Below are 41,842 nucleotides of genomic sequence, written 5' to 3'. Positions count from 1 at the left end.
TTTTGCTGTCCAATCCCATCCGAAACCTCCGTCCAAGCCGGAGGCTTCTTTCGCACGTTCATTCGAATTCTGAAGCAAGGGTATCGGCTTCGCGCTTACGACTTCGGCCAAGGAAACTCGAACTCAGACCGTGAAGCGCCAATCTGAGTCGTCCCTAACGAACGATAGGGTAGGTCAGCGACAAACCAAAGCGCTAGAAGCCACGAACTTCAGTACAAAAATCCCACGGAAGCTCGTTACCTTCGACGAATTGAAGGGGACCTACGACATGCCGCTTGGGCGGAGGCAGATCGATAGGCTCGAAGCCGCAGGCAAGTTTCCCAAGCGTGTGCGGATCGGGGAGCGCCGCGTAGCGTGGGTCGCCAGCGAAGTCGAAAGCTATGTAGAGCAACGGATCGCTGCGCGTGGCGCGCGCCCGTTCCGACAAGTCTAAAACCGTGCCCCCAAAGTGCCCCCAAGAAGAGATCGCGGGGGCACGGCGATGCAGCAAAGCCAAAGAAGGTAATTATTTCAGTGGGTTGTTTGGTGAGCGCGCTGGGGCTCGAACCCAGGACCCCGTGATTAAAAGTTATGGCTCTGCACACGCGCCAAGCTGCTGCTAACATTGTATTTCCCCCTAATCCGCTCAGAAACCCGTTGATAGCAGGCTTTCTAGCGATTTGCGATAGATGCCCAGAAATGCCTTGCGCTGACCCGAGGCTGTGTGCATAGAGTGTGCATGCCGACCACGTAATGATTTGGTGTGCACGGAGGCGGGGCAATGCAGGTCAAGATCAGCAAGACGCAAGTGGACCGGCTGAGTGCAGGTCAAATGCTCGCGGATAAGGAAGTGAAGGGCTTCGTTGCGCGCCGTCTCAATAGTGGCGCCGTCAGCTATGGGTTTCGTTACCGGGACAAGAGCACCGGCAAGCAGCGCTGGCTCGGTTTGGGGCTTCACGGCAGCATCACCCCCGATGAGGCTCGGGACCTGGCCAAGAAGGCAGCCGGCGAGGTGGCGGACAAGAAGGATCCCCAGGCTGAACTTCAGGACTCCCGGACAGAGGCGAAGCGGGAACGGCTGGCAGCCGCAAACACCGTGAACACCGTTCTGGACGCCTTCGAGAGAGACCACGTTGAAGGCCTACGTAGCGGCGATCAGGTCAAGGCCGCTTTCACGAACCATGTGCGACCCCGAATTGGCGATAAGTCCATCTATGATCTGAAGCGCAGCGACATCACCACCATGCTGAACGAGATCAAGGCCGAGAGCGGCCCCGTGATGGCCGACCGGGTGCTGGCCCACGTCCGCAAGGCGTTCAACTGGCAGATGGTCCAGGACGATGAGTTTAAGTCGCCGATTGTTCGCGGCATGGCAAAGACCAAGCCGAAGGAGCGGGCTCGCAAGCGGACCTTGGCGGACGACGAGATCAGGGACGTCTGGGCAGCTCTGGAACAGATCGAGCAGCCGGCCTGCTATCCCCGTTATGTGAAATCCTTGCTGCTCGCCATGACGCGCCGCAACGAATCGGCTCGGATGCATACTGACGAGCTCGATGGTGACCTCTGGATCATTCCAGGCTCGCGATACAAGAATAAGCAGGATCACGTCATTCCGGTAATCCCGGCGCTCCGTGAGTTAATCGGGGAGAAGCCGGCCGGGTGCACTAAGAACTCCTGGTTCGTTTTCTCGACGACGACCAGCGGCGGGCAGTTGGACGGGGCAAAGCCCTTCAGCGGGTTCAGCAAGGCCAAGAAGGACCTCGACCGGATTGTCGCGAAGACCCGGAAGGCAGAGGGGAGGGCGCCCATGAAGCAGTGGCAGTTGCACGACCTGCGCCGCACCGGCCGCAGCCTCATGAGCCGCGCCAAGGTGGATGCTGACCACGCCGAGCGCTGCATGGGACACGTCATCGGCGGCGTTCGCGAGACCTATGACCGCTATGAGTATCTGGACGAGAAGCGGCAGGCCTTCGAGGCCCTGGCGGCGATGGTGGGGATGATCCTCAATCCTCCGGCCAACAACGTTATTCCCTTCGCGGCGGCTGAGTAATGGGCCGCGGCGGGGCGAGGGCCGGCGCCGGCCGGAAGGGCCTGACCGACTATGAAAAGCTGTTGATTGGTGCCGAATGCGAGCGACGTTGGGACGAACTCGGCGAGCGCGAAGCAATTGAACGCTACGAGGCGTTACCGGAGACAAAGGCGATCAGGCTTGAGCAATCCAGCACTGAGCTGATTCCCACGCACCTTAGGCGCAGCTCTCGGCAGCGGCTCAAGGACATTTCAGAGGACATCGACGACATCACTGAGGGTGCGCGACGCGTTACCATTCCGATCAAGCGGCCCTACGGCGCCAAGCCACAAATCATCGCCGACGTGATTGCCTATGTGGCCGAAACTTACGGCATCCGAATCTCCGCGGGCCAAGTCAGCGAAAGCTGGAAGGAATGGAGCAAGTTCAAAAAGTCCCCGGAGTATAGGGCTTCTTTGAAATCCCCCTAATGTTGGAGCCCGCCAAAACGCGCGTGGCATGTTCGCCCTCGGTATCCACCACCTACCGAGAGGCAAAATGGACAATCCCAAGAAAGAGCATCGGCCGCCCGTCGATGTGAAAGGCGCCGCAACCTACACCGGGTTCGGCGAAGGCTACCTGAACAAGCTCCGCTGCAAAGGTGGCGGTCCCGTCTACCTCAAAAGAAATGGTGTTGTCCGGTACGACCTAGACGACCTGGACGACTGGTTGGCCGCCGGCAAGCGCAAATCGACCTCCGATAGTCGCGAGGTCGCCGCCTGATGAAGCCTCACAAGGAAAACCCCGCAACGCTGGCGGCGTGCGGGGCTCCGAATTCTGATCTGGCTGGCGCTTCGATCTGTTCGGACTCTACATCTCCGCTTCGCAGACTGCAAGCTTCGCGTCTTGTCCGCCTCTACGCCATGAACGCGGCGATGGCCGAAGCGATCGCGCCTCTCGTATTCCTGGAGGCGATGCGATGATGCACGAACGATTTTCAACCTCTCAATCTGAGAGATTGACCTCACGCGATCACCTCATTGTCAGCGACCCCGAAATCCGCAGGCAACTTCAGCTTGCCGGTCTGCGCTTCATGTACAGCCGCGCGGTTTGGCTGGCACATGAGGCCAAGGTCATGGGGCTGGCGGTGAAGAACGGCACCATGAGCACCGCAGAGCTTGATGACAAGTTAGAAGAAATGGGCGCGCTGGATCTTGTGTACCCCGAGCTGATGAGGTCCGCATGAAACACGAAGGTCAATTCCCATGCCCCATGCCCGCAGTCGACCCGAAAGATCCTTTCCCCGATACGTGGCCTAGCGCCCCCTCACCGGATCAGCAAGAGGGAGACGAACGACGCACGCGCCTGGCAACGCTGAAAATACAGCAGAGGGGATCTTTGCGGCTTGAGCCTCTAGAAAACGTCTTCCTTCAGGATGATTGCGCCAAGGGCCATATCATCAAGGGGATTTTCGCTTGGGGTGAAACATCGGCATGGATCGCGCCACCCGGCGGGATGAAATCGGCGCTTCTAGCATCCGCTGCAATAAGCGTTGCCCTAAACCAACCGTGGTTCGGCCGGAGAGCGCCCGGCAACCCCGTTGGAGTGATTTACTTCGCCCTGGAGCGCGCCGATTTGGTGAAGCGACGGCTTATCGCTCACCGGCGTAAATTGGGCCTACCTGAAAACCATCCCCTTGCAATCATCGTGCAAAGCGGAATGCTCGACATGATGAACCCGGCAACCGTGCCGCTGGTGGTGGAGGCGGTGCGGCGCGCCGAGATATACTTTAGCTATCTCCCCGAGCGCCATTGCGCGGGCCTGCTGATCTTCGACACCTTCGCCAAGATGATTGCGGCAGGCGGCGGTGATGAGAACAGCGCTAAAGACCAGGGTAAAGTGTTCGCCAATCTCCAGCGCATCAAGGATGAGCTTGGAGGCCCGCACATCGCTCTGATTGGTCACACGGGTAAGGATGAGGCCAGAGGCGCCCGGGGATCTAACGCCCTTTACGGTGACGTTGACGTGCTGGTGACAATCGGCGGCGATGCCATCAAGACCGCGACCGTCGCCAAGGCCAACGACATACCAGACGGCCCGCTGTTCTCATTCTCATCTGAGATAGTCGACTTTGGCCCGGATGAAGACGGTGATCCGCAGACGGTCAACATTGTCAGCGCCGAGGAGGTTTCGCGTCAGATTGACGGAAAACCCGCCGAGCCCAAACTCTCCACCAACCAGCGTGTCATGTACCGGCTTCTAGCCGAAGCAGGGCCAGCAGGGCTGACTGTGGATGCGTGGAACGATCTTGCCAAGGAGAACGGCATCGCCACCAAGCAGCGGCTGTATGAGCTTCGGATGGCGCTGAAGGACAAGAGACTAATTCGAGAGTACGCCGGCACATGGAAGGTGTGCCAATGACCATCTGTCCACACCAGCAAGTCACGGTAACGGTAACGGTCCGGTCTCCCCTTATAGGGGGGAGAACCGTGACGTTACTTCGTTACCAAGGTAACGCGTGACCAGTTCGTGACCGTTACGTTACCAACCGTTACCGAGGAATAGGAGAAGACTGGCGTGAACAAACAGGCGGTAAGCACGAAGTGGAAGCCGGGGCAGTCTGGCAACCCGCTGGGGAGACCCCAGGGAACGCGTGCAAAGTTCTCCGAAGCGGCGTGCGCTGATGCGCTCAAGGACTGGACCAGCAATGGAGCGGCGACCCTGGAGCGTGTGAGGGATACTGACCCAAGCACCTATCTCCGCGTCCTGTTCAGCATCATCCCGAAGGACATCGCGGTCTCGATCGAGAACCGCACTGGTCCGATGGACACTGCCGAGATGCAGATGATGCGCCGGCTTGTGGGGCTGATCCAGGCGACGGCCGATGCGGTCGATCCTGAGATCGTGTTCGGCTGGATCGAGGAAGATCTGAGAGCGCGCGTTGCACGTGAGGTTGGCGGCAAGTTGAGCGGCGGTTGAGCCCGAGTCATTTTGACGCAGTCTTTTGCCAATTGTGTGCATAGCGTGTGCACAGCTTCCAGCCGATTACCTAAGATATTGAAGTAGAACGTGCATTGGACGATTGCGCCATGATAAAAGATTACGTGTTCCGCGATTTGCGAACTCGATAGAGGATTGATTGATGCTGAACGAGACCCAGGCTGCCGAGCTTGTCCGAACCCTTCAGGACCGCTCCCCGCTCGTGCGCCTCACATACATGGAAGCGCTGACTGTCATCGATCTGATGCAACAGCGCGGCTGGAAGATCTCTGTGCCGGTGGCCGATGTGTCATCGTCCCAGAGCTGAGGCGCCCGGAATGCCTGACATCGGTTTCCGATACGCCCGTACAGACCTCCTGAAGGCCGTTGCCGAGCGCAAGGGTATGAGCATCAGCACCTTGATGCGCTCACTGGCGGACTCCGCTGTGGCTTCTGAGGGCTTTCCTGTCGCGGAGCAGCAGTATTGCCTGGTGCGAAACGGCGAGTTGGTTGCAACTGGCTTCAAACCATCGAACGATCCAGATGGCGGCGTCTGGCTGCCAATCGAGAACGAGGACAACCAGCTCTTTGACCCCGCGCAGCACTGGCGTCTGAAGCCGCTCCCGCTCCGCCTGGACGGTGATCGGGTGGTCCGCACCTATCCCGTGGTTGCCAAGTCCCAGGAGCACGCATGAGCGGCGTTGCATGGTGGTCACAGACTGCGGCGAGCAACGCGACGCAAGACCCGACAATCAACTTTGCAGAGGGCCAGGCGCCGTCCAGCGTGAACGACTCCGCGCGGGCTCTGATGGCCTCGGCCGCGAAGTGGCGCGACGACATTACAGGCGCAATCACCACGGCTGGGACCAGCATTGCGTTCACCGTTAGCAGCTATCAGACCTTCGACACTCTTGCCCGCCTCAACGGGCAGATGATCGCGTTCACCCCGCACACGACTTCCGGAAGCACCGTCACCCTCAATGTTGACGGATTGGGCGCAAAGCCGCTGCGCTCGGCACCGAGCACAGACCTTGTGACCGGCCATCTGGTCCAGGGCACGCCGTACGTTGCGGTTTACAACAGCAGCGACGCTGCATTCTATCTGCAAGGGTTCTTTGGCAATCCCTATGCGTCGCCGATTGGCGGCATGCTGGATTTCATCGGCTCGACGGCTCCGAATAGTTCGTTTGTTTTCCCGTATGGCCAGGCCATTTCCCGCGCGACCTATTCGGTCTTGTTCGCGCTAGTGAGCACTGCCTACGGCAGTGGAGACGGTTCGACTACCTTCAATGTTCCAGACCTTCGCGGTCGCGTCATCGCCGGCAAGGATAATATGGGCGGCACATACGCGGGACGCCTTACCGGAACCTTTTTTGGTTCAGATAGCGGTGTCCTAGGAAATATCGGGGGTGGCGAAAGCCAGACGCTGACAGCGGCGCAAATTCCATCGATCACATCAAGCGCGAGCAACGCCATCACCGTCACAACGGTGCAGAGGGTCGTCAACGGCCCAAATGCGGGTTCTGCGCAGGGCGGCGGTACGCAGGTGACGGCGTCTGATGCTGGTTCGGGCGGAAACCTAAGCCTGCTCAATTCTACGGGCAACAACACCATCACGGTTAATTCGAACAACACAGGCGGCGGCGCTCATCGCACCGTGCAGCCTACGATCGTGCTCAACAAAATCCTGAGAATTATCTGACGACGGCAGGTCGGGGTGCCATCGCGACTGCGGATGTACCAGCGCGACAAACCGACCATTCACCCCGGCAATACCGCCGGCGAACTTGAAAGGAAAGCACGATGGGTAAGGAATTGATGCGCGACCTCGAAGACCTTCAGCAGGCGGATGACAGCTTCCGGCGCGGCGACTCGTCCCGAAAGGAGTACCGGGCTGTTGAATCTGCGGTGATCCGCAAAGCTACCACGCCGAAGCCCACTGGAGGCAAGAAGCGCTGATGAGTGAAATGGACACCTCGACAGTAGAAGCTCCGAGGGATTCCTCGGGGCAGTTCACTGGCGGCGAGGAAAAGTTCGGCATCGAGGGCGTCGAGGCCGATCAGGGGTATACCCACGTAAATGCGCCAGCCGCACCGACAGATGATTCACCCGAGGCGGTCTATGAGCAATATAAGCGCAAGCGTGGGGATGCTGACGGCCAGCCCATAAAGCGCGAGCTGACCTATGCCGATACCGGCGAAAAGGTTGAGCCCAATCTTGCTATCACGCCTGAACAGGCACACGCGGCGCTCACGCAGTCATACTCTTTCGAGCAAGCCGGCCGCGAGCTTCTTGGCATTGAACAGACCAGAGACCAGATTGACAGGGCTCGCGCCGAAAGGATCAACGGCGATCCCAAGCTGGCCGAGCATTATGGCGTCGATCTGGAGGCCGACACGGCGCCCGCTAGCGAGGCACGTTCGGAGACGCCGGCTGAGGAGACTTACGTGGCCCCGGCAGATGGCGAGATCCATCCCGAGGTTCAGAAGGCGCTGAAGCATCCGCAGGTTCGGCAAGCCATCGCGGAGGAGTTTACAAGGGCCGAGCAGGCAACCCAGGCCTATTCAACGGGCCTGGAGAGCGCGCGTCTGCACACGTTGGCGACGCTTGGGGAGGTCGTACCGCACCTCATGGGCTTGCAGCCGGCGCAGTTCGAGCAGGGGATGGAGCTGCTTGCACAGGTCGATCCGCCGGCCTTTCAGAAAGCCATGAACATCCTCGCCCGCACGAACACGATCGTTCAGGCGCAGCAGCAGGCCGAGCAACATCGTGCCGCTGTCGAGCACCAACAGGTCGAAACATGGGCAAAGGCGGAAGATGCTCGCCTCAAGACCATGGGAGTAGAAATCACGAACGACGTGGCGAACGAAGTGGCGGACTACGCCAAGTCGCTCGGCATCGAGCGGGAGTCTCTCGGGAGGGCCATGATCGATCACCCGATCCTGCGCAGTGCAGAGGTGCAAGCCATGATGGTGGCGGCTGCCAAATTCCACGCGATCCAGAAGGCGCCCGCGAAAGCTATCCCCAAACCTGTCCCCTCAGTTCAGAGGCCTGGCCTCGCCAGATCACCCGGCGACCGGGACGCGAGCGAGATTATGTCGCTCAGGCAGAAAGCGACGGCAACCGGCAACGCCGAGGACGTCTTCAAACTTTACAAAGCCAAGAAAGCACGGAGCTGATCCATGTCAGATGACGATCGCAACTTCATTGATGCTGCGCGTGACGTTTCGAAAAACTGGAGCGGGGAAGATATCAGCCCTGACGGGATGCTTCAGGAATTTCAGCTGTACGGCCACGCCAAACGATCGGGCATTCTCGATCAGATCGACACCGAGTACAGCAACGCGGACACCTCGGACCTGCGAAAGTATCACGAGATGGTCACGCTTCGTCGGAATCTGAAGCAGGTGCACCACACGTTGCGCAAGGCTGGTCGTTGAGCAGCCCTGTCCTCAAGGCCCTGGTCAATGCGGAGATGGAGAACGCCGAGCATCATGCACGGTCCATCAGCGCCGCTGTGGCAAGGCAGATCGGCCCTCCGGCTGACGTATCGCACGGCACCTTGCCGGCCGAGTTCGTTGCATGGTGTGAGCAGAAGGGCGTTGCGTCGCTCCCGGCTCGTCCTGCCTCAATCGCATTGTATGTGCTGGAGAGCAGGCATCTGGGAATAGACCATTTTGCGCGGATGGTTGTCGAGATTTCTCGGTGCCATTTGCGGCGGGGGCAGGCAGATCCGACATCGGGTTATCCGGTGTCGGCTGCACTGAACCATCTCGCCAAGATCGAGGCTCCTCTGTCGTGGCCCAAGGCTATGCGGCCTCGGTTCGGTGAACTTCCCTATGAATTGCAGCAATATCTGGCATCCCGCGACAAGGACCAGACCAGAGTAATCAAGCAGGCGCAGCAAGAAGCAGCGCTTGCTCGGCTAAAGCTGAAACAGAGCGAGACAGAGAATGTTGAAGCAAAAGACGCTACTTAATCGAATGAAGGAAATTCAGGCCGAGGCAGACGCCCTGATTGACAGGCGCGTCGAAGAGCTTCGCGCGGAGACAAACTTCTCTATACCTCCACCCGCCTTGCGCCGCGAACTTGAGGGCAAGGCCTGGGGGTGCCCCTGCAAGCAAGCAGCAGCTTTGCTGGAGGAAAAGAAGTGAGCGGAATCCTCAGCGGGTTGACTGATCCAGTATTCATGGCTGCGGTGGCAGAGCGTAATCGCATCGCTGAGCACGTTGCTTGTCAGATGGGCGTGCCGTTGGAAGTAGCGCGAGCGGCATTGCGTGCTTTCGCGCACGAAACGTCGAGCGACGGGCATACGTTGCACTGATGCAGCACTGGACAGACCAAATCAGCGGCGTGCTCGATCATGCCGAGCGGCTCGACGGCGATCTAGAGTATTTCGCCGAGCACTATCTGAAGATCAGGCCCAAAGCCGGCGGCGTTGTCCCGTTCAAGTTCAATCCTGTGCAAAGGAAGCTGCACACGATCATCGAGGAGCAGCGCGCCAGGACCGGCATGGTCCGCATTGTGGTCCTCAAGGCCCGTCAGGAAGGCGTCAGCACCTATGTTGCCGGCCGCTACTACCACAAAACCATCAAGAATCCGGGCTTCCTGACCGCAATCGTGGCGCATGAGAAGCCGGCCGTCCGTAATCTGTTCGGCCTGGTGAAGCGCATGCACGACCTGATGCCGGAGGACATGCGGCCTGTCACCGGCGCCTCGAATGCCGAAGAGCTGAAGTTCAGCAATATCGATAGCGGCTATCTCGTCTCAGTTGCAACTGAGGACGGCGCCGGCCGATCGTCAACGGCTCAGGCCCTGCACGCCTCCGAGGCGGCCTTCTGGGTCAACCTCAAGGAACAGCTCGCCGCACTGATGGAGACGGTGCCGGACCTACCGGATACTGAGATCATCATCGAGACCACCGGCAACCAGTTCGGTGACGAGTTTCACCAGTTCTGGTGCAAGGCCCTGGCCGGCGAGAACAGCTTCCTCGCTGTGTTTCTGCCGTGGTCGGAAGATCCGACGTACCGCAAGGCGCTCCCGGACGACTTCGCGATGAGCACCGAGGAAAAGCAGCTAGCCGAGCTGCATCACCTCGACGCCGAGCAGATTTACTGGCGCCGCTGCAAGATCGCGGACAAGGGAGACATCAATTATTTCAAGCGCGAGTATCCGCTGACCCCCGATGAAGCGTTTCTCGCCTCCAGCTTCGACAGCTTCATTCCTCACGAGCTGGTTTTGCGTGCTCGCAAGAAGGAACACAAGGGGACTGGTCCGCTGATCGTTGGCGTCGATCCCGCCCGCTTCGGCGCCGACAGCACGGCCATTGCCTGGCGTCGTGGCAGCGCCATCGAGAGGATCGAGAAGCGGAAGCACCTCGACACCATGCAGGTTGCGGGCTGGGTGGCTCAGCTCATGCGTGACGACAAGCCGGCCAAGGTCAATATCGATGTGGGCGGTCTCGGCGCTGGCATCTATGACCGTCTGGTTGAGCAAGGCTACGGCGGCGCCTTCGGCAGCGGCCAGCTCAACGCGGTCAACTTCGGCTCAAAGCCGATCGACCCCCCGCCGTTGGATGATAGCGGCAAGCCTTCCGGCGGCCCCGCCAACCGTCGTGCCGAGATGTGGTCCCACCTGAAGACGGCCCTAGAGGGCTCTCACTTCTCGCTGCCCGACAGCGATAGCTTGCAGACCGACATCTGCGGCCCTGGGTACCGCTACATGAGCGACGGGCGGCTGGTGTTGGAGAGCAAGGACGAGATGAAAAAGCGTGGCATGCCGAGCCCTGACGAGGGTGACGCGGTGGCGCTGTGCTTCAGCGAGCCTGGTGGTGCGCCCGTGGTCTCGAATTCCAATTTCAACCGGCCGATCGCGTACCCGAACATGGGGGTGGTTTGATGGAACTTAATCATTCATTAGAAATTGCCTTGCTAATGAAAGAAGGCGTCCCTATTCTTTCTTTAGACGGAGGAGGCGGTGATATGTTACCGGTGGCGGAGGTCGTACGAGAGCCCTCTAAGGAAGGACTGGTTCTTACCAAGGCGGCAATTAGGGCAGCAGACCGATTGGGCATGTCCCAGCGCGCTCTGGGTAATGTCCTTGGCCTTTCCGAATCAGTGATCTCTCGCATGAAAAACGGTGAGTACGTGCTTGAGCGAGGCAAGCCGTTCGAATTGGCAGCCCTATTCGTTCGGCTCTATCGATCACTGGATGCAATTGTAAGTGGTGATGATAAAACGGCCAGCGAATGGCTGAGAAACGAAAACATAGCGCTGAAGGCTCGGCCGCTCGATGCGATCCAAAAGGTGCAGGGGCTCGTTGATGTCATCCGATACTTGGACACCAGAAGAGCTATCATCTAACGCAGCAGCGCTTACCACCACGTCGTGGCGCCTGGTCGAGGCTCAACATCAAGCCTCGACCATGAAGGTAACCGATACGCTCGAAGAGCAAGAGATTCTCGAGAACCTTATCGAGGAGACGAAGCCCCCAGTGCCGTCGGGCTGCGAAGCCCTCCACTTTCTTCTGATGACCCCGTTTCGGTATAGTGCGACAAACCCCAATGGGAGCAGGTTTCGTAGGCCCAACGCAGCCAACGGCGTATTTTACACCGCAGAACATCCAGGCACCGCAATCGCTGAGATGTCCTTCTACCGCGTTCTCTTCTTCGCAGAGTCGCCAGGAACTTCTTGGCCTCAGAATCCCGGAGAATACACGGCCTTTGCGGTCGGGGTCGCTGCAGAGCGAACTCTAGACCTGACTGCGAGCCCCTATATTGACAATCCATCTCTCTACCATCTGGTCGACTATACAGCCGGGCAGGCCATTGCTGATGGTGCGCGCCAAGCCGGAATCGATGTCATCAAGTACTCATCGGTGCGAGATCCGGAAAAGCGACCGAACTTGGCGATCCTAACTCCAAAGACGTTTGCTAAGCCCGAGCCGGTCGACCGTCAGAGTTGGAAACTTCATCTGGATGCAAATGGGGTGCGCGCTGTATGCGAAGCACCTCACATCTTGATCGCTTTCGACCGCCATGCCTTCAGCGCGGATCCGCGATTGAAAAACTTCATCTGGACCCGTTAGTCAGCCACTCTATGGCCCCGACTCAGGCGCGCCCTTCCACAGCGCAATTCTGCGCTTTGTGGAGGCGAGCACCATTGCCGGATCTGTTGGCGTCGTCTTCATAACCGAATATTGCATCGGGTAGCAGCCCGTTTACGTTTCAACAATGCGGCGGCAACTGGGAGGCGGATTCAATAAGCCCTGGCCTCTCTAGGCGTCGGTTCAATCCATGATGTGCCATCGAAGCGAGCGATTGAGCTGACATAAATATGTTCTGTCCGCATGTCCTTCTCGGATGCATAGGTCCGTCTCAGGCAGGCGCTGGAAAGATCCGTCTCGCACTGTTTCAAAATTCTGGTCAAAGACTGTGCCTGCAAAAAGCCCTCGATCGCAAAATCAGAGGCGGCGTCGCTCGGTTCAAGCTCGTCCTTGAATCGTTGCCAGCGAAGGGTTTCGTCATCAGTCAATTCTATGGGTTTTAAGTGGACCATGGCGCTAATCGCGCCCTCCGCAGGAGCGAGGCCGAGTTGGTCAGTTATCGCAAGGGTTGGCTTCCATTCAAGTCCGACGGTTTGCTTCATAGTATCGGATTGGAATGCGCGACTGCCAAAAACAGCAAGAAAATCGGCGCTCGATCCACTCACTCTGGCAACGCGGTTGCCGGTCCATTCATCACTTCTGAGCATGTTCGTTATCATGCGCCGTGCGTTAGCGGCTCCCAGACCGTAGAAGAAACCATCAACCGCACTGACCGACTTTCCTGTTTCAAATATGATGGCGATTTTTCCGTCTGGCTTCGCGTTCAGAATGTATTCGCCCAGCGTTGCCGCTTTTAACGCTGCTTCGTCGGCAATCTCATCCTGAGATTCATACATCAGCGGGACTTGCTTGAAGCGAATGTATGGTGCGGCGGCATCTATCGTTTTTCTATCCAGGCCAGTCAATAACGAGACGTGATCTTCTTCGAAGAGTTTGCGCGTCAAGTCTAAAGCCTTCTTCGGGTCGCCACCGTGATCATACGAAATGAGACGGATTTGATGGCCGGCAACTCCTCCGTTTTGGTTGATCCTGTTGAAATAAGCGGATGTCACTCTGGCAACGACGGCGGCAGGAGAGGCCGCGTCCGTGGCTGCAAGGCTGCCAATTCGAATCTCCTCGGCCCCTGCTGCCTGCGCGGTGATCGCAAACAAAGCCACGCAGTAGAGTAAGCGAAATATCATTTGGATTGGTGCCCCCGTGGGCACTTCTAGCACCACAACCACACAGCGAACAATTAGCCAAAGCGCCAAGGCGCCCCGAAAGGGGATGGATTTTTAAGCAAATCAGGTGCAGCGTGTCCGTGGGTGTGACAACCCGGACCTGGAATACAGGCGACCCTTGGCGGGGTGGCCTCAGCTGCGCGTAGGAGACCTTGGCGGGTTTCCTCAGGCGCTCATCGGTAGCGCTTGGCGGCGCACCAACTTGGCCATTATGGCCGGGGACGGTGCGCTATGTCCAGAGGGGCAACCCTTAAAGGCGCTCCGAGCAGTCTTCCAGGCTGTTTGTCACCCCCCGGCTGCCGGCCCGATGCTGGTGACGGCTGTGACAAGCCAAGACCTGGAAGCCTCGACCATGAAAACGTCCCTAGGAAGCGCAGCGGAGTCCGCTGGTGAGCTTTACGTTCGCACCGACATATCCCCCGAGCAAATCTTCCAAGCCATCGGCAGACTCCGCAAGGAGGCCAGAGACGAGATCGACCGGCTGATCCGGTTTCTGGACGCGACCGAAAACCATATGGAGCTGGAGCCCGAGGACGAAGGCGACGACAGCGAGCTGGAGGACGACGACCCGGCAGAGAATGACCTCGATGACGAGCCATCCCTCGGCAGCTGCGATCCGTCCATGGGAGGCGGCGATCAAACCCGTTGGGCTGCCGGGGACCGTCGCGACCTTGAGGACGACCCAACGGAGTCCGGCATCGGCGACCATGACGGCCTTCTGGAGCAGGTAGGCTGGCAGGACTGGCAGCATACGGTGATGGCATGACCCAGGCGCCCTTAGATCTCCTCAGGGAGGCACAGGCCCTCGTCGGCTTGCTTGTTGTCGCCCTCGCCGGGCCTGATGCCGACACATGCGTGGACGGGATGCATCAGGTAGCGCTTGAGATCAGTGCACGACTCGATCTTATGAAGGGCGGGCTGGAATGCGCCTGATCCAGCTCCTCACCTGGACGCTAAGCTGAAGGTGTACCGCTATCTGCTCAAGGCCAGCATGTCCCTGGCGCTACTGGCCAAACGATTCCAACCCTGACGCGATAGGCCCGCCGGTTCACGCTGGCGGGCCAATTATCAGGATGGTACTGGTAGCTGGAGCGGGAGGGCTCCATTGCGGCTTGGTTTTCTTGATGGACTTCGAGGGTGGGGTGCCGTGGTTGTGGTACTCTTCCACGTGTTCCATGAGGGTCTCCCCGTCGGCGCTAAGATCGGATGGCTGCCCTTCTTTTTGCCTTTCAACGCCGGCAACGCCATCTTCGTATTTTTTCTGGTCTCAGGGTTCGCACTGTCCATCGGTTATCTCTCCAAAGGTGACCTGAGATCATGGATCAGGATAGCGGCCGGTCGATACGTTCGGCTTGCCGTTCCTGTTCTCGGTGCGTGCGCGATCATGAACATTGCGCTCGCGACGGGGTTGCTGCGCCCACCTTCGGAACGGCTCCCGATCTTCCAGGACATGCTGACGTTTCAGCCCAGCATCGAACATCTGTTCAGATTTGCCCTGCTCGATGTCTTTTTAAACTATGATTTCTCGGCCACCTATATCGGTGCACTCTGGACGATGAGCATCGAGCTTTGGGGCTCGGTGATCGTTCTGATGGGGGTCCTGCTGCTTCGAGAACTGCCTGGACGCATTGCTATCCTGGTGCTGTGTTCCGCTGCATTGGCATTCTCTCAAGAGCAGAGCGCATCCCTTCTTGCGCTATTCCCTGCTGGCGTCGCAATGGCAGAGGCTTACCGCGCAGGATGGCTGGAACGCATAGGCGCCAAACCTGGTGCGGTTTTACTAGCGGTTGGTGTCGCCGCTCCATTTGTCCTTCCTCAGACGGTCTGGGCTGGGAGCGCAGCGTCCATAGCGTTCGTTGTCGGGGTCATTGCATGGGGGCCAGCCCGGAGCTTTGCGGAAGGCAAGCTGTCGTCACGACTTGGCGCTATTTCCTTTCCGCTTTATCTGGTGCATGGCCCGGTGATGTGGATCGTGGGAGAGCCGCTAATGCGCCACTTCGGACAGGACATGGCCGCACGGCTAGCAATTGACATTGCCATTGTTGCGCTGTCGTTCGCCACGGCGGTCGCCTTCCTCCCCGTCAATTGGTTGGCGGTAAGGCTTGCTCACGCCATGGGCAATGGCGCGGTTCGGCTGTTCCAGCGCGCTGCCCTAAGGTTTGCGTGAGTGCCTATTTGAACCGCAATAGCGACCGAGCATGGAGCGACTCAAGCCGCCGGTTCACGCTGGCGGGCCTCTGTTGGCGGACAGACGGTCCCGGCTTCAAGGGAGACTGTGAATAGGGCCGGGGCCGCTCCGCCGGCTGGGGATGCGGCGGCCATTCAACTAAACGCCCGCAGTCGTCGTTCCTATTTTTCATCTCGTCGTTCGATGTCGAGCAAGCTCCGCCCTTGCGAGTGCCCGGGCCTGCTCAAGAGCCTCGGCGCCGGTCGCGACTTGACGAATAGAGCGACGGCCGGGGTTATCGTCCCAATAGAAATAAACGCTCGGCCGGCCATCGGCGAAGCAGACTTCGTAGCTGCCGCACTGGGGCACAGCTTCATGCTTACGGATGCGGACGGGGGCGGGCATGGGGCCATCAAAGCGGCATCGCAAAGAGCGCGCAAATTATCGATTGCTAGTAGGTCCAGACTTGCGAGAGCTACTGCGTATTGCGGTTGTGAGAATTAGCGGAGCGGCTTCTCCGCTGACAGCGCTGCGACGAAGACGACCGCGAGCAGTATCCAGCCAACAAGATCCACTGCGCTCAGCATGACAATGCCGCGTCAGTGTGCATGGAGTGTGCACGCGAGATTCTCGATGCGAGAAGAAGCGCCTTGATTTTGCAGCTAAGGTCTTGATTTTGCTTGGTGAGCGCGCTGGGGCTCGAACCCAGGACCCCGTGATTAAAAGTCACGTGCTCTACCGGCTGAGCTACGCGCTCCCATGGCCGCTGATGGCTTCACAGAAATAGCCATCGTCTTCGGTCATTTGGAAAAGCATGTCTTGCCGCCACATCGACGCAAGCGTTGCGGAAAAACCGGCTGTTTCCGGATCATGCTTTCGGCCCGCGCTGTGTAGGGGGATGGGGCGCGGAGGTCAATAGCTCGGGTGGTTGCCGAACTTGAAGGCAACAGCGGGAATTCGCTCGCCGTTTCCAATGCTTGAGCCGGGATTTTCAACCCGAATGGCGGCCGTCATCCACGCCGAAGAAGCCGCGACGTCCGCCCACGGGACGGATGCCACGCTCGGAGCCCCGTCAGTTCGCTTCCCGCCGGACCTCGCTCGGCACCGGCACTTGCTGCGGCGTGCCGGCGGGGGTGGGTAGCGCGACCGGGCGCAAGCCGATCAGCTCGGCGGTGCGGATCGCGCTGTCGCGCCAGAACTGGAACGAGTTGATGCGGCTGAGCTCGAGGATGGCGATGGCGACCGCGGCCAGGAACGGCAGGCTCTGCAGCACCAGCACGCCGGCGAAGATGTAGATCTCCGTGATCTGGCGGTAGCTGTTGGAGGCCACCAGCACGCCGGCACCGATCAGGAGCAGGGCGCCGATCACGGCCTCCCAGAACGCCTGGAACTCGATCGACATCCTCGACAGGCCGCCCTTGGAGGTGCGCGCGAACGCGATGTGCTCGGTGATCAGTCCTTGCGCCACCGCGCGCGACACCGTCCACTGCACGCTCATCGCCGCGATCATCGCGCCCAGCATCTGGCCGGGCTTGATCGCGACGCGCGCGCGGTACATCGACAAGAAGTGTACGAGCGAGACGATGAAGGCGCCGATGATCGGCAGCGTCAGGATCTTGTCGGGGATGGCGATGTCGGCGAAGGCGACGATCGGCACCCAGACGAGGTTGAGCAGCGCCACGACGACGCCGAGGCTTTCGGCACCCAGCCAGTTCAGCCAGCCGAGGCCATATTCGCGCTTCTGGTCGGGCGTCAGCCGGCTCCGTCCGGGCAGGAAGTTCCGCCAGTGCTTCTTGACGATCTGGAGGCCGCCATAGGCCCAGCGGTGACGCTGCTTCTTGAAGGCCTCGTAGGTGTCGGGGAGCAGGCCCTGGCCGTAGCGGTGGTTGGTGTAGTGCGTGGTCCAGCCGAGCTGCTGGATCGAAAGGCCGAGATCGCTGTCCTCGCAGATCGTGTCGGACGACCAGCCGCCGGCCATGTCCATCGCGGCGCGGCGGATCAGGCACATCGTGCCGTGCACGATGATGGCGTTGGTCTCGTTGCGCTGGACCATGCCGATGTCGAAGAACCCGGCATATTCGCCGTTCATGATGTAGTGCATGATCGACAGGTCGCCGTCGCGATGTTCCTGCGGCGCCTGCACCAGGCCGACGCTGGGATCAGCGAACGCCGGCACGAGGTCCTTCAGCCAGTCGGGATCGACGACGTAGTCGGCATCGAGGATGCCGATGATCTCGGCGTCGACGGCGGTGCGGTCCATCGCGATGCGCAGCGCACCGGCCTTGAAGCCCTGCACCTTCTCGGCGTTGATGAACTTGAAGCGTTCACCGAGCGTGCGGCAATGATCCTGGATCGGCTGCCAGAAGGCAGGGTCCGGCGTGTTGTTGATGATGACGACACATTCGTAGTTCGGATAGTTCAGCCGCGACAGCGCATCGAGCGTCTGCTTGAGCATCTCGACCGGCTCGAAATAAGCGGGGATGTGGATCGAGACCTTCGGGCAATAATTCTCGGGCACGTCCTCGACCGGCTTGCCTTTCGTGAGCAGCCGCTGCGGCGGCCGGCCGAACGCGACGGCCGCGATCTCGTCGATGCGCGCCATCGCGATCAGCACGAGGGGAACAAGCAGGATCATGCCGAGCGTGAGCGCGAAGGCCGAGCCGAAGATGAAATAGTGCCCGTTCCAGAACGCGAACACGGTGGCAGCCCAGGCGCCGACGCCGTTGGCGGTGGCCGACAGCAGGAACGCCTGCTTCGCCGTCGGCTGCTGCAGCCGCAGGATTGGCAGCGACAGCAGGATACCGACGAGGAGCGCCACACCCATCAGCTTCCAATAATCGGGATTTTGCACCGGGCCGGTCCAGGCAAATTTCGGCTCGCGGCTGGCGTTGAGGATGCCCCAGTACGGACCGACGCCGCCTTCGAAGTATTTCCAGGGCTGATCGATGGCCTCGACGATGTTGTATTCCATGCCGATGGCGTCGGCGCGGCTGACGAAGTTGCGCAAGGTCAGTGCTTGCTGGAACGGACCGGGGTCGGCGTTGCGTAAATTGTAACCCGCGCTCGGCCAGCCGAATTCGGCGATCACGATGCGCTTGCCGGGGAACAGGTTGCGTAACAGATTGTAGCGGTCGACGGCCTGGTCGACCGCCTGATCCGAGCGGAAGTTTTCCCAATAGGGCAGCACGTGGGCGGCGATGAAGTCGACGTTGGAGCCGAGGTCGGGATTGTCGCGCCAGATGTTCCAGATCTCACCGGTCGTGACGGGTACGCGGACCGCGCCCTTGACCTTCTTGATCATCTCGATGAGGTCTTCGACCTTCTGCTCGCCGCGGTAGATCACCTCGTTGCCGACGACGACGCCGTTGACGTTGCTGTTCTTGCGCGCGAGCTCGATGGCGGCCTTGATCTCGCGCTCGTTGCGATCCTTGTCCTTGTCGATCCACGCGCCGACGGTGACCTTGAGGCCGAACTCCGCCGCGATCGGCGGCACCAGTTCCACGCCGCCCGTGGACGAATAAAGGCGGATCGCGCGCGTCATCGTCGACAGCGTCTTCAGGTCGGCGCGGATTTTCTCCACCGTCGGAATGTTGTCGATATCAGGATGAGCCGAGCCCTCGAACGGGGCATAGGAGACGCTGGGCAGCAGGCCCTTGAAGTCGGGCGCGGGTTCCTTGTCGCGCAAGACTCCCCAGAGGCCGGCGTGGAGCGCGGACACAAGCAACAGAACGGCGGCGACAACCCGCATCGCGGCTAAACCAAAAGGGGCTGAGGGGGCAGGGAAGCGGATCCGACCCCGAGATCCGACCAAGTCCGCGGCAAATGGAGCATACCTCTGCCGCGCGGTTTCACAACTGTCATCGCCTCATGACCGAATGAGGGCATGCACATTTCGAAATTCGCAGCAGTGCCAATTGCTTCTATCGCCGATCGTTCCTGAACGGAGGCTGAAACAATCGCGGCTATTTCGGGGGCGCCGGTGACGGGCTTGCCGCCGGCGAGGGGCTCGCGGCCGGCTGCGGCTGCGCATTGCCCGATGCGGGCGCGGCCGGCTGCGAGGCCGCGGCCGCCGCCTGCTGCGGCTGCGACGCCGGGTTGATCCAGCAAGCGTGCACACGGCTGTCCAGGGTTTCGGCGACCTTGGGATCGATCTGGCCGCCGAAGCGGGTCAGGCAGCGGAAGGCGGCCTGGATGTGGCCGCCGGGGCAGCCGAAACGGTCATAGAGGTCGAGATGGCGGAATGCGGTATCGAGGTCGTCCCGCCACATCAGCCGCACCACGCGGCGGCCGAGCCAGACGCATTCGGGGTTGCCGGCCGGGCCGCTGATGACCTGGGCTGCTTCGGCGAATTCGTCGGTGCGGCGCTGATTCTGAGCGGCATCCTTGGCCGTGTCGGCGGGCTGGGCGGCTGCCTTGCTCTGGTCGGGGGCGGGCGTGCCGCTCTGGGCGGAGGCCGCGCCGATACCCATCAGGCCGATACCCATCAGGATGACAAGGGAAGAAACGGCCAAGGTGGCGGCGAACTGCCGCAGGACCGCATTTCGTAACTCGAACACCCGTTGCCGCATGAATTCCCCAATATATCACTGACCGTCCGCGTCAGGACCTTCGCGGACGCGCTCGGTGATGGCGTCCAAATGGGTCTCCAATGCGGCGGAAAAGTCCTCCCCAGTCCATGGCCTGAATCTGGAATTTTGTCCAGCAAAGTCACGATCCTAGGCCTCGGTCGAACGGCCGCAGGTAAATTCCTCAGGGGAGGGATGGATCCATAACGGAGTCACCCCCTTGGCAGACGGCGTGCTAGCAGGTAATCGACGGCCCTTCGCGGAGGACGGAACCGATTTCTCTTCGTACGCCACTGGCGCTTCTGCTCGTTTCATTGGGTGCGATCGCTGCCGTGTGGTGGTGGCTTGCCACGCCGATCTCGCTCGCGCGCGCCCCGATCGATCCCGCCGACAAGGTCCAATGCGTCTCCTACGCGCCGTTCCGCGGCGAGCAGTCGCCGCTGAACGCATGGACTCATATCGAGGCCGATCAGATCGAGCAGGACCTGCGCCAGCTCAAGGAGATCACCGACTGCGTCCGCACCTATTCGATGGAGAACGGGCTCGACCAGGTGCCGGCGATCGCGGCCCGGATCGGCGGGCTGAAGGTGCTCCAGGGCATCTGGCTCTCCAGCAACCGCACCAAGAATTTCGAGCAGGCCGCGCTCGCCATTCGCCTTTCCAAGGATTTCCCCGGGATCATCACCAGCATCATCGTCGGCAACGAAGTGCTGCTGCGCGGCGAGATGACGACCGCGGACCTCGTCTCCATCATCCGCTCGGTGAAGGCGCAGGTCAGCGTGCCCGTCACCTATGCCGATGTCTGGGAGTTCTGGCTCAGGAATCGCGAGATCTATGACGCCGTCGACTTCGTCACGATCCACATCCTGCCCTATTGGGAAGACAATCCGGTGCGGGCCAAGTTCGCCGCCTCCCATGTCGAACAGATCCGCGAGCGCATGGCGGTCGCATTTCCCGGCAAGGAGATTTTGATCGGCGAAACCGGCTGGCCGAGCGAAGGGCGCATGCGAGATGGCGCGCTGCCGTCGCGCACCAACCAGGCGCGCGTGGTCTCGGAGATCCTGAGTCTGGCGAAAGCGCAGAAATTCCGCGTCAATCTGATCGAGTCCTACGACCAGCCGTGGAAGCGCAAACTGGAAGGCACCGTCGGCGGCTATTGGGGCCTCTATGACTCGGTGCGCCGTGGCCTGAAATATCCGCCGGGCGAGCCGATCAGCAATTTCCCGTACTGGAAATGGTACATGGCCGCCGGCATGGGCCTCTCCGTGCTGGTGTTCGCGGTCGCGGGCCTGACGTTGCGGCGCAGACCGTGGACGCCGCGCTTCTCGTCCTGGCTCGGCGTGGCGATCTCGGCAACCTCGGCCGGCATTCTGCTCGGGATCGGCGCCGACAAGATGTACTACGAGAGCTACGGCATCGGCGGCTGGCTGCTGTGGGGCGCGCTGCTCGCGGCTGGCATCCTGTCGCCGATCTTCTGCGCGCAGGCGATGGTGATCGGCCGCAGCCTTCCGACCTTCCTCGATCTGCTTGGTCCGCGCGAGGGCCGGAAATGGTCGAAGCTCACCGCCGTGCTCGGCTTGACGCTGGCAGTGACGGCGGTCATCGCGGCGCAGACCGCGCTCGGATTCGTGTTCGACCCGCGCTACAAGGATTTCCCTTACGCCGCGCTGACGATGGCGGTTGTGCCGTTTGCGCTGTTGATGCTGAACCGGCCGCAGATCGGCCAGCGTCCGATCGCGGAATCGGTCTTCGCCGGCGTGCTGACGCTGTCGGCGGCCTATGTGCTGTTCAACGAGGGCCGCGACAATTGGCAGTCGCTGTGGACCTGCGCGATCTATCTCTTGTTCGCGCTCACGCTGTGGCGGGCGCGGGCCGAGCAAATCCAAGAATGAGCAGGCCGATCGCCAGGCCCGACAGCACGACATTGTAGAGCACGATGCCAAGGCCCGCGGCGATGATGCCGGCGGTGAGCAGCACGATGGACGGCCGCATCAGGTTCAGCGTTGCCACCACCAGCGCGACGATGCCGAACACCGAATTCTTGAACAGCACGGTCGAGACCGAGCGCGCCTTGCAGACCAGGGTCTGAAGCCCGGCGTCGCAGGCGAGACCGACCTGCGAGTTTTCGATTCCGAGATAGCGCAGATAGAGCGCATAGCCGACGCTGGCGAAGCCGACGACGATTAGGAACTGCACCTGGTAGGGCGTGAGGCGGAAGGGCTTTTTTGTCATGGCGGCAATATGGTCGGGATGGTGGAACGGGGCAACAGGGGAGGCGCAAGTTTCTCGCGACCTGCGTGAGATCCTTCACCCATTACGCTGATGAATTGCCGCGAGGTAAGCTACCTTCTGAAGAACGACGACAGCGTCGATCCCGCCGACGCCGTCTCCGGCTTCGGCTGTGCGGCCGGCTGCGCCGCAGGAGCAGGCGCGGGCTCCTCGCGCTTCGACGAGCGTTTTGAGGAATAGCTGCGGCGATGCTTGTCCGGCTTGGCGGCCGGCGCGGGCGCCGGGGCGGTCTCGGCTTGCGGCACCGAGTCCTGGTTCTTGTCGGAGTTCTTCTCCTGAACCCTGTCTTGCGTCTTGTCTTGGGTCTTGTCTTGGGTCTTGTCTTGCCCCTTGTCCTGCTTCTTCTCTTGGCCGCCGCGCATTGACAGCCGCTGGCCGTCGAACACGGTGGTCTCGCAGTGGCGGTCGTTCTCGGCGAGGCCGGCGCAGAGTTTTGCTGCAGCCGCTGCATTGATCAGCGGACCGGCGCCGAGGCGGATCTGCATGCCAAGGCCGGTGTTGCCTTCCTTGATCATGATGATCGGCCGCAGCGCTGCGATTTCGGGATTGGATTTGGTGACCCCGCGCCACAGCGCGCGCAGGCCATCGAGCGAGTTGGCGCCACCGAGATCAATCGCAAAGCGCGTCTGCTGGACCGCGATCGCGGGAGCCTCGCTTTCGGCGGCCTCCGGCGGCTTGGCAGGTGCCGCGGCGACTTCGATCGGAGCGGGCGCCGGTTCTGGCTTCGTCTCGGCAGCCTTCTCGGTCGCCTTCTCTGCGGCCTCGGGCTGAACCAGTTTCGGGGCGGCCGGATCGGGCGGCGCCATGATCGATTTGGATGGGACCAACGGAAGCATCGGCAGTGCCGAATTCGTCGCCGGCGACTGCGCGACCAGCGAGGCCGCGGCCGCGCTCTGCGGCGGCGGACTCCACGGCTCCTTTGCGGCCTCGGCGCGCGGCCTGTCGTTGGCCGGAGCCGGTGTCGAGGCGACCTGCGCGATGCCGGGCGCCGGCGGGCCGATCAAGGCCGGCGCGTCCTGCGGCTTCGCAACGGACGCCTGCGGCGGCGTTGTCGTCTGCTTGGCGATGGCGCCGGTCACGGAATCGAGCCCTTGCTCCAGCACGGTGACGCGCGAATAGAGCCGGTCGCGATCGGTGTTCAGCGTCTCGATGGCGGAGGCGAGCCGGCGGGCCTCGTTCTGGCTCTCCTTGGTCAGGATCCGGAGCCGGTCGGCCTGGCGCGCGAGATCGGCGGATGCGACCTGGTCGCGCCGCCAGCCGAGCTGGGCCTGGTTGGCGAACACGGCAAGCACCACGGCGCCGACGGCCGTCACGCCCCATGAGCCCAGCCGCCACATCATGCCGCGATCGAACGAACTCTCCTCGGCCACAAGTCCGGAGAACAGCCCGCCGGTCTCCTTGGCGCCGAAGGCATCCGCCAGTGGGTCGGAATCCTTTGCCATGAACGTTAAGTGCCCAACCCCTGTCCGGCTTCCCCGAATCAATCAGGGAACATTAACAGGAAAAGCGTGTCGCACTTGAACTCCGGGCGTTTGCGGGGGTAGCAAGGCGATAGCTGATGAGGGCGGCCCGTCGCCCGCTGGCGCCGATTGATTCGGCCGATTGACAGGATTGCGATGACCGCCCGTTCCAGCCTCACGATCGTGCTCGCCGCCGGCGAAGGCACGCGTATGCGCTCACACCTGCCGAAAGTGCTGCATCCTGTCGCGCACCAGAGCTTGCTCGCCCACGTGCTCGCCGCGGCGCCCAAGGGAACCGGCACCTCGCTCGCGGTCGTGATCGGACCCGATCATCAGGCGGTGGCGGACGAAGCAAGGCGCATCCGTCCCGACGCGCTCACCTTCGTGCAACAGGAACGGCTCGGCACCGCACATGCGGTGCTGGCGGCGCGTGATGTCATTGCGCGGGGCGTGGATGATCTGCTGATTGCGTTCGGCGACACGCCGCTGATCTCGGCCGAGACCTTTGCGCGGCTGCGCGCGCCGCTGGCCAAAGGCGCCGCAATTGCCGCACTCGGCTTCCGCGCCGCCGATCCCACCGGCTATGGCCGCTTCATCGTCGAGGGCGACCGCCTGGTCGCGATCCGCGAGCAGGCCGATGCCAGCGCCGAGGAGCGCAAGATCGACCTGTGCAATGCCGGGGTTATGGCGATCGACGGGCATCGCGCGCTCGCGATCCTCGACAAGATCGGCAATGCGAATTCCAAGGGCGAATATTATCTGACCGACGCGGTCGGCATTATCAGCGAACAGGGATGGGATGCCGTGGTGATCGAAACCAGCGAGGACGAAGTGCGCGGCATCAACACCAAGGCGCAGCTCGCCGAGGCTGAAGGCGTGATGCAGGCGCGGTTGCGGAAAGTGGCGATGGAGTCCGGCGTCACGCTGATCGCGCCCGAAACCGTCTATCTCGCCGCGGATACCGTATTCGGCAAGGACGTGACGATCGAGCCCTTCGTGGTGATCGGCCCCGGCGTTTCGATCGGCGACGGCACGGTGGTCCATTCCTTCTCGCATATCGTCGAGACCAAGCTCGGCAAGAAGGTCTCGATCGGCCCCTATGCGCGCCTGCGGCCCGGCACCTCGCTCGGCGACGGCGCGCGCATCGGCAATTTTGTGGAGACCAAGGCCGCGACGCTGGAGGCCGGCGTCAAGGTCAACCATCTCTCCTACATCGGCGATGCCATCATCGGCGCTAATTCCAACATCGGCGCCGGCACCATCACCTGCAACTACGACGGCTTCAAGAAGCACAAGACGATCATCGGGCAGGGCGCCTTCGTCGGCACCAACTCCTCGCTGGTTGCACCGGTGATAATCGGCAACGGCGCCTATATCGGCTCGGGCTCCGTGATCACGCGCGACGTGCCTGATGACGCCATGGCGCTGGAGCGGAGCCCGCAGACCATCCGCGAAGGTGGTGCGGCGCGCTATCGCGAGATGAAGACGCGAGGGAATAAGCCGGCGAAATGAGCGCCGCTATTCGTCGTCGGCGAATTCGGAGAAGATCGCGCGCGTCAGGCGCCAGCCGCGCGGCTTGGCACGCTTCGCCGGCTCGCCGGCGACGTGCTTGATGAAGACGGGCTTGCTTTCCTTGCCGCGCTGGGGCGGCGGCCAATGCGCGAGGTGCGTGCCGGTGGTCTCGCTGGCGCGCACCGCCATCGATGACAGGCCTTTGCGGTTGGATGAGCCTTTCATGGCCTCTCTCCTTGGTACGCAAGGGTTGGCCAAATTTGTTGACAACAAGTTAACGCGCGCGGTTTAAGGCCCAGCCAGTTCGACGCAGGCGAGGCTCGGTCGCCGTCGGTGCTGTCTCAATCAGCAATAATTATTGAGTATCTGGTTCCTTAGGAACTTCGCTAAAAACTGAGCTGGTCGTTTAGGCGATTTTTCGACGATTTGGGGGATATTGATCCGCATGTGCGGGATTGTCGGCATTCTCGGGCGCCAGCCGGTTGCAGAGCAATTGGTGGATTCGCTCAAACGTCTTGAATATCGCGGCTATGATTCCGCGGGCGTCGCCACGCTCGAAGGCAAGCAGCTCGAGCGCCGCCGCGCCGAGGGCAAGCTGAAGAATCTGGAGAAGCGGCTGGAGGCCGAGCCGCTCAAGGGCACGACCGGAATCGGTCACACCCGCTGGGCCACCCACGGCAAGCCGACCGTGAACAATGCGCACCCGCACGCGACCGAGCGTGTCGCCGTGGTTCACAACGGCATCATCGAGAATTTCCGCGAGCTGCGCGAGGAGCTCGAAAAGAAAGGCACGGTGTTCCACACCCAGACCGACACCGAGATCGTGCTGCATCTCGTCGACGACCTGCTCACGCGCGGCAACAAGCCGGTGGAAGCGGTGAAATTGACGCTGGCGCGGCTGCGCGGCGCGTTCGCACTCGGCTTCATCTTCGCGGGCGAGGACGATTTGATGATCGGCGCGCGCAACGGTCCGCCGCTCGCGATCGGCTATGGTGACGGCGAGATGTATCTCGGCTCCGACGCCATCGCGCTCGGGCCGTTCACCGACACGATCAGCTATCTCGAGGACGGCGACTGGGTCGTGCTGACCCATACAAGCGCTTCGATCTTCGACAAGGACGGCCATGCCGTCCAGCGCGAGAAGACCAAGCACGCGGCCTCGACCTCGCTGGTCGACAAGGCCAATTACCGCCACTTCATGGCCAAGGAGATCCACGAGCAGCCGGAAGTGGTCGGCCACACGCTGGCACGCTATGTCGACATGGCGACCGAGCGGGTCTCGCTGCCGGTCAAGCTGCCGTTCGACTTCAAGAACATCCAGCGCATCAACATCACGGCTTGCGGCACTGCGAGCTACGCCGGCTTCGTCGCAAAATACTGGTTCGAGCGTTTCGCGCGCGTGCCGGTCGAGGTCGATGTCGCCTCCGAATTCCGCTACCGCGAGGCGCCCTTGCGCAAGGGTGATCTCGCCATCTTCATCTCGCAGTCGGGCGAGACCGCCGACACCTTGGCCGCGCTGCGCTACGCCAAGGCCCAAGGCGTGCACACGGTGGCCGTCGTCAACGTGCCGACCTCGACGATCGCGCGCGAAAGCGAGACCGTGCTGCAAACGCTGGCCGGCCCAGAGATCGGCGTCGCCTCGACCAAGGCGTTCACCTGCCAGCTCATGGTGCTGGCAAATCTTGCGATCGCGGCCGGCAAGGCCCGCGGCGAACTGACCGACGAGGACGAGACCAAGCTCGTTCACGGGCTCGTCGAAATCCCGCGTTTGATGTCGGATGCGCTCACCACCGAGCTCCAGATCGAGAAGCTCGCGCGCGAGATCGCGAAATCTCGCGACGTGCTCTATCTCGGTCGCGGCACCAGCTTCCCGCTCGCCCTCGAAGGGGCGTTGAAGCTGAAGGAGATCTCCTACATCCACGCCGAGGGCTATGCCGCCGGCGAGCTCAAGCACGGCCCGATCGCGCTGATCGACGAGACCATGCCTGTCGTCGTCATCGCGCCCTACGACCGGGTGTTCGAAAAGACCGTCTCCAACATGCAGGAGGTCGCCGCTCGCGGCGGCAAGATCATCCTGATGACCGACGCCAAAGGCGCGCAGGAGGCAACCGTCGAGTCCCTCGTCACCATCGTCATGCCCGATATGGCGGCGGCGTTCACGCCGATGGTCTATGCGGTCCCGGTTCAGCTGCTCGCCTATCATACGGCGGTCATCATGGGGACCGATGTCGACCAGCCGCGCAATCTCGCGAAATCCGTGACGGTGGAATAGGCAGAGGGGTCGAGTGCGGGACGCTTCGTGGTCTTCCAAAACCTGCTAGAAGACCCTAGCTTGGACGAAGCGACTGACTTGGAACCCGAATGAACCCCCGTGACGACGCGCCTGCGCCTCTTGATGCCGTGCCCGAGCCGCATACCGGCCTGATCGGCCGCTTCCGTAACTATTTCCTCACCGGCCTCATCGTGACGGGGCCGATTGCGATCACGCTGTATCTGGTCTGGTGGTTCGTCACCTGGGTCGATGGCGTGGTGCGGCCGTTCGTGCCGCTGGCCTATCGGCCCGAGACTTATCTGCCCTATGTCATTCCCGGCTGGGGGCTGATCGTCGCATTCTTCACGTTGACGCTGGTCGGCTTCCTCGCGGCCAATTTGATCGGCCGGACACTGGTCGATGTCGGCGAGACCTTCCTCGGCCGCATCCCGGCGGTACGCGCCATCTACCGCGGCCTGAAGCAGGTGTTCGAGACGCTGTTCTCGGGCAAGGGCTCGAGCTTCCGCAAGGTCGGCCTGGTTGAGTTTCCCTCGCCGGGCATGTGGTCGATCGTGCTGATCTCGCAAGCGCCGAACGAGGACGTCTCCCGCAGCCTGCCGGGTCAGGAGGAGCACGTCTCGGTGTTCCTGCCGTGCTCGCCGAACCCGACGACCGGCTTCTTCTTCTATGTGCCCAAGAGCAAGATCGTCGAGGTCGACATGAGCACCGAGGATGCCGCGACGCTGATCATGTCGGCCGGCGTCGTGCAGCCGGGCTCAGCGCCCGATTCGAAGAAGGCAGCGGCGCTGGCGGGCATGGCGAATGCCGCGCGTATTGCCAACGCCTCGGCGGCGGTGCAGCCCCAGCCTGCGAAGGTGGAGTAGGGCCATTCCCCTGCGGGATGGCCGCCGTTCACGCGGGCGTCTCGTCCTCTGCTAGTCTCCGATTGAACTGAGCGCGTTGCTCGGGCTTCGATCTGGAGTGCACGATGTCCAAAACTATTGCGATCCTCGCGCCCGGTGCCATGGGCAGTGCCGTGGCCCGCCGTCTCGGCGAGCACGGTGCGCGTGTGCTGACGTCGTTGAGAGGGCGGAGCGAAGCGACGCGCAAACGCGCCACGGATGCCGGCATGATCGGCGCCGAGGACGACGCGATCGCGGACGCCGACATCATCCTGTCGATCGTGCCGCCGGGCGAAGCCGTGGCGCTCGCCGAGCGGCTGGCCGGGCTGATCGTCCGGCGCGAGAAGAAGCCGGTCGTGGTCGATTGCAATGCCGTCAACGTCGATACCGTGATGAGGATCGAGGAGATCATCGGCTCGGCACAGGCGCCGTTCGTCGATGCCGGCATCATCGGGTTCCCGCCCCAGCCCGGTGGCAAGAGCCCGGCCTTCTACATGTCGGGCGAGCACGCCAAGGATGTCGCCGTGCTGAAGGATTTCGGGCTCGACGTGCGGATCGTCGAAGGGCCGGTCGGTGCCGCGTCCGCGCTGAAAATGTCCTATGCCGGGATCGTCAAGGGCCTCGCCGGGATCGGCGCGGCGATGGTGGTCGCGGCAACGAAAGCGGGGGCTGCGGATGCGCTGCGCGACGAACTCGCACTCAGCCAGCCCGCGGTTCTGGCCCGGCTCGAAGTCGCGCTGCCGGACATGATTCCGAAAGCCTATCGCTGGGTCGCGGAGATGCGGGAGATTTCCGGCTTCCTCGGCCCCGATCATCCGGCGAGCCAGGTTTACGAAGGCTTTGCGCGCTGGTTCGAGCACCTCGCCGAGGATGCGAAAGGCGAGGCGGCGGATACCGACCTGATGAAGGCATTCGCCGCGCGCATCGCGCAGAAGAAATCCTGATCGTCCGGTCTCACGTCACCGCCATCCATCATGTGCCGTGCAGCGAATCCAGAAACCCCTGGATGTCTCGATCGCGTCTCAAGCGCACGACCGGAACGTCAGCGCCATACTGCATACGCTCGGCCTCGATGACAGGCGCGCGCTCGGTGTCGTAGCGCCACGCCTCGCGCATCAATTTCCAGTCGAACTGCTCGGGGCACCCCTCCGGGAGATCAGGCCGGGCCTTGTCGCGATCGAAGGCGGATCGCAGGAGAATGCGCCACTGGCAGAGCCAGCGCGGGCGGTCGATGACGACCAGCGTATCGGCGCGCGCGAGCGTGAGATCGAAGGCAAGTCCCGAGAAGCTGCCGTCGACAACCCATGCGTCGCCCGCGATCGCCTCGGTAACCCGTGCTCGGAAGTTCGGTTTGTCGGATGGCTTCCATCCCGGCCGCCAGTAGAGCACGTCGAGATGCACCACCGGCAGCGCGAGCTTTTGCCCGAGATTTCGGGAGAGGCTCGTCTTTCCGCTACCCTGACAGCCTACAACGATGATCCGGCGCATCGTCGTAGGGTTCCATAAAGTCGGGCGAAGGGAAAGAGGAGGCCTCCGAACGCGCCTTATTACCTGGCATGTAATTGAGCCCATCTGCAGCCTGGCTACTGTCCCGGTCATTCACCCGACAGGAAGCATTCCATCAAGCCTCCTGTCGCGTGTGTGTCGGTGCATGAGGAGAGAGCTATGCAAGTCGTGTTTACGAAGAAGGAGCCGCCGCAATGGCTGCTCGACATGTGGCGGGAGATCGACAACAAGACCTTCGGACCAGGCTTCGACTGTTTTACGGAAGATGCCGTTTGCAACCTCGGCGTCGCCGATTGGAAGGGGCGCGAGGCGATCCGCGGCAATCTGAAGGCCTTCATCGACACCGGATTCACCGCGCTCCATCACATCACCGAATATTGGGACGCGGGGTCGCTGAAGGTGTTTCGGGGTGTCGTGGACATGACACCCGATGATCCCTCAATGAAGACGGTTCATCCCACGATGACGCACTTCTTCTACATGGACGAGAGGAACGACACCAAGGTACGGCACTGGGCCGGTGCCGTGGGGCCGGTCGCCTTCGGTTGATCGCCACGAACCTGCTACCATCGGCGGTGGTGCCTCGGACAAGCCGACGTACCGCCGCCGATGCGCGTTGACGATGCCGCACATCGACAGGAAGGATCAGTCGGCCATGAAAGCGACGGCCAGTGCCCTCAAGACGCGCGCCAGTTCCGCGGGCGCGCTGCTGCGTCAATGGCGGGACATTCGCGGCAAGACGCAGCTCGACCTGTCCTTCGACGCCGGCGTCTCGCAGAAGCACATCAGCTTCGTCGAGAGCGGCCGCAGCGTTCCGAGCCGCCAGATGCTGCTCGACCTTGCGCAAGCCCTCGACGTGCCCTTGCGCGAACGCAACGAGCTGCTGCTGGCCGCCGGCTATGCGCCGTCCTATTCCGAGCCCGCGCTCGAGGCGCCCGGCATGACGAGCATCAACCGTGCCCTGCAACGCATGCTGCGTCAGCACGAGCCGTTTCCCGCCATCGTCATGGACCGGTACTGGAACGTGCTGATGACCAATGAGGCCGCGCCGCTTCTGTTCAATTGCTTCATCGACATGTCCGCACGGCCGGCGCCACGAAACCTGCTGCATCTTATGTTCGATCCGGAGGGCATGCGCCCTTTTATCGCGAACTGGCCGCAGACCGCACGCGGGCTGCTGGCGCGGGTGTATCGCGAGGCAGTCGGACACGTGGTTGACATCAGGACGAAGGCGTTGCTGGAGGAGCTGTCGCAATACCCCGGGGTGAAGCCGGAATGGCGTGCGCCGTCGGCATCCGATGCGATGCCGATGATCCCGTTGTCCTTCGTCAAGGACGGTGTGACGCTGGACTACTTCTCCCTGATCACGACGGTTGGAACGCCGCAGACGGTGACGGCGGAGGAGCTGCGGCTCGAGTGCATGTTCCCCGCCAACGAGGGGACCGAAGCCGAGCACGGCAGGTTCTTGCGCGCGCACGCCGGTTGAGGAGACGTCGCGAGGCTCATCTGTTATTGTTTCAGCGAAAGCGGTCACTCCGCAATGGGAGTTCGAATGAGAGTGCTTGTGATCGGCGCGGGAGCGCTCGGAGGCTACTACGGAGCGCGCCTGGTCCGAGCCGGCGGCGACGTGAACTTTCTGGTGCGGGCCGGGCGTGCGGAGCAATTGCGGCGGAATGGATTGCAGGTCGTGAGCCCGCAGGGCGATTTCGCCGTGCAGCCGAAGATCATCCTGGCCAACGACCTCAAGGAAACGTTCGACGTCGTGCTCGTCGGGGTGAAATCCTACTCGCTCGACGATGCGATGGCCCAGTTTGCCCCGGCCGTTGGCGCCCACACGATGATTTTGCCGATCCTCAACGGGCTGAAACATGTCGACGCCCTGACGGCGCGGTTCGGCGCCGCTCAGGTTCTCGGCGGGCTCGCGAACGTCAGTGCCGGGCTCGATGCGGATGGTCGCGTCGTTCAGTTCATGGCCAATCAGACCATCGTCTTCGGCGAAATCGGGGGGTCGTTGAGCGAGCGTGTGCTCGCCCTGGAGACGCTGCTGCACGTGCCCGGTATCGACGTGCGCGCCAGCGAAGCGATCATGCAGGACATGTGGGAGAAATTCGTCCAGCTCTCGACGCTCGCCGGCATCACCTGCCTGATGCGTGCAAGCATCGGAGACATTCTGGCCGTTCCGAACGGCGAGCAATCCATCTTCCGCCTGTTTGCCGAATGCTGCGCCGTCGCCACGGCCTCGGGTTTTGAGCCGCGAGCGCCTTTCATCGAGTTTGACCGGAAGCTGTTCACGACCCCGGATTCCCCGCTCAAGGCCTCGATGCTGCGTGATATCGAGCGCGGCTCGGTCACCGAGGCGGAGCATATCCTCGGCGATATGGCCAACCGGGCTCGTGCACTCGGCATCGACACGCCCCTGCTGGATCTCGCCCGGGCGCATGTGGCGGCTTATGAGATTGGGCGGCAACGAGCGGCCAGCTAACCCGCTCCGATCAGCGGGATCGCTTCATCCCGCTCATACAGATACAGCAGGCAGCGCAGTGCCTCGCCGCGCTCGCCCTTGAGTTTTGGATCGTCCTTCAGGATGCGCAGCGCCTCGTCGCGGGCCTGCGTGATGAGCTGGCCGTGCACCTCCGAGCGGGCGATGCGGTAGCCGGGCAGGCCGCTCTGGCGCACGCCGAGCACATCGCCTTCGCCGCGCAGCTTCAGATCTTCCTCGGCGATCCGAAAGCCGTCGGTGGTCTCGCGGATCACCTTCAGCCGTGCTTTCGACATCTCGCCGAGCGGCTCGGAGTAGAGCAGCAGACAGGTCGAGGCCTCCGAGCCGCGCCCGATGCGGCCGCGCAATTGATGAAGCTGGGCGAGGCCAAAGCGTTCGGCGTTCTCGATCACCATGATGGTCGCCGCCGGCACGTCGACACCGACCTCGACCACGGTGGTCGCGACCAGCAGACCGATCTCGTGGGCGGCGAACTGGCCCATGACGCGGTCCTTCTCGGTGCCCTTCATCTGGCCGTGGACGAGGCCGACACGGTCGCCGAAACGCTTTTGCAGGGTTTCGAAGCGCTTGGTCGCATTGGTCAGGTGCTCGGTACCCTCGGCCTCGGATTCCTCGACCAGCGGGCAGATCCAGTAGACCAGCTTGCCGGATTCGAGCGCGCGGCCGATGCTGTCGGTGACCTCGCCGAGGCGGCTCATCGATATGGTGCGAGTTTCGATCGGCTGGCGGCCGGCCGGCTTCTCCCTGAGCTCGCTGATGTCCATGTCGCCGAAATAGGTCAGCACCAGCGTGCGCGGAATCGGCGTGGCGCTCAGCACCAGCACGTCGACGGCCTCGCCCTTTGCCGTCAGCGCCAGCCGCTCGCGCACGCCAAAACGATGCTGCTCGTCGACGACGGCGAGGGCGAGATCGCTAAAGATCACGTCGTCCTGGATCAGCGCATGGGTGCCGACGAGCAGGTCGATCTCGCCGGCTTCGAGTTGTGCCAGCAGGTCACGCCGCTCCTTGCCCTTTTCGCGGCCGGTGAGGATCGCGACCCGCATGCCCGCGCGCTCGGCGAGCGGCGCGATGGTCTTGATATGCTGACGAGCCAGAATTTCGGTCGGCGCCATCAAGGCGGCCTGCTTGCCGACCTCAGTGACGGCAGCGGCGGCCAGCAGCGCGACCACGGTCTTGCCGGAGCCGACGTCGCCCTGGAGCAGGCGCAACATGCGCACCGGCTGTTGTAGATCATTGGCGATGGCGGCTGCTGCGTCGCGCTGGGAGGTTGTCAGCGCATAGGGCAGGGCATCGATGATTTTGTTGCGGAGGTGCCCGTCGCCGGCGTTGCGCACACCGGCCGGGCGTCGCAATTGGGCGCGGATCAGGGCAAGCGCAAGTTGCCCGGCCAGGAGTTCGTCGAAGGCGAGGCGCGACCAGAACGGCTGGTCGGGCAGAATGTCGGTGAGCTCGACCGGCTGGTGCACGCGGGTGAGCGCCTCGGCGATCGGCGGGAAGCCGCAGCGGCGCAGCACCTCCGGGCTGATCCATTCCGGCAGTGCCGGGAGCTTCTGCAGCGCCTGCGCGACCGCACGGCGCAGCGAGCCGAGTGCAAGGCCCTCGGTCAAGGGATAGACGGGATCGATGCCGGAGAGTTTGGAAATCGCCTCCTCGTCCAGCACCCGGTCGGGATGCACGATCTGCGGGACGGCGTCGTACATCTGGAGCGTGCCGGAGACGAAGCGCTTCTCGCCGATCGGCAGCAGCTTCTCGACATAGCCGGGCTTTGCGCGGAAGAACGTCAGCACGACGTCGCCGGTGTCGTCGCTGGCGTAAACGAGGTAGGGCGCGCGCGCATTGCGCGGCGGGGGCGGGCGGTGGCGGTCGACCGTGACCTCCAGCGTCACCATGGTTCCCTGCACGGCGTCGCGGATCTTCGGCCGGGCGCGACGGTCGATCACCTGGCTCGGCAAATGCAGCAACAGATCGACCAGCCGCGGCGTCTCATTGCGGCTGAGCAGATATTGCAGCAGCTTGTCCTGCTTCGGACCGACGCCGGGCAGGCTGGTCACGGGGGCAAACAGCGGGTTGAGCAGGCTGGGGCGCATCAGGCGAATCTAGGACCGTTTTCGCTCGTCATGCCCGGCTTTATGCCCGGCATCCACGTGTTTTTCGTGCCCTTGCGGGGCAGCGGGCCATGACAAATCGAGGGCTGACAGGGCCCGCCCGAGTGGCTATATCACCCCGGCCCGGCACGTCCGGGCTTTTGGCGTTTGACTGGAATTGAGACATGACGGGAACGACACGATCGAGCAACGGGCTGGACGACCGCCGCAAGCGGCTTCTGTTCCGCTGCTGGCACCGCGGCACGCGCGAGATGGACCTGATCCTCGGCCGGTTCGCGGATGCCGAGATCGGCAATCTGTCCGATGACGAGCTGACGCAGCTCGAGACCCTGCTCGAAGAGGCCGATCCCGACCTCTATGCCGCCATCACCGGCGACAAGGTGCTTGCCGCCGACGTCATCGGCCCGCTGTTTGCGCGCATCAAGGGGTTTCCGATCGCGGACCGCGACGTATGAAGCAGGGGATGAAATCGCCGGCCGAGCTGCTCACGCCCGGCCGCGCGCTCACGCTTGCCAATGTTGCCGAGGGTGCCGAGGGCCTCGTCATCTCTGATCTCGCGCGCGCCATCGCGGCGCGGCCGAAGAAGCCGGCTGTCAGCCTCGCGGTGATCTGTCGCGACGGGCCGCGGATGCAGCAGCTCGAACGTGCTCTGCAATTCTTCGCGCCCGATTTGCCCGTGCTGACCTTCCCGGCCTGGGACTGCCAGCCCTATGACCGCGTCTCGCCGCATGGTGGCGTCCTCGCGCAGCGCCTGACGACGCTGGCGCGGCTGGCGTCACTGACCGGTAGCGACAAGCCGCTGATCGTGCTGACCACGGTGAACGCCGTGGTACAGCGCGTGCCGGCGCGCGAGCTCGTCGCGGCGCAGGCGCTGTCGGTCGCCCCCGGCAACGTCGTGCCGATGGATACCATCATCGCCTGGCTCGAGCACAACGGCTACAACCGCTCCTCGACCGTGCGCGAGGCCGGCGAATACGCGGTGCGCGGCGGCATTCTGGACCTGTTTCCGGCCGGCCTGGACCAGCCCGTCCGTTTCGATTTCTTCGGCGACAGCCTGGAATCGATCCGCACCTTCGATGCCGAGACCCAGCGCACGCTGCTCGACATGCGCGCGCTCGATCTCGTGCCGATCTCCGAATTCCAGCTCGTCACCGAGACCATCCGCCGCTTTCGCATGGGCTACGTCGCTGAGTTCGGCGCGCCCGAGCGCGACGATGCGCTCTACGAGGCCGTCAGCGAGGGCCGCCGCCATCCCGGCATGGAGCATTGGCTGCCGCTGTTCCAGGACCGGATGGACACGCTGTTCGACTATCTGCAAGGAGCTTGCGTCGCGATCGAGCCGCAGGCCGAGGACGCCATCCGCGAGCGTTTCAAGCAGATCCTCGATTATTACCAGGCCCGCCGCGACGCCATGGAGCATCCGGGCGGCGGTGCCATCTACAAGCCGCTGCCGCCTGACAGGCTCTACCTGACCGAGGAGGAGTGGGGCAAGCGTGAGAGCGGGATGCCGTTGGTGCGGCTCACCCAGTTTTCGGTGCCCGCTGATGGTACCAGCGTGGTCGATGCCGGCGCGCGCAAGGGACGAGACTTCGCCCCGGAGCGCAACGATAACAAGATCAATGTCTTCGAAGCCGTCGTCGCACATGTGCATGGGCTACTGACAAACCGCAAGAAGGTGGTCATCGCGCTCTGGACGGAGGGCTCGCGCGACCGCATGACCTCGATGCTGCGCGATCACAAGCTCACCCCCGTGACCAGCGTCAACAGCTGGCGCACGGTGCAGGCGACCCCGCGCAACGAGACCATGCTGGCCGTGCTCGGCCTCGAAAGCGGATTCGAGACCGACGAGATCGCTGTCATCAGCGAGCAGGATATCCTTGGCGATCGCCTGGTCCGACCGCGCAAGGCGAGCCGCAAGCTCGACAATTTCATCTCGGAGGTGACGAGCCTCGCCGCCGGCGATATCGTGGTCCATGTCGATCACGGCATCGGCCGCTTCATCGGCCTGCAGACGCTGGACGTCGCCGGCGCGCCCCATGACTGCCTCGAGCTGCATTATGCCGCCGAGACCAAGCTGTTCCTGCCGGTCGAGAACATCGAGCTGCTGTCGCGCTATGGCTCCGACCAGACCACGGTCGAACTTGATCGTCTCGGCGGTTCGGGCTGGCAGACGCGCAAGGCCAAACTCAAGAACCGCATCCGTGAGATCGCGGGCGAGCTGATCAAGATCGCCGCCGAGCGCCACCTCCATGAGGCGCCGAAGCTGCCGGTGCAGCCGGGCCTCTACGACGAGTTCTGCGCGCGCTTCCCCTATGACGAGACCGAGGATCAGCTTGGTGCGATCGAGTCCACGCTGAAGGACCTCGAGCTCGGCCGTCCCATGGACCGGCTGATCTGCGGCGACGTCGGCTTCGGCAAGACCGAGGTGGCGCTGCGCGCCGCCTTCGCGGTGGCGCTCGAAGGCAAGCAGGTCGCGGTCGTGGTGCCGACCACGCTGCTCGCCCGTCAGCATCACAAGACGTTCACCGACCGTTTCAAGGGTTTCCCGGTCCAGGTCGCGCAGGCCTCCCGGCTGGTGCCCGCCAAGCAGCTCAATCTGGTCAAGAAGGGCCTCGCCGACGGCTCGGTCGACATCGTCGTCGGCACCCATGCGCTGCTCAGCAAGTCGATCAAGTTCCGGGATCTCGGCCTGCTGATCGTCGACGAGGAGCAGCATTTCGGCGTGACCCACAAGGAGCGGCTGAAGCAGCTCCGCGCCGAGGTGCACGTGCTGACGCTGTCGGCCACGCCGATTCCACGCACACTTCAATTGGCGCTCACCGGCGTGCGCGAGCTCTCGATCATCGCATCGCCCCCGGTCGACCGCCTCGCGGTCCGCACCTTCGTCGCCCCGCACGACCCCTTGATGATCCGCGAGGCGCTGCTGCGCGAGCGCTATCGCGGCGGCCAGGCGTTCTACGTGGTGCCGCGCATCGACGACCTCGCCGAGGTCAGGGATTTCCTCGACAAGAACGTGCCGGAGATGAAGGTTGCGGTTGCGCACGGGCAGATGCCGCCCGCCGTGATCGAGGATATCATGACGGCGTTCTACGACGGCAAGTTCGATATCCTGCTGTCGACCACGATCGTGGAATCCGGCCTCGACATCCCCAACGCCAACACGCTGATCGTGCATCGCGCCGACATGTTCGGCCTTGCCCAACTGTATCAGCTCCGCGGCCGCGTCGGCCGGTCCAAGCTGCGGGCCTATGCGCTGTTCACGCTGCCGGCGCAGCAGAAGATCACGGCGCAGGCCGAGCGCCGGCTCACCGTGCTGCAATCGCTGGAGACGCTGGGCGCGGGTTTCCAGCTCGCCTCGCACGATCTCGACATCCGCGGCGCGGGCAATATCCTGGGCGAGCAGCAGTCCGGCCATATCAAGGAGGTCGGCTTCGAGCTCTATCAATCGATGCTGGAGGAGGCGATCGTCAACCTCAAGGCTGGCGTGTCCGAGCCCGCGGCCGACCGCTGGTCGCCGACGATCACCATCGGCATGCCCGTGCTGATTCCGGAGGATTATGTCGGCGATCTCTCGGTGCGGCTGTCACTCTACCGCCGGCTCGCCGACCTCGACAGCGAGGAGGAGATCGAGAACTTCGGCGCCGAGATGCGCGACCGGTTCGGCGTGTTGCCGGACGAGGTGCGCTATTTGTTCAAGGTCGCCGCGATCAAGGCGTTCTGCCGCCAAGCCAATGTCGGCAAGATCGACGCCGGTCCGAAGGGCGCCGTCATCGCCTTCCGCGACAATTCCTTCGCCCATCCCGACCGGCTGGTGAGCTTCATCCGCAGCCACGGCCAGGCCGCGAAGGTGCGGCCCGACATGAAGGTGGTGTTCCTGCAGGACTGGGAGACGCCGGAAGAGCGTCTGGCCGGCACCACCGAGATCATGCGCCAGCTGGCGCAGCTCGCGCAGAGCAAGAAGGCGGCGTAGAGGTTTCCGGAGGCGGCGCGAAACGACGCGCCGCACTCGGATCTCGGAACAGCGACATATGATCACTTGCGCAATGATCGAACAGTTGCTAGGTTCGGTCTATCGAGTTTCGGCCGAACGACTTGGCCTCGCCGCTGAAAAGCGCGCCTGACTGACGACCCTCCCTCCAGATCTCGACGACACCCACCGCGCTTCTGAGCGCGGCTAAACGTTTATCTATCTTAAAGGACGATCCCCATGACGACGGGAACTGTGAAGTGGTTTAACAGCCAAAAGGGCTTCGGATTCATTCAGCCGGACGAGGGCAGCCAGGATGTCTTCGTTCACATCAGCGCCGTTGAACGCGCCGGCATGAATACCCTCAACGAAGGGCAGAAGGTTTCTTTTGAAATCGTTGCAGATCGCAAGACCGGCAAGTCTGCTGCTGAAGATCTGCGCGCCGCATAGGCTGTCGCAATCCCAATGACGTTGCTTTGACCACGGATGTACTGGCAGAGCTTCTGATTTTTTGACCCGCGACCGTTTACCGGCCGCGGGTTTTTTGCGCCAGCGGCCGGCCCTCGCGAATGAGAATGCGAACGGTGCGTTTCGCGTAAAGCTTCCACATGTGAGCAGTCGAGCTCCGACGGCAGCGAGCGCTCGCGGATGATTACGACGCCGCCCGCGATGCCTCGGCCGACAGCCGCCCAAGCAGCGACCTTGCCGTATCCGAGGGCGACAGCGAATCCACCGAAACGACGGGATCGCTGCGCATCTCGTGCTTGCCGTTCGACGTGTGCCGCATCACCGCGGAGAGGCGGCGGGCGATCATGTGCGCAGTGCGGAAGTCGGTCTCCGCGAACACGACGACGACCGAGCCGTCCTTCTGCGCCACGCCAAAATCCATCTGCCGCATCAGCCGGCTGAGAATGCGCGCGGCATCGAGCTGGGCGCGGGAATTGCCGGGATCGAAGGCGAAGCGTGCGACCGAGAGGCCGCCGCCGCGAGCCAGCGTCTGCTCGACCGCCTTGGCAAAATCACGCGCAAAAGCTTCCGCCGTGAGCAGGCCGCTGCGCGGGTCGAGCCAGCCGCCGGCATCGATCGAGCGCAGCGTACGGCTCAGCTGGGCTTCCATGGCGTGCTGGCGGATCAGGGGCAGCGCGTTGGCGGCGACCTTCGCTGACTCGCCGGGGATCAGTTCGAGATTGGGCAGGTCGTAAGTCTGCGTCAACTGATGCGCAGTGACGACCACGGGCAGGCTGCGGAAGCGGGTGTCCTCGGCGAGCACCGTGAGAAAGGCATCGGTCACGCGGGGGGTAAAACCTTCGGCGAGCACGACGCCGTCGAGGTCGCGGGTGTTGAGATGCTTGGCCGCTGCCTCGATCGAGAGCGCCCCGATGACGCCGACGCGCTCGCCGAGCGCGACGGAAAGCGCGGGGTAAGCCGCGCCGCGGCCGATCAGAAGCACCGTGGCATCGCGAACGGGATCAGCCTCCGGCAGCGCGACTTTGACCTCGGGCAGCCGGCGCAGCACCGTGGCGTGAAGGGTACGAATCCGTAGAGCGGCGCGAAGCCGCGCGATCAGGCGTTCGGAATGGCCGGCGCGCGAGGAAGAGAAGGGCAGGACGTTGTGCGGGAGCGCGCCCGCCGCATCCAATGCCACGAAGGGAAGGTAAGGGGATTGCTCCGCAATCTTGCTGGCGAGCGGCGCCAGATGCGGCTCGTGCCCGGCATGCATCGCGGCGAGAACCACGGCCGGCTGCACCTCTTCGACCGCGCGCACCGCGCCGGCCCAGCCGGTGTCGATCACGGGAAAGAAGCGCGCCTCGTCCAGCGCCGCAATGAAGGCCGGCCGCTCGCCATTGGACACAAACAGGATCGGGCCGGCCTGGGACATCGAGAGACTCTGATCACGCGACAGGTGCCGCGCAATCTAGTCCGGCCGCCTTAATGCAGCGTCAATGGAACGGTCGAAACTACGCTTAGACCGGCCCGGAGCGGTCGCGAAAAGCTTCGACCATCAGGGGGTTAAGCCCGAGTTCGCTGAGCGCCTCGCGGGCGCGGGCATTGTCCTGGGCGCGGCCCGCGAGCCGGTGACCGGAGAGCCGGTCAGGCAGCGCGGTCAGCAGGGCGCCCTGGCCGAGCCGGCGCGCCCATTCCTGCAGGTCGTTGGAGAGGAAGCGGTAGCCGCCGACGGCCATGATCCCGGAGGGCGGCGCGGTGATGCAGATCGCGCCGCTCGGACGATCGAGCCGCGCGGCATAGCCGGTATCGACATAGTCGCGTGGCGGTTGCGCGATCAGGGTGTCGCCGACCGGCGGCGGCGGCGGGGCGTAGGCCGCGATCGGCACCATAGGGCCGCGCAGCCCGAGCGTGCCCTTCGGCGTCAGCAGAATCTCGCCGGCGATCGACGAACCCGACTGCTCGCGCGGCGCGCCGTGCGGTCCCGGCATCACCGGCACCGGCATGCCGTCCTCGCCACGCCGGGCGCCGAACAATCCGGCCTCGCCGAACAGATAGACGTCCGTGAAAGGCGCATGCGGCGCAATCCATGCCTCGCTCGCCGACACCTGCTCGGGGGCGCGCCACAGGCCGATGACGTTGCGCAAGCTCGGCATCCGCGCCGCCAGCTCGGAATCGCCGAGCCGCTGGGCGAACTGTGCCGGTGCGATCAGCACGTCGCATTCGTGCGCATTGATCTGCTGCTCCAGCACGTCGTTCTCGAAGGGGTGATGCAGCGCCAGCGTGCCGCCGCACAGCAGCCACACCGCGAGCGAGGAGGCGAGCCCTGCGAACGACATCGGCGTGAACGCCGCCATCACGGTTGCGCCTTGCCTGATGTCGGCTTCCAGCGACATCGCGAGCCCCCCGGCGATCAGGCTGAAATGCGGCCGCGGCACCGGACGAAAGCCTTCCGCGGTGACGTCGAAGGAGATCATCGCCGCCTTGCGGCCATCCTGAATCACGGCGCGCGCTGTGCCGGGCGGACGGGCCTGCACGTCGTCGAGCGAGGCCATGCCTTCGGGCAGGTTGGTGCCGAAGCCGCAGACATGGCGAATCGAGAAGGCTTCCGCGGCCGCGTGCATGGCGAGATCGGCATAGCTGACGCCGTCGACCGTGCTCATGGTGACGATGGCGCGCGCCGCGGTACGATTGAGAGCGGCGGTCAGTTCGGCATGGCGCCAGAGCAGCGGCAGCACGGCGACGACAAGACCGGCGCGATGGGCGGCGAGAACGGTGAGCACGAACTCGACCGTATTCGGCAGTTGGATGGCGATGACGGAATTGGCCGGCAGGCCTGATTCGACGAAAAAGGCGGACAGCGCCTCGATGGCGGTGTCAGCCT

General features: G+C 62.9%; 41 protein-coding genes and 1 tRNA gene (1 of these 42 running past the window's edge). 31 read left to right on the top strand and 11 right to left on the bottom strand.

The window, feature by feature from the left end; all coding sequences use genetic code 11:
- The first annotated feature begins 268 nt into the window (after positions 1-268).
- The 18 genes from IVB42_RS03250 to IVB42_RS03165 all read left to right on the top strand — a co-directional run bounded on the left by IVB42_RS03250 (position 269) and on the right by IVB42_RS03165 (position 12,052).
- Positions 269-433: an AlpA family phage regulatory protein gene (locus IVB42_RS03250; protein WP_247469740.1), complete on the top strand. Its 165-nt coding sequence runs from the start codon at positions 269-271 to the stop codon at positions 431-433.
- A gap of 327 nt (positions 434-760) precedes the next feature.
- Positions 761-2,029: a site-specific integrase gene (locus tag IVB42_RS03245; protein ID WP_247398629.1), complete on the top strand. Its 1,269-nt coding sequence runs from the start codon at positions 761-763 to the stop codon at positions 2,027-2,029.
- Positions 2,029-2,478 (top strand): hypothetical protein, encoded by a 450-nt coding sequence (locus tag IVB42_RS03240; RefSeq protein ID WP_247398630.1) that lies wholly within the window; start codon positions 2,029-2,031, stop codon positions 2,476-2,478. The genes IVB42_RS03245 and IVB42_RS03240 overlap by 1 nt, the downstream gene beginning before the upstream one ends.
- A 67-nt stretch (positions 2,479-2,545) precedes the next feature.
- Entirely contained in the window at positions 2,546-2,770 is a 225-nt protein-coding gene (locus IVB42_RS03235; RefSeq protein WP_247398631.1) for a hypothetical protein, read from the top strand.
- A 196-nt stretch (positions 2,771-2,966) separates the two neighbouring features.
- Positions 2,967-3,233 (top strand): hypothetical protein, encoded by a 267-nt coding sequence (locus IVB42_RS03230; protein WP_247398632.1) that lies wholly within the window; start codon positions 2,967-2,969, stop codon positions 3,231-3,233.
- Positions 3,230-4,408 (top strand): AAA family ATPase, encoded by a 1,179-nt coding sequence (locus IVB42_RS03225; RefSeq protein ID WP_247469735.1) that lies wholly within the window; start codon positions 3,230-3,232, stop codon positions 4,406-4,408. The genes IVB42_RS03230 and IVB42_RS03225 overlap by 4 nt, the downstream gene beginning before the upstream one ends.
- A gap of 156 nt (positions 4,409-4,564) precedes the next feature.
- Positions 4,565-4,966: a DUF5681 domain-containing protein gene (locus tag IVB42_RS03220; protein ID WP_247398634.1), complete on the top strand. Its 402-nt coding sequence runs from the start codon at positions 4,565-4,567 to the stop codon at positions 4,964-4,966.
- Positions 4,967-5,129: 163 nt separating this feature from the next.
- Positions 5,130-5,294 (top strand): hypothetical protein, encoded by a 165-nt coding sequence (locus IVB42_RS03215; RefSeq protein ID WP_247398635.1) that lies wholly within the window; start codon positions 5,130-5,132, stop codon positions 5,292-5,294.
- A 10-nt stretch (positions 5,295-5,304) separates the two neighbouring features.
- The gene (locus IVB42_RS03210; RefSeq protein ID WP_247398636.1) at positions 5,305-5,661 is read left to right on the top strand and encodes a hypothetical protein; all 357 of its coding nucleotides are present in this window, start codon (positions 5,305-5,307) and stop codon (positions 5,659-5,661) included.
- The gene (locus IVB42_RS03205) at positions 5,658-6,668 is read left to right on the top strand and encodes a tail fiber protein (RefSeq protein ID WP_247398637.1); all 1,011 of its coding nucleotides are present in this window, start codon (positions 5,658-5,660) and stop codon (positions 6,666-6,668) included. The genes IVB42_RS03210 and IVB42_RS03205 overlap by 4 nt, the downstream gene beginning before the upstream one ends.
- A gap of 101 nt (positions 6,669-6,769) precedes the next feature.
- On the top strand, positions 6,770-6,925 hold the full coding sequence (locus tag IVB42_RS03200) for a hypothetical protein (RefSeq protein WP_247398639.1): 156 nt from the start codon (positions 6,770-6,772) through the stop codon (positions 6,923-6,925).
- A complete protein-coding gene (locus IVB42_RS03195; protein ID WP_247398641.1) occupies positions 6,925-8,145 on the top strand; it encodes a hypothetical protein in 1,221 nt (406 codons plus the stop codon). The genes IVB42_RS03200 and IVB42_RS03195 overlap by 1 nt, the downstream gene beginning before the upstream one ends.
- Before the next feature lie 3 nt (positions 8,146-8,148).
- On the top strand, positions 8,149-8,406 hold the full coding sequence (locus tag IVB42_RS03190) for a hypothetical protein (protein ID WP_247398642.1): 258 nt from the start codon (positions 8,149-8,151) through the stop codon (positions 8,404-8,406).
- Positions 8,403-8,945: a hypothetical protein gene (locus tag IVB42_RS03185; RefSeq protein WP_247398646.1), complete on the top strand. Its 543-nt coding sequence runs from the start codon at positions 8,403-8,405 to the stop codon at positions 8,943-8,945. The genes IVB42_RS03190 and IVB42_RS03185 overlap by 4 nt, the downstream gene beginning before the upstream one ends.
- Positions 8,920-9,120, top strand: coding sequence for a hypothetical protein (locus tag IVB42_RS03180; protein WP_247398648.1), 201 nt, complete (start codon positions 8,920-8,922; stop codon positions 9,118-9,120). The genes IVB42_RS03185 and IVB42_RS03180 overlap by 26 nt, the downstream gene beginning before the upstream one ends.
- A gap of 169 nt (positions 9,121-9,289) precedes the next feature.
- The gene (locus tag IVB42_RS03175) at positions 9,290-10,864 is read left to right on the top strand and encodes a hypothetical protein (protein ID WP_247398650.1); all 1,575 of its coding nucleotides are present in this window, start codon (positions 9,290-9,292) and stop codon (positions 10,862-10,864) included.
- Between the two features lie 83 nt (positions 10,865-10,947).
- The gene (locus IVB42_RS03170) at positions 10,948-11,328 is read left to right on the top strand and encodes an MbcA/ParS/Xre antitoxin family protein (RefSeq protein WP_247398654.1); all 381 of its coding nucleotides are present in this window, start codon (positions 10,948-10,950) and stop codon (positions 11,326-11,328) included.
- A complete protein-coding gene (locus tag IVB42_RS03165; RefSeq protein WP_247398651.1) occupies positions 11,288-12,052 on the top strand; it encodes an RES family NAD+ phosphorylase in 765 nt (254 codons plus the stop codon). Before IVB42_RS03170 ends, IVB42_RS03165 begins: the two co-directional genes overlap by 41 nt.
- A 170-nt stretch (positions 12,053-12,222) precedes the next feature.
- On the opposite strand, the gene IVB42_RS03160 is transcribed toward IVB42_RS03165, so the two are convergent.
- Positions 12,223-13,251: an ABC transporter substrate-binding protein gene (locus IVB42_RS03160; RefSeq protein ID WP_247469731.1), complete on the bottom strand. Its 1,029-nt coding sequence runs from the start codon at positions 13,249-13,251 to the stop codon at positions 12,223-12,225.
- Positions 13,252-13,642: 391 nt separating this feature from the next.
- Here IVB42_RS03160 and IVB42_RS03155 point away from each other — a divergent pair, with 391 nt between their 5' ends.
- The gene (locus tag IVB42_RS03155; RefSeq protein ID WP_247395468.1) at positions 13,643-14,056 is read left to right on the top strand and encodes a hypothetical protein; all 414 of its coding nucleotides are present in this window, start codon (positions 13,643-13,645) and stop codon (positions 14,054-14,056) included.
- A gap of 339 nt (positions 14,057-14,395) precedes the next feature.
- Positions 14,396-15,457, top strand: a complete 1,062-nt coding sequence (locus IVB42_RS03150) for an acyltransferase family protein (RefSeq protein WP_247469728.1) — start codon at positions 14,396-14,398, stop codon at positions 15,455-15,457.
- 681 nt (positions 15,458-16,138) lie between these two features.
- On the opposite strand, the gene IVB42_RS03145 is transcribed toward IVB42_RS03150, so the two are convergent.
- The 3 genes from IVB42_RS03145 to IVB42_RS03135 form a co-directional block, all read right to left on the bottom strand.
- Positions 16,139-16,214 (bottom strand) — tRNA-Lys (locus IVB42_RS03145).
- 315 nt (positions 16,215-16,529) lie between these two features.
- On the bottom strand, positions 16,530-19,205 hold the full coding sequence (locus IVB42_RS03140; RefSeq protein WP_018457949.1) for a glycosyltransferase: 2,676 nt from the start codon (positions 19,203-19,205) through the stop codon (positions 16,530-16,532).
- Positions 19,206-19,419: 214 nt separating this feature from the next.
- A complete protein-coding gene (locus tag IVB42_RS03135) occupies positions 19,420-20,025 on the bottom strand; it encodes a beta-1,3-glucan biosynthesis protein (protein WP_018457948.1) in 606 nt (201 codons plus the stop codon).
- A gap of 329 nt (positions 20,026-20,354) precedes the next feature.
- On the opposite strand from IVB42_RS03135, the gene IVB42_RS03130 reads away from it, so the two are divergent.
- Positions 20,355-21,914: a beta-1,6-glucan synthase gene (locus tag IVB42_RS03130; protein ID WP_039800292.1), complete on the top strand. Its 1,560-nt coding sequence runs from the start codon at positions 20,355-20,357 to the stop codon at positions 21,912-21,914.
- Here the strand turns inward: IVB42_RS03130 and IVB42_RS03125 are convergent.
- Positions 21,874-22,254, bottom strand: a complete 381-nt coding sequence (locus tag IVB42_RS03125; RefSeq protein WP_018457946.1) for a hypothetical protein — start codon at positions 22,252-22,254, stop codon at positions 21,874-21,876. The two genes, IVB42_RS03130 and IVB42_RS03125, sit on opposite strands and share 41 nt — an antisense overlap.
- A 110-nt stretch (positions 22,255-22,364) precedes the next feature.
- On the bottom strand, positions 22,365-23,753 hold the full coding sequence (locus tag IVB42_RS03120) for a hypothetical protein (RefSeq protein WP_247336719.1): 1,389 nt from the start codon (positions 23,751-23,753) through the stop codon (positions 22,365-22,367).
- Positions 23,754-23,927: 174 nt separating this feature from the next.
- Here IVB42_RS03120 and glmU point away from each other — a divergent pair, with 174 nt between their 5' ends.
- Positions 23,928-25,283: a bifunctional UDP-N-acetylglucosamine diphosphorylase/glucosamine-1-phosphate N-acetyltransferase GlmU gene (gene glmU / locus IVB42_RS03115; RefSeq protein ID WP_018457944.1), complete on the top strand. Its 1,356-nt coding sequence runs from the start codon at positions 23,928-23,930 to the stop codon at positions 25,281-25,283.
- Between the two features lie 6 nt (positions 25,284-25,289).
- Here the strand turns inward: glmU and IVB42_RS03110 are convergent, their stop codons facing one another.
- Positions 25,290-25,508, bottom strand: a complete 219-nt coding sequence (locus tag IVB42_RS03110) for a hypothetical protein (protein ID WP_018457943.1) — start codon at positions 25,506-25,508, stop codon at positions 25,290-25,292.
- 220 nt (positions 25,509-25,728) lie between these two features.
- Between IVB42_RS03110 and glmS the strand changes: the two genes are divergently transcribed.
- From glmS to IVB42_RS03095, 3 genes are all read left to right on the top strand, one after another.
- On the top strand, positions 25,729-27,555 hold the full coding sequence (glmS, locus tag IVB42_RS03105; RefSeq protein WP_018457942.1) for a glutamine--fructose-6-phosphate transaminase (isomerizing): 1,827 nt from the start codon (positions 25,729-25,731) through the stop codon (positions 27,553-27,555).
- Positions 27,556-27,644: 89 nt separating this feature from the next.
- Positions 27,645-28,418, top strand: a complete 774-nt coding sequence (locus IVB42_RS03100) for a DUF502 domain-containing protein (protein WP_018457941.1) — start codon at positions 27,645-27,647, stop codon at positions 28,416-28,418.
- Between the two features lie 104 nt (positions 28,419-28,522).
- Entirely contained in the window at positions 28,523-29,380 is an 858-nt protein-coding gene (locus IVB42_RS03095; RefSeq protein WP_026233464.1) for an NAD(P)-dependent oxidoreductase, read from the top strand.
- Between the two features lie 28 nt (positions 29,381-29,408).
- Here IVB42_RS03095 and IVB42_RS03090 read toward each other — a convergent pair whose 3' ends face one another.
- A complete protein-coding gene (locus IVB42_RS03090) occupies positions 29,409-29,924 on the bottom strand; it encodes an adenylate kinase (protein ID WP_018457939.1) in 516 nt (171 codons plus the stop codon).
- A 177-nt stretch (positions 29,925-30,101) separates the two neighbouring features.
- Between IVB42_RS03090 and IVB42_RS03085 the strand changes: the two genes are divergently transcribed.
- The 3 genes from IVB42_RS03085 (at position 30,102) to panE (ending at position 32,424) form a co-directional block, all read left to right on the top strand.
- Positions 30,102-30,491 carry a nuclear transport factor 2 family protein gene (locus IVB42_RS03085; RefSeq protein ID WP_247395470.1) on the top strand — a complete coding sequence of 130 codons (390 nt, stop codon included), beginning with the start codon at positions 30,102-30,104 and terminating at the stop codon, positions 30,489-30,491.
- Between the two features lie 106 nt (positions 30,492-30,597).
- On the top strand, positions 30,598-31,428 hold the full coding sequence (locus IVB42_RS03080) for a helix-turn-helix transcriptional regulator (RefSeq protein ID WP_026233463.1): 831 nt from the start codon (positions 30,598-30,600) through the stop codon (positions 31,426-31,428).
- Between the two features lie 66 nt (positions 31,429-31,494).
- On the top strand, positions 31,495-32,424 hold the full coding sequence (gene panE / locus IVB42_RS03075; RefSeq protein ID WP_018457936.1) for a 2-dehydropantoate 2-reductase: 930 nt from the start codon (positions 31,495-31,497) through the stop codon (positions 32,422-32,424).
- Here panE and recG read toward each other — a convergent pair.
- On the bottom strand, positions 32,421-34,529 hold the full coding sequence (recG, locus tag IVB42_RS03070) for an ATP-dependent DNA helicase RecG (protein WP_247336716.1): 2,109 nt from the start codon (positions 34,527-34,529) through the stop codon (positions 32,421-32,423). The genes panE and recG overlap by 4 nt on opposite strands.
- Before the next feature lie 182 nt (positions 34,530-34,711).
- On the opposite strand from recG, the gene IVB42_RS03065 reads away from it, so the two are divergent.
- The 3 genes from IVB42_RS03065 to IVB42_RS03055 all read left to right on the top strand — a co-directional run bounded on the left by IVB42_RS03065 (position 34,712) and on the right by IVB42_RS03055 (position 38,964).
- On the top strand, positions 34,712-35,002 hold the full coding sequence (locus IVB42_RS03065; RefSeq protein ID WP_018457934.1) for a succinate dehydrogenase assembly factor 2: 291 nt from the start codon (positions 34,712-34,714) through the stop codon (positions 35,000-35,002).
- Positions 34,999-38,517, top strand: coding sequence for a transcription-repair coupling factor (mfd, locus tag IVB42_RS03060; protein WP_247395471.1), 3,519 nt, complete (start codon positions 34,999-35,001; stop codon positions 38,515-38,517). Before IVB42_RS03065 ends, mfd begins: the two co-directional genes overlap by 4 nt.
- Before the next feature lie 237 nt (positions 38,518-38,754).
- Positions 38,755-38,964 carry a cold-shock protein gene (locus tag IVB42_RS03055; protein ID WP_018457932.1) on the top strand — a complete coding sequence of 70 codons (210 nt, stop codon included), beginning with the start codon at positions 38,755-38,757 and terminating at the stop codon, positions 38,962-38,964.
- A gap of 202 nt (positions 38,965-39,166) precedes the next feature.
- On the opposite strand, the gene IVB42_RS03050 is transcribed toward IVB42_RS03055, so the two are convergent.
- Complete coding sequence (locus tag IVB42_RS03050; protein WP_018457931.1) at positions 39,167-40,393, bottom strand: hypothetical protein; 1,227 nt, start codon at positions 40,391-40,393, stop codon at positions 39,167-39,169.
- Between the two features lie 85 nt (positions 40,394-40,478).
- Positions 40,479-41,842: the 3' portion of an AMP-binding protein gene (locus IVB42_RS03045; protein ID WP_018457930.1), read on the bottom strand. Its footprint extends 142 nt past the window's final position; 1,364 of the gene's 1,506 nt are visible here — the last part of the coding sequence; the start codon falls outside the window, past its right edge — the gene reads right to left on this strand; its stop codon occupies positions 40,479-40,481.

This window comes from Bradyrhizobium sp. 45, from assembly GCF_023073155.1.
Lineage (GTDB): Bacteria > Pseudomonadota > Alphaproteobacteria > Rhizobiales > Xanthobacteraceae > Bradyrhizobium > Bradyrhizobium canariense_D.
The sequence above is the reverse complement of the archived record's forward strand: the minus strand, read 5'-3'. Positions and strand labels throughout refer to the sequence as shown.

Excerpts from the sequence above, each read along its gene's own strand:
- IVB42_RS03155 (WP_247395468.1), top strand. The coding sequence starts at position 13,643 with ATGAAAACGTCCCTAGGAAGCGCAGCGGAGTCCGCTGGTGAGCTTTAC.
- IVB42_RS03205 (WP_247398637.1), top strand. The coding sequence starts at position 5,658 with ATGAGCGGCGTTGCATGGTGGTCACAGACTGCGGCGAGCAACGCGACG.
- IVB42_RS03245 (WP_247398629.1), top strand. The coding sequence starts at position 761 with ATGCAGGTCAAGATCAGCAAGACGCAAGTGGACCGGCTGAGTGCAGGT.
- IVB42_RS03110 (WP_018457943.1), bottom strand. The coding sequence starts at position 25,508 with ATGAAAGGCTCATCCAACCGCAAAGGCCTGTCATCGATGGCGGTGCGC.
- IVB42_RS03055 (WP_018457932.1), top strand. The coding sequence starts at position 38,755 with ATGACGACGGGAACTGTGAAGTGGTTTAACAGCCAAAAGGGCTTCGGA.
- IVB42_RS03180 (WP_247398648.1), top strand. The coding sequence starts at position 8,920 with ATGTTGAAGCAAAAGACGCTACTTAATCGAATGAAGGAAATTCAGGCC.
- panE (WP_018457936.1), top strand. The coding sequence starts at position 31,495 with ATGAGAGTGCTTGTGATCGGCGCGGGAGCGCTCGGAGGCTACTACGGA.
- IVB42_RS03225 (WP_247469735.1), top strand. The coding sequence starts at position 3,230 with ATGAAACACGAAGGTCAATTCCCATGCCCCATGCCCGCAGTCGACCCG.
- IVB42_RS03230 (WP_247398632.1), top strand. The coding sequence starts at position 2,967 with ATGATGCACGAACGATTTTCAACCTCTCAATCTGAGAGATTGACCTCA.
- IVB42_RS03210 (WP_247398636.1), top strand. The coding sequence starts at position 5,305 with ATGCCTGACATCGGTTTCCGATACGCCCGTACAGACCTCCTGAAGGCC.
- IVB42_RS03235 (WP_247398631.1), top strand. The coding sequence starts at position 2,546 with ATGGACAATCCCAAGAAAGAGCATCGGCCGCCCGTCGATGTGAAAGGC.
- IVB42_RS03170 (WP_247398654.1), top strand. The coding sequence starts at position 10,948 with ATGTTACCGGTGGCGGAGGTCGTACGAGAGCCCTCTAAGGAAGGACTG.
- IVB42_RS03140 (WP_018457949.1), bottom strand. The coding sequence starts at position 19,205 with ATGCGGGTTGTCGCCGCCGTTCTGTTGCTTGTGTCCGCGCTCCACGCC.
- IVB42_RS03085 (WP_247395470.1), top strand. The coding sequence starts at position 30,102 with ATGCAAGTCGTGTTTACGAAGAAGGAGCCGCCGCAATGGCTGCTCGAC.
- IVB42_RS03090 (WP_018457939.1), bottom strand. The coding sequence starts at position 29,924 with ATGCGCCGGATCATCGTTGTAGGCTGTCAGGGTAGCGGAAAGACGAGC.
- IVB42_RS03195 (WP_247398641.1), top strand. The coding sequence starts at position 6,925 with ATGAGTGAAATGGACACCTCGACAGTAGAAGCTCCGAGGGATTCCTCG.
- IVB42_RS03160 (WP_247469731.1), bottom strand. The coding sequence starts at position 13,251 with ATGATATTTCGCTTACTCTACTGCGTGGCTTTGTTTGCGATCACCGCG.
- IVB42_RS03250 (WP_247469740.1), top strand. The coding sequence starts at position 269 with ATGCCGCTTGGGCGGAGGCAGATCGATAGGCTCGAAGCCGCAGGCAAG.
- IVB42_RS03120 (WP_247336719.1), bottom strand. The coding sequence starts at position 23,753 with ATGGCAAAGGATTCCGACCCACTGGCGGATGCCTTCGGCGCCAAGGAG.
- IVB42_RS03190 (WP_247398642.1), top strand. The coding sequence starts at position 8,149 with ATGTCAGATGACGATCGCAACTTCATTGATGCTGCGCGTGACGTTTCG.
- IVB42_RS03080 (WP_026233463.1), top strand. The coding sequence starts at position 30,598 with ATGAAAGCGACGGCCAGTGCCCTCAAGACGCGCGCCAGTTCCGCGGGC.
- IVB42_RS03050 (WP_018457931.1), bottom strand. The coding sequence starts at position 40,393 with ATGTCCCAGGCCGGCCCGATCCTGTTTGTGTCCAATGGCGAGCGGCCG.
- IVB42_RS03165 (WP_247398651.1), top strand. The coding sequence starts at position 11,288 with ATGTCATCCGATACTTGGACACCAGAAGAGCTATCATCTAACGCAGCA.
- glmS (WP_018457942.1), top strand. The coding sequence starts at position 25,729 with ATGTGCGGGATTGTCGGCATTCTCGGGCGCCAGCCGGTTGCAGAGCAA.
- IVB42_RS03175 (WP_247398650.1), top strand. The coding sequence starts at position 9,290 with ATGCAGCACTGGACAGACCAAATCAGCGGCGTGCTCGATCATGCCGAG.
- IVB42_RS03200 (WP_247398639.1), top strand. The coding sequence starts at position 6,770 with ATGGGTAAGGAATTGATGCGCGACCTCGAAGACCTTCAGCAGGCGGAT.
- IVB42_RS03065 (WP_018457934.1), top strand. The coding sequence starts at position 34,712 with ATGACGGGAACGACACGATCGAGCAACGGGCTGGACGACCGCCGCAAG.
- IVB42_RS03095 (WP_026233464.1), top strand. The coding sequence starts at position 28,523 with ATGTCCAAAACTATTGCGATCCTCGCGCCCGGTGCCATGGGCAGTGCC.
- mfd (WP_247395471.1), top strand. The coding sequence starts at position 34,999 with ATGAAGCAGGGGATGAAATCGCCGGCCGAGCTGCTCACGCCCGGCCGC.
- IVB42_RS03215 (WP_247398635.1), top strand. The coding sequence starts at position 5,130 with ATGCTGAACGAGACCCAGGCTGCCGAGCTTGTCCGAACCCTTCAGGAC.
- IVB42_RS03135 (WP_018457948.1), bottom strand. The coding sequence starts at position 20,025 with ATGCGGCAACGGGTGTTCGAGTTACGAAATGCGGTCCTGCGGCAGTTC.
- recG (WP_247336716.1), bottom strand. The coding sequence starts at position 34,529 with ATGCGCCCCAGCCTGCTCAACCCGCTGTTTGCCCCCGTGACCAGCCTG.
- IVB42_RS03125 (WP_018457946.1), bottom strand. The coding sequence starts at position 22,254 with ATGACAAAAAAGCCCTTCCGCCTCACGCCCTACCAGGTGCAGTTCCTA.
- IVB42_RS03240 (WP_247398630.1), top strand. The coding sequence starts at position 2,029 with ATGGGCCGCGGCGGGGCGAGGGCCGGCGCCGGCCGGAAGGGCCTGACC.
- glmU (WP_018457944.1), top strand. The coding sequence starts at position 23,928 with ATGACCGCCCGTTCCAGCCTCACGATCGTGCTCGCCGCCGGCGAAGGC.
- IVB42_RS03100 (WP_018457941.1), top strand. The coding sequence starts at position 27,645 with ATGAACCCCCGTGACGACGCGCCTGCGCCTCTTGATGCCGTGCCCGAG.